Genomic DNA, 54,872 nt, shown 5'->3' on the forward strand with positions numbered 1-54,872 from the left:
CCCATGATGGCGGTGAACTCGCCCTGGGGGAAGGTCACGGTGACGTTGTCGAGGGCGACGACGCGGGTCTCCCCGTCCCCGTAGACCTTGTTCAGTCCGGTGGCGCGGGCGGCCGCCAGGCCGGTACGGACGGCGGTTGCGGGGATCGTCACGGAGGTGCTCCTGAGGGCGGGAACGGACATTCGGGTTCCGTTCCATCCTCCCAATCCATCCGAACGCGATGCGTATGTCCCGAGGAGGGTCGACCCCCGCCGTCCCGGCGGTACGGCGAGGGCCCTCTCCTTCTCAGGTATGACACCGATCCCTGAGGGCCATGGTCCCCGCGCTACTCCACCGCGACGCCGAACGCGCCCGCCAGCCCGAGCAGACCGTTCGTCACCGCCCGGCCCGACGGGCTGAACTGCCAGCCCCCGCCGGTGCGTTGGAACGAGCCGACGAGCATCGCACTGTCCGGCACACCGCCGGTGCCGGCCGCCCACTGCGCCGGCCCGGCCGCGCCCGGACCGTAGGTCGCCGCCAGGGCGACGCCGTGCACGTAGCCGAGCGGCAGGGCCGGCGGCTCCTCCTCCTCGGTGGAGACGGCGACCACTACCTCGTCGACCTTCGGGGCCAACCGCTCCAGGTCCAGGGTCAGCCGGACCGCCCGGGAGGGCTCGCCCGGCACCGAGTGGGTGGGGTGCAGCCGTACGGCGCCGTCCGGGTCCTGTGGGTTGTTGAAGAACACGAAGTGCTCGTCGCTCAGCACCCGCCCGGCGGCGCAGAGGAACGCGGTGACGTCCAGCTCCACCGCGTCCCCGCCGGCCGTCCGGCTCTGCCAGCTGACCGTCAGGCTGCTGTGACGGTCCGTCGGCGCGGCGGCCGCCGCGGGCTTGCCGTCGTTCGCGGCGCCCCCGCCGAGCCGCCCGCGCAGCCCCTGTTCGGCCAGCAGCTCGACCAGCTCCGGCCCGCTGACCAGCGTCAGCGGCTTGCCCTCGATGTAGCTGTACGAGCCCCGGCCGAAGCCGGCGGTGGTCACCAGGATGCCCTTGTTCGCCCCGTGGTGGCGGACCGTCGACTCCAGGTCGCGCACCGCCGTCGGGGGGACCGTCTTCCGGTAGCGCTTGGCCTGGATCACGATCTTGCCGCCGGTCACCGGGTCCAGGTCCTCGGCCACCACGTCCACCCCGACGTCGCCGCTGCGGGCGGTGGTCATCACCCGGAAGCCGCGCAGCCGGAACAGCTCGGCGATCAGCTCCTCGAACTCGATCGGGTCCATCTCGAACAGGTCCGGGTCGTCCTCGCCGCCGTGCCCGGCCAGGCTTCCGCCGACCGCCTCCGGCAGCCGGTCCGGCCGCACCTCGTCCAGCCGCTCCGGGCGCGCGGACAGCTTGCCGCCCAGGCCCTGGAAGCACTCCACCGGCACCACCCGGTCCAGCGCCAGCCCGGCGAACTCGGCCCGGGAGGCGGTCAGGGTGGACAGGAAGCGCTCCGCCTCCCGGCCGGTCGCCGGGTCGATGCCGAGGACGAAGCCGTTCAGCACCACCGAGTCCAGCATCCCGTCCCGGTCCGCCCGGAACAGCTCCGCCGCCAGGCGCAGCGCGGACTGCGCCAGCACCTCCCGGTACAGCGCCTTGCGCTCCGTCGCCGGGCGGGCCACCTCGGCCTCGCGGTCGTCCGTCTTCACGTACCGCACCCGGGACGCGGCCGGCACCACGTCCGGGCCGGGCAGCTCCCAGTTCACCACCAGCTGCCGGGTCGACGCCTCCCAGGCCGCCACCAGCCGGTGCGGGAAGCCCTCCGGCCAGGCCGCCGAGGCGTACAGGCCGGCGGTGAAGTACTCCTGCACCGCCGCCGACTCGCCCGCGCGCAGCCGGCGCAGCAACTCCTCGGTCCGGGCGGCGCGTTCCTCGTCCTGGCGGCGGAACTGCGCCGCCCAGGCCAGGTACTCCTGGTGGTAGGCGGCCAGCCGGCGCTGCCGGTCCGCCTCCTGCGCCTGGGCGGCGTACCAGTCCTGCTCGAACCGGGCCCGGGCCTGCGTCAGATAGTGCTCGTACTGCCGCCGCACCCCCGGATTGCGCGCCTGCACCTGGTCCGGCGGCGGCACGTGGTACTTCGGGCCGCCCTGATCGGGCATCGCCACCGCCTGGCCCAGCGGGCCCGGGTCGAACGGCGGCACCGGGCGCGGTGCCAGCAGCGTCTGCGGGTCGAACGCCGGCGCCCGCAGCCCGGCGGCCAGCAGCCCGCGCAACTCCTCGACCCGGGAGTCCAGTTCGGCCGTCAGTCGGGCCGCCTCCGCCTCCCGGGACTGCTGGTACGCCCGCTGCGCCTCCCGCTCGTTGCGGGCCGCCGCCCGCTGCGCCTCGCGCTGTTCGCGCTCCCGCTGGCGCTCCTGCGCCGCCTCGGCCCGCCAGCGGGCCTCCTCCCGGCGCTGCTGCTGCCGCTGCGCCTCCGCCCAGATCGCCAGCACTCCGTCGTTCCGCCGCCCCGCCACCGTCCACCCCTTCATTGCACGCCGGACCGGTCGCGCCGCCCGCCTCCCGGCCGCGGCGCCCACCGCGCCCGCAACAATAGAACGTGAACACCCCACCGGGCCAAGCCCCGGCGACCTGCACCGCTGCCGGATTTCGGCCGGATCGGCCGGGGGCGGTCCTGGGGCCCTCCCTCAAACCCCCGTCTGCATGGTGATGCTCCCCCAGCCTTCGGCCGGGAGGTACCCCCATCCCGCGCACCCCAACGCCGCGAGGCCCGCCCGCCGGGCGGACGGCGGGGGTTCGAGGACAGGCCCTCGGGGCTCCCGCGGCGCCCGCCCCCGGGGCCCGGCGGGAGTGCGGTGAGGCGGCCGGGCGGGCGTTGTCGGTGGGGGCGGGTACCCTCGCTGGTTCGAGAGGGAGGGTTTGCCCGTGACGATCGCACCGCAGCACCCGGACCGGCCCGGCGGCTGGGTCTCCACCGGGCTGAGCTGGCACGAGGGCCGCGCCCTGCTCGGCGCCGTACGCGGCGGCCGGGCGCACGAGCGGGCCGTCACGCCCGGCGCGGAGGTCGGCTGGCTGCTGGGCGGGCCGCGCCGCTGCACCGGCGCCTGGCTCGCCGGGGCGACGGAGCGCACCCCGTGTCCGCACCACGCGGAGATCGCCCCGGACGGCGGCGCGGTGCAGTGCCCGGCCTGCCAGAGCGTCGACCGGGGCCTGGCCCTCGCCCGGGACCGGATCCTCGACGACGGCCGGACGTACCTGCTCTACCTCGCCTGGTTCGGCGACGGCCTGCTGAAGGTCGGCCTGACCGCCGAGCAGCGCGGCGACAGCCGGCTGCTCGAACAGGGGGCGCTGGCCTATGCGTTCACCGCCCGGGGTGGTCTCCCGGCGATCCGGCGCGCCGAACTCACCGTCGCCGCCTCGGGGCTGGCCCGCGAGCGGTTCAAGGTCCGGCTCAAGACCGAGCACTGGTGGGCGCACGGCGATGAGCCGTACCGCCGGGCCGTGCTCGCCGAGGCCCTGGCCCGGGCACACCGCCTGCTGGACGGCCACGCCGTGGAGCTGCTCGCCGACCGTCCGGTGGTCGACCACGTGGTGCGGTTCGGGCTGTCCGGCGGAGCCCCGGAGGCGTACCGGCAGATCGGCGGCCTGGCCGCCGGGGCGGTGATCGCGGGCACCCTGCGGGCGCCGGTCGGCCGTCACCTCTTCCTGGACCAGGCCGACGGCTCCGGCCCGCTGCTGCTGGACACCCGCCTGCTCACCGGCTGGACGCTCACCGCGGTCACGGGGCGCGCCACGGCGGGCGTCGCCCTGGAGGAGCGGGTCCGCCCGCCGGAGCCGGACACCCAGGAGGCGCTGTTCTGACCTCGACCGGTTGCTTGTTGAAACCAGAGGGTTTAGCCTCACCCGTGCCGGTTTCAATCTGCTACCAGCATGGAGCGAGCCCGACCATGATCGCCGCCCACGAGAGCTTCGACGGCACCTTCCCGTACGCGCCGCACTTCAGCACCGCCCCCGGCTTCCCGATGCACTACGTCGACGAGGGCGACGGCCCCGTGCTGCTCTGCCTGCACGGCGAACTCACCTGGGGCTACCTCTTCCGCGACCTGGTCCGCCGCCTGGCCCCGACCCACCGGGTGGTGGTCCCGGACCACATGGGCTTCGGCAAGAGCGCGACGCCGGCCGACCGCACCTACCGGCTGCAGGACCACGTCGACAACCTGGAGGCGCTGGTCCTCGACCTCGGCCTGCGCGACGTCACCCTCGTCCTGCACGACTTCGGCGGCCCGGTCGGCATGGGGCTGGCCGCCCGCCACCCCGAGCTGATCGCCCGGGTGGCCAGCCTCAACGGGCCGACGCCGTTCGGCCAGCCCGGCCTCGGCGACGCGCTGGCGGCCAACGCCGCCGAGTCCCCGTGGTTCCGCTGGATCGCCCGGGCGCACGCCGACGGCACCCTCGACGCCGTCCTCGGCGAGCTCGGCTACACGATCCTGAGCATCCTGAAGCTCAACGGCTTCCAGAACAACGCCCTGATCACCGACACCTGGCTGACCGCCTACGGCTCGGCCTTCCCCACCCGGGCGGAGGCGGCCGGGGCGCTCGGCTGGGCGAAGGGCTTCGCGGTCGGGGCGCACGCGTTCGAGACCCCGACCGTCGAGGCCCGGACCGCCCTGGCGGCGCTGCCCGCCCTCGCGCTCTGGGGTGCGGCCGACCGGACGCTGGGCGCCCGGCACTTCCTGCCGCTGTTCACCGAGGCGTTCCCGCGCGGCCGGGCCGTCGAGCTGCCGGGCGTCGGGCACTACAGCCCCGAGGACGCCCCGGACACCGTCGCGGCCGTGCTGGAGCAGTTCCTCGCGACCACGCCCACCCGGGGCTGAGGCCTGCTCGGAGTCGACGCCGGCTCGGCGTCGACGTTCAGCCCAGCCTGCTGCGGACCCCGCCCGGGCCGGACCGGGCCCGGCGGGACAGCGGCGGCCGGGACGGACGGACGTCGCCGCGCGCGGTCGGCTCGCCGTCCGTCACCCGGCGGGCCAGCGCGGCCCGGGCGGCGGCCAGGGCGACACGGGCGAGCAGCGGGTCCTCCTGGACGTCGGCGGCGTGCTTGGCCGACTGGCAGCGCGAGCACCAGACCGGCGAGGCCGGTCCGTCCGGGTAGGCCATGCTCTCGGGCGGCAGGTAGTGCCCGCCGCACTCGACGCACTCGAAGACCAACCTCATCCGACGATCACCGTCCCGGATCCGTGGCACCGACCGCAGGGCGACCAGAAGGTGTGGATCCTCGGCACCGTGTTTCCTTCCTCGTCCCGCTCGACCGTGGCTTCGGTCTTCTCGGTCCCCCCGGACCCTCCGCACCCGGAACAGGACTGAACCTCGGGCATATGCCGTCCTTCCGTGGTGGAGAACCACCGTAGCGCGATTTTCCGGACGGGAGCGCCGGTCCTGAGGATCCGCCACTCCGATGGGGAGCGCGCGAACGTCCCGCGCGCCCCGTCGCACGCCGTCGGCCCCGCGCCTGAGGACGTGGGGCCGGGGACGTGGGGCCGGGGTCGGGGGGGCCGGGGACGTGGGGCCGGGCGGGCAGGCCGGTCAGCCGCGTGCGGCCCGCAGGAACTCCCGGTTCATCGCGGCGATGCTGGGGAGTGGGATGCCCTTGGGGCAGGCGGTGGCGCACTCACCGGTGTTGGTGCAGCCGCCGAAGCCCTCGGCGTCCATCGCCGTGACCATGTTCCGCACCCGGGACGCGCGCTCCGGCGCGCCCTGGGGGAGCACGTTGAGGTGGACCACCTTGGCGGAGGTGAACAGCATCGCCGAGCCGTTCGGGCAGGCCGCCACGCAGGCGCCGCAGCCGATGCACTCGGCGTGCTCGAAGGCGGTGTCGGCGGCCTCCTTGGGGACGGGCGTGGCGTGCGCGTCGGGGGCGCTGCCGGTGGGGGCGGAGATGTAGCCGCCGGAGCCGATGATCCGGTCGAAGGCGGAGCGGTCCACCACCAGGTCCTTGACCACCGGGAAGGCCGCCGCCCGCCACGGCTCGACGTCGATGGTGTCGCCGTCCTGGAAGTGCCGCATGTGCAGCTGGCAGGTGGTGGTCCGCTCGGGGCCGTGGGCCTGGCCGTTGATGACCATGCCGCAGGCGCCGCAGATGCCCTCACGGCAGTCGTGGTCGAAGGCGACGGGCTGGTCCCCGAGGGTGATCAGCTCCTCGTTGAGGGTGTCGAGCATCTCCAGGAAGGACATGTCGGGGCTGATGCCGCCGACCTGGTAGGTGGTCATCGACCCGGGTGCGTCCGGGCCCGCCTGGCGCCAGATGCGCAGGGTGAGGTTCATGCGTAGCTCCGCTGGGTGGGGTGGACGTGCTCGAAGTCGAGGGCCTCGCGGTGGAGGACGGGGGCGGCGCCGGTGCCGGTGAACTCCCAGGCGGCGGCGTAGCCGTACTCCTCGTCGCGCCGGGCGGCCTCGCCGTCGGGGGTCTGGCTCTCGGTGCGGAAGTGGCCGCCGCAGGACTCGGCGCGGTGCAGGGCGTCCAGGCACATGAGTTCGGCGAGCTCGAAGTAGTCGACGAGCCGGTTGGCCTTCTCCAGCGCCTGGTTGAGCTCCTGCCCGGTGCCGGGCACCTTGATCCGGCGCCAGAACTCCTCGCGCAGCTGCGGGATGCGCGCCAGCGCGCGGCGCAGCCCCGCCTCGTCGCGGGCCATGCCGCACTCGTCCCAGAGGAGTTCGCCCAGCTCGCGGTGGAAGGAGTCGGGAGTGCGGTCGCCGTCCACCGAGAGGATGAGGTTGAGGCGGTCCTCGACCTCGGCCTCGGCCTCGACGACCGACGGGTGGTCGGTGGGCACGGCGGGCAGCGGGTTGCGGGCCAGGTAGTCGTTGAGGGTGGGCGGCAGCACGAAGTAGCCGTCGGCGAGGCCCTGCATGAGCGCGCTGGCGCCGAGTCGGTTGGCGCCGTGGTCGGAGAAGTTGGCCTCCCCGACGGCGAACAGGCCGGGGACGGTGGTCTGCAGGTCGTAGTCGACCCAGAGCCCGCCCATCGTGTAGTGGATCGCGGGATAGATCCGCATCGGCACCTGGTACGGGTCCTCGGCGGTGATCCGCTCGTACATGTCGAACAGGTTGCCGTACTTGGCGGCGACGGCGTCCCGGCCCAGCCGGCGGATGGCGTCGGCGAAATCGAGGTAGACGCCCTGCCCGCCGGGGCCGACGCCGCGGCCCTCGTCGCAGACGTTCTTGGCGGCGCGGGAGGCGATGTCGCGCGGCACCAGGTTGCCGAAGGCGGGGTAGATCCGCTCCAGGTAGTAGTCCCGCTCGTCCTCGGGGATCTCGGCCGGCGGCCGGGTGTCGCCCTGGGCCTTGGGCACCCAGATCCGGCCGTCGTTGCGCAGCGACTCGCTCATCAGGGTGAGCTTGGACTGGTGGTCGCCGGAGCGCGGGATGCAGGTGGGGTGGATCTGGGTGAAGCACGGGTTGGCGAAGTGGGCGCCGCGCCGGTGGGCCCGCCAGATCGCGGTGGCGTTGGAGTTCTTGGCGTTGGTGGAGAGGTAGAAGACGTTGCCGTAGCCGCCGGTGGCGAGCACCACGGCGTCCGCGGTGTAGGTGCTGATCGCGCCGGTGACCAGGTCGCGGGCGACGATGCCCCGGGCCCGGCCGTCGACGACGAGCAGGTCGAGCATCTCGGTGCGCGGGTGGATCTCCACGTTCCCGGCGGCGATCTGCCGGGACAGCGCCTGGTAGGCGCCGAGCAGCAGCTGCTGGCCGGTCTGGCCCCGGGCGTAGAAGGTGCGGGAGACCTGCACGCCGCCGAAGGAGCGGGTGTCCAGCAGGCCGCCGTACTCGCGGGCGAACGGGACGCCCTGGGCCACGCACTGGTCGATGATCTCCACCGACACCTGGGCGAGCCGGTGCACGTTGGACTCGCGGGCGCGGAAGTCGCCGCCCTTGACGGTGTCGTAGAACAGCCGGCGGATCGAGTCGCCGTCGTTGCGGTAGTTCTTGGCCGCGTTGATGCCGCCCTGGGCGGCGATCGAGTGGGCGCGCCGGGGGGAGTCCTGGAAGCAGAACTGGACGACGTGGTAGCCCTGTTCGGCCAGCGTGGCGCCGGCCGCGCCGCCGGCCAGGCCGGTGCCGACCACGATCACGGTGTGCTTGCGCCGGTTGGCCGGGTTGACCAGTTTGGCGTCGAACCGCCGCTGGTCCCAGCGCTGTTCGATCGGCCCGGTGGGGGCCTTGGTGTCGGCGATGGGCTCGCCGACCCGGTAGTCGCTGTAGTCGCTCAACTCACCACTCCGGTCATCACGGCCACGGGGACGGACAGGAAGCCTGCGGTCAGCACGAGCGCCAGGCCGTTGGCGGTCAGCTTCAGCGCCCGGTCGCGGCGGGCGTTGTTGGCGCCGAGGGTCTGCGCGGCGCTCCAGAAGCCGTGCCGGATGTGGAAGCCGAGGGCCAGCATCGCGACGATGTAGAACACGTCGACGTACCAGCGGCCGAAGGAGGCCACGACGTTCTGGTACGGGTGGCCCTCCTCGGCGACCGGGTTCACGGTCAGCGTGGTGAGGTCGAGGATGTGCCAGACGATGAACAGCGCCAGGATCACCCCGCCCCAGCGCATGGTCCGGGTCGCGTAGCTCGCCCGGCGGCGCTTGTGGACGTACTTGCTCGGCCGGGCGGCGAGGTCGCGCCGGCTGAGCTGGTAGGCGGACACGCCGTGCAGCAGGACGGCGGCGAGCAGGCCGAACCGGGCGATCCAGAGGAACCACTCGTGGCCGAGGAACGGCTGGCCGATGGTGCGCAGCCAGGCCGCGTAGCCGTTGATGTCGTCGGGGCCGGCGAAGACCTTGAGGTTGCCCAGCATGTGCGCGACCAGGTACAGCAGCATGACCAGCCCGCTGACGGCCATCACCGCCTTCTTGCCGACGGTCGACCGCCACAGGGTCGCCAGGGTGGACGGGCGCCGGGCCGTCCGAGTCGCGGTTGTCATGGCAGCAACGGTAGGGACGGGCGCCAGGGTGCGTCCAAGACATGCTGCGGCTCACGACGATAGGCACCGGCTATCGACGCGGCCTATCCTGGCCGTGTGCAGCTCCAGCAACTCCGCTACTTCCTCGCCGTCGCCGAGACCCGCCACTTCACCCGCGCGGCCGAGGCGGCGCACGTGGCACAGCCGTCCCTCTCGCAACAGATCCGGTCACTGGAGCGGGAGTTGGGCGCCGAGCTGTTCCACCGCACCCGCGGCAACATCGCCCTGACCGACGCCGGGGACGCCCTGCTGCCGCTGGCCCGGCGCATCCTCGCCGACACCGAGAGCGCCCGCCTGGCCGTCCAGGAGACGGTGCAGCTGCGCCGCGGCCGGGTCCGGCTGGGCGCGCCGCCGAGCCTGTGCACCAGCCTGGTGCCGGACGTGCTGCGGCTGTTCCGGGACCGCTACCCGGGGGTGGCGCTGGGGGTGCGCGAGGGCGGCTCGCGCGACCTGGTGCGCTGGCTGGCGGCGGGGGAGCTGGACCTCGCGCTGATCATCACCCCGCCGAGCGGCGAGGCGGCGCCCGCCCTCGCGGTCACCGAGCTGCTGCACGAGGAGCTGGTGCTGGTCTCCGCCGAGCGGCGGGCCCGGCGCAAGGTCCGGGTGGCAGAGCTCAGGGGGTGCCCGCTGGTGATGTTCCGCGAGGGCTACGACGTCCGCGAAGCGACGCTCGCGGCCTGCCGGGCGGCGGGCTTCGAGCCGGAGTTCGCGGTGGAGGGCGGCGAGATGGACGCGGTGCTGGGCTTCGTCCGGGCCGGGATCGGGCCCGCCGTGGTGCCCGGCATGGTGGCGGCCCGCTCGGGCCTGTCCGTCACCCCGTTCGCCAAACCGGGCCTGGGCCGCACCATCGCCGTCGCCCACGGCCACGAGGTGCCGCTCACCCGTGCCGCGGAGGCGCTGCACACCACCCTGCTGGCCCACCTGCGCGACGCCGCCGAGGACGGCGAACTCCCGCCGGGGACGCGGCTGTTGCTGCCGTGAGGTCCGCTCCTCACGGCGCGACCCGGAAGGTGGCTGGCATGTGCACTGGAGCCACAACACTCTGAACCGTCTTCGTGACCGCCGACTACGCCGCGCTCGGGCAGAGCGCGGCCGGGGTCGTCCGTGGCACCACCGGCGTCTGGCTGGCCTGTCTCTCCGCCCGCGCCCACTCCCTCCTCGGCGACGGCGAGGCCACCCGCACCGCCATCCAGCAGGCCGAGGACGCCCGCGCGGCCACCGAATCCGACGACCTCGACGCCTTCGGCGGCATCATGACCTTTCCGCTGCCCCGCCAGCTCTACTACGTCGCCGAGGCCACCGTGCAGCTCGGCGAGGACGCCGCACTCGGCGAGAGCCAGTCCGAGGCCGCCGTCGCCGCCTATCGCGACGCCTCCGAGGACGACTGGGCCTTCGGCGACGAAGCCGGCGCCCAGACCGACCTCGCCCTCGCCCGCATCGCCCGGGGAGAGATCGAAGGCGCTGTCGAGGCCGTCCGCCCGGTGCTCGACCTTCCTGTCGAGCGGCGGAACTTCGGCATCGTCAGCAGTGCCCAGCGGGTCCACGCCGCACTGCACCGCGACGGCCGCCGCGGCGCCGGTGCGGCGGCCGACCTGCGCGAGGAGATCGAGGCCTTCACCGCCACCCCGACCTCGGTCCTCGTCCGGTGACCCCACGGATAGGCTCCGCAGCCATGACCCCAGTTCACCTGACCGGCCCCAACCTGGCACTGCGCGAGGTCGAACCCGAGGACGCCGACGCCCTCCTGGCCATCTACGGCGACCCCGAAGCCACCCGGCACCTCAGCTTCGAACCCCGCACCCGCGAACAGGTCCAGGCGATCACCGCCCGCTCCATCGACTCCGCGAACGCTACCCCGCGAACCGAGTACTGCCTCGCCATCACCCGGCTCGACGAGCACCAACTGATCGGCTACGCACGCCTGGCCACCGAGCCTCAGCAGGCCGCCACCATCGGCTTCGCCCTCCACCCGGCCGAGTGGGGCAAGGGCTTCGGCACGGAGACCGTTCACCTGCTGTGCTCCCTCGGCTTCAACGTCCTCGGCCTGCACCGCATCTGGGCCGCCCGCTCCCCGCTCAACGAGGCCTCCGAGCGCACCCTGCTGCGAGCCGGGATGACCGAGGACGGGCGGATCCGCGACCACGTCTTCGTTCACGGCGCCTGGCGTGACTCGATCACCTACTCGATCCTGGAGCACGAGTGGACACCGATCGACGGCTGGGATCAGCAGCGCCGTCCAGCCTGATGGTGGAAGCAGCGCGAGTTGGTGATGTCGGCCGGGCTGGGCCGGGCGCGGTCGGTGGGCGGCCAGGTCTGTGAAGCCGCTGCTGCCGCACCGGCACCAGCGGCTCGGGCTTCTCGACGGTCCTTTCGACGAACCCCCCATGCGAACGGACATGAGTGGTGCGCAGGTCTGTCGGCTCCGTTCAGTCGAAGACCGACTCGGCAATCGAGAGGGGCTGCTCGACGGACCCTGGGAATGACGGACCGGCCCCAGGGCGGGTGCCCGGGGCCGGTCCGTCGGCGGTCGGGTCAGGCCGGCAGCACGGCCTCGATCGCGGCGGTCAGCTCGTCCGCCTCCGGGTCGACCCGCGGCCGGATCCGGGCCGCCACGGTGCCGTCCGGGGAGACCAGGAACTTCTCGAAGTTCCAGGCGACGTCGCCGGCCTCGCCCTCGGCGTCGGCGACCTGCGTCAGCTGCCGGTACAGCGGGTGCCGGTCCTCGCCGTTGACGTCGATCTTCTCGAACAGCGGGAAGGTCACGCCGTACGTGGTCGAGCAGAAGGTCTGGATCTCCTCGGCGCTGCCCGGCTCCTGCCCGGCGAACTGGTTGCACGGGAAGCCCAGCACGGTGAAGCCGCGCCCGGCGTAGCGCTCCTGGAGCCGCTCCAGCCCGGCGTACTGCGGGGTCAGGCCGCACTTGGACGCGACGTTGACGATCAGCAGCGCCTTGCCCTTGTGGTCGGCCAGCGAGGTGGGCTCGCCGGAGAGCGTGCGCAGGGGGATGTCGTACAGGCTCACGGTGGTGGTCCTTTCGGCAGGTTGGCAGCGGGTTCTCGCCCGGGCACACGGTAGCGGTCCCGGACGGCTCAACCGTGCCGGCGCCGCTGGTGTTCCGGGCGCGAGGGGCGTACGGAGCGGCTCGTCCGCCCCCGCGCAACCAGTCAGAGCGCGAGCGGCCTGATCGCGGTCGGCGCGTGCTCGGGGAGGGTGGCGACCTCCTCCCACTCGTTGACCTTGTCGATGTCGGCCGCGGCCATCGAGATGTTGGTGACCCGCTCCAGGATCGCCTCGACGACGACCGGGACGCGGAACTCGGCGGCCAGCTTCTTGGCCTCCTCGAAGGCCGGCAGCAGGCCCTCGGGTTCGGTGACCCGGATCGCCTTGCAGCCCAGGCCCTCGGCGACCTTGACGTGGTCCACGCCGTAGACGCCCAGCTCCGGCGCGTTGATGTTCTCGAACTCCAGCTTGACCTGGAAGTCGATGTCGAAGTTGCGCTGCGCCTGGCGGATCAGGCCCAGGTACGAGTTGTTCACCAGCACGTGGACGTACGGGATCCGGTGCTGGGCGCCGACCGCCAGCTCCTCGACCATGAACTGGAAGTCGTAGTCGCCGGAGAGCGCGACGATCTGGCCCTCGGGGTCGGCGGTGGCGACTCCCAGCGCGGCCGGGATGGTCCAGCCGAGCGGGCCGGCCTGGCCGCAGTTGATCCAGTGCCGCGGCTGGTAGACGTGCAGCATCTGCGCGCCGGCGATCTGGGAGAGGCCGATCGTGGTGACGTAGCGGGTCTCCGGGCCGAAGGCCCTGTTCATCTCCTCGTAGACGCGCTGCGGCTTGATCGGCACGTTGTCGAAGTGGGTGCGGCGCTGCAGCTGCGCCTTGCGGGCCTGGGCGGAGGCGGCCCACTCGCTGCGGTCCTTGAGCCGGCCGGCGGCCTTGAGTTCCCCGGCCACCTGGACGAAGAGCTCCAGCGCGGCCTTGGCGTCGGAGGCGATGCCGAGGTCGGGCGCGAAGATCTTGCCGATCTGGGTGGGCTCGACGTCGACGTGGACGAACTTGCGGCCCGCGGTGTAGACGTCCAGGCCGCCGGTGTGGCGGTTGGCCCAGCGGTTGCCGATGCCCAGGACGAAGTCCGAGGCGAGGAAGTTCTCGTTCCCGTAGCGGTGCGAGGTCTGCAGGCCGACCATGCCGGCGTTCAGCTCGTGGTCGTCGGGGACGATGCCCCAGCCCATCAGGGTCGGGACGACCGGGACGCCGGTCAGCTCGGCGAACTCCCGCAGCAGGTCGGCGGCGTCGGCGTTGATGACGCCGCCGCCGGCGACGATCAGCGGGCGCTCGGACTCCTGGAGCAGCGCGATGGCCTTCTCGATCTGGATCCGGTTGGCGGCCGGCTTGTAGACCGGGAGCGGCTGGTAGGCCTCGGGGTCGAAGTCGATCTCGGTCAGCTGGACGTCGATCGGCAGGTCGATCAGGACCGGGCCCGGACGGCCGGAGCGCATCAGGTGGAAGGCCTGCTGGAACACGCCGGGGACCTGCGCGGCCTCCAGCACGGTGGTGGCGGCCTTGGTGACGGGCTTGGCGATCGAGGCGATGTCGACGGCCTGGAAGTCCTCCTTGTGCAGGCGGGCGACCGGGGCCTGGCCGGTGATGCACAGGATCGGGATGGAGTCGGCGATCGCCGAGTACAGGCCGGTGATCATGTCGGTGCCGGCCGGGCCCGAGGTGCCGATGCAGACGCCGATGTTGCCGGCCTCGGCGCGGGTGTAGCCCTCGGCCATGTGGGAGGCGCCCTCGACGTGCCGGGCCAGCGTGTGCCGGATCCCGCCGGAGGCCTTGAGCGCGGCGTAGAACGGGTTGATGGCCGCGCCCGGCACGCCGAACGCGACGTCAACGCCTTCGAGCTTGAGGATCTCCACTGCCGCGCGGGCGGCTGTCATACGAGGCATCGGGTTTCTCCTGCGTCGGCCCGCAGTGGGTCGGAGGGCTCATCTCCAGAATTCCACCATACGGAAGAATGGTTTCTTTATGCGGAAACACGGTACGGCGGGGCCCGTCGGGGCGTCAAGGGGGGCTTCAACAGAATGTGGAAGTCGGCTCCGGGGTGTGAAACCGCAGGTCGCCGCGGGCGCGGGGGTGTGGCGTCCGGGTATCGGGCCAGGCTGTCACGGTGGCTTCGGTTGGGCCATGACCGCTTCCTCCAGCGCCGGGTGCCTTCCGGGCCGGCCGGCTCGTTGCTTGCTGCAAACGGTGCTGCACGGGCCTGGTTCGTACACCTGGTCGCCGATCGTGCTGGTGTGCCCGGGGAAGCGGCCGTTCCGGGCCGGAAAGCGCGGCCGGTGTGCAGCGCGGGTGAAGGGACGGTGTCCGAGGTGGGCCCGCCCCGCGCCGCTGGGTACTGTCGGTGCCACGCCGGGCCTGTGACGTCCAACTGAGGCCGCGGCAGGGGGAGTTGGGATCGTCCGGGAGCGGGGGAGCTCCAGCGGCCGGTCCCGTCCAGGACCAGCGCGCCCGGTCCGCCGCACCCGAGCGAGGGACGCACCCCCTGACCGCACCGACCCGACACCCGCCGCCGTCGTCCGGTCCGCCCGGACCCGCGGCCGTACCGCTGTCGCCTGCACCTGCGGTCCACCGCCCGCTCCGCCGCGCCCGCCCTGCCACGCCCCGCTACCTCCGCCTGACCGCCGCCGATCCGGTGGCCCGCGCCACCGGCGACCTCCCGCTGCCGGTGCCCCCTGCCGTCGGCGACCCTTTGCCGCCGGAGACACCCCCTGTCCAGTGCCCCCCTGCCCAGCGACGGCGCGCCCGCAGCGGCGGCCGTGCGAAAGGAACGTGTCCCCATGTGCTGTCTCCCTGCCCGCTCCCCGGTGGTGACCGGGTGAGCCGACTGCCCCGCCGCCGCAAGGACCCGCCGGGCCGCCCCCGCGAGGCCGCCCCGCCGGGCCGCCGCCGGCTCCCGCTCGCCGCGCTGCGCGCCGTCCCCTGGCGCTACGACCTGCCCGCCTCGGTGGTGGTGTTCCTGGTCGCCCTGCCGCTCTGCGTCGGGGTGGCGGTCGCCTCCGGCGTCCCGGCCGAGCTGGGGCTGGTCACCGGCATCGTCGGAGGCCTGGCGGTCGGCCTCCTGCCCGGCAGCAGCCTGCAGGTCAGCGGTCCGGCCGCCGGCCTGACCGTCCTGGTCTACGACGCCGTCCAGCGCTTCGGTGTCGGTTCGCTCGGCCTGCTCGTCCTCGGCACCGGGCTGCTCCAGATCGCGATGGGGGCCTTACGGCTCGGCCGCTGGTTCCGGGCGATGTCCGCCTCGGTGGTGCACGGCATGCTGGCCGGCATCGGACTGACGCTGCTGTTCGGCCAGTTGTACGCACTCGCCGACCGCCGCGCCCCGGCCACCGGGCCGGAGAAGATCGCCGGACTGCCCGCCCTGCTGGCGGACGCGGTCACCGGCGCGGCCGCCCCGAGCGCGGTCGCCCTGGGGCTGGCCACCCTGCTGGTGCTGGTCGCCTGGAAGTACCTGCCCGGGCGCGTCGCCCGCAGCGTCCCCGCACCGCTGGCCGCGGTCGGGCTGGCCGCCGCCGTCACGGCCCTCGCCGACCTGCCGGTGGCGAGGGTCCGGGTGGCCGGCCTGCTCGACGTCGTCCACCTGCCCGACCGCGCCGCACTGGGGGCGCTGGTCGGCACCGCCGGCCTCGGCACGGTCGTCGCCTTCACCCTGATCGCCTCCGCCGAGACGCTGTTCAGCGCCGCCGCCGTCGACCGGATGCACCACGGCCGGCGCACCGACTACGACCGCGAGCTGACCGCCCAGGGCGTCGGCAACACCGTCTGCGGGCTGCTGGGTGCCCTGCCGATGACCGCGGTGATCGTTCGCAGCGCGGCCAACGTCCAGGCGGGGGCGCGGACCAAGGCCTCGCGCACCCTGCACGGGGTCTGGCTGCTGCTGTTCACCGCGCTGCTGCCCGGCGTGCTCGGGCTCGTCCCGCTCACCGCGCTGGCGGCCGTCCTGGTCCACGCCGGCGCGAAGCTCGTCCCGCTGCGGCGGATCACCGCGCTCTGCCGCGGCCACCGGGGCGAGGCGCTGGTGCTCGGGGTGACGGCGACCGCCATCATCGCCACCGACCTGTTCGAGGGGGTGCTGATCGGCATCGGCCTGGCCGTGGTCAAGTCCGCCTGGCAGACCTCGCACCTGCAGATCGGCGTGGAGGAGCTGGTCCTGCCGTCCGGCGAGCAACTGCTGCGCGTCCGGCTGAGCGGGAACGCGACCTTCCTGCGGCTGCCCCGCCTGCTGGACACCCTGGAGCGGCTGCCGGCCGACCGGCCGGTGGAGCTCGACTGGTCCGGGCTGCGCCACCTGGACCACGCCTGCACGCTGGCCCTCACCTCGTGGGCCGCCCAGCACCGGGCCCGCTCCACCGCCCCGCTCGCGGTCGAGCCGCCGCTGCCGACCGTCGTGTGAACGGCCGCCGCGCTCAGGGCCGGTCCGGCCGCGTGTGGTTAGCCTGGTCGCGGTCCGGATCGGTCCGGACCGCGACCGGTGCCGCCGGCGAGGGCCGTCGGCGGAAGGAGCGCAGAGTCGTGATCGCAGCCTTTTCGGTGACCCCGCTGGGGATCGGCGAGGACGTGGGGGAGGCGGTGGCCGCCGCCGTCCGGGTGGTCCGGGCGAGCGGGCTGCCCAACCGGACCGACGCGATGTTCACCAGCATCGAGGGGGAGTGGGACGAGGTGATGCCGGTGATTCGGGAGGCGATCGAGGCGGTGAAGGCCTACAGCGGCCGGGTGAGCACGGTCATCAAGATCGACGACCGGGCCGGGGTCACCGACGGGCTCACCGCCAAGGTCGCCTCGGTGGAGCGGCACCTGTCCGAGCACTGACCCCGCACAGCCGGTCGCTCGGCCAGGGGCCGCCCAGCGGGCCGCTCAGCCGGTCGGGCGGGGCTGCACGCCGGCCGGTGCGGGTTCCGTCGCGGGCTCGGTCACCGGCTCGGCCGCGGCGCGCCGCACCAGCAGCCGGTCCAGGGCGTACGGGCCGGAGCCGAGCACCGCGATGGCGAGGAAGGCCCAGCAGAACATGACGGAGGGCTCGCCGCCGTTCTGCAGCGGCAGCGGCGAGTGCTCCTGGTGGACGGTGAAGTAGGCGTACGCCATCGAGCCGGAGCAGAGCAGGGCGGCCGTCCGGGTGCCGATGCCGAGCAGCACCAGGGCGCCGCCGAGCAGCTGGATCAGCGCGGCCCACCAGCCGGGCCACTGGCCGAGCGGGACGGTGCCGCCGCCCTTGGCCCCGCCGAGGACGCCGAAGAGCGAGGCGGCGCCGTGGCAGGCGAAGAGCAGGCCGACGACGACCCGGAAGGCCGTCAGGACGAGGGGGCGCGCGGCGTCGGCCACCTGCTGGGGGGAGGTGGGAAGGTTCGCGGGCATGGGGAAACGCCTCCTGTGGGGGGAGGAGGAGGTACGGGGCGGTAAGGGTAGCCTTGGTCTAGTCCAGTTGGCAATGCTCCGTCAGATCTCACGTGTGCGACCTTCGGGGCCTATATTGACCGACCGTTCTGGAAAGGGTTAGCGTTCACCCATGGCGCGAACGAAGGAATTCGACCCGGACACCGTGCTCCAGGCGGCCCTTGAGCTGTTCTGGCGGCGCGGCTACGAGGCCACCTCGATGGCCGACCTGGTTGAGGAGCTCGGGATCGCCCGGGCGAGCATCTACGCCACCTTCGGCAGCAAGCATGAACTGTTCCTGCGGGCGTTGGAGCGGTACGGCGAGCAGGCTGACCCGGTGCTGCTGGTCGAGCTGTCCCAGCCCGGCCCGGTGCTGCCGGCCGTCCGCGCGCTGGTCCGCCGGTTCGCGGCGGAGTCCGCCGAGGACGGGATGAAGCGCGGCTGCTTCGTCACCAACACCGCGGTCGAACTCGCCCCGCACGACCCCGCGGCGGCTCGTCGGGTGGAGGCCAGTCTCGGTCACGTGGAGACGGCGCTGACCGCGGCCCTGGTGCGCGCCGACGCCCAGGGTGAACTGCCCGCCGGGCGGGACCCGAGGGCGCTGGCCCGGATGCTGCTGGTGCTGATGCAGGGCATGCGGGTGCTGGGCAGGACCGCCGACGGCGCGGCCCGGGTGCGGGACGCCGCCGAGCAGGCGCTGGTGCTGCTCGACTGACGGATCGTGGGGCGATGGTGAGGGGTCGTCTTTGCTGTCTCGATACTGGACCGAACGGTCATTATAGGGAGGGGGGTTTCCATGAGCGCCGCCACGGCGGACCGGCCAGGCTTCGCCCTGCTCGGTGGCGTGCAGGCCACGCTGATCTTCACGATCATGATCCTGTCCGTGCCGCTGCCCCTGGTGGCCCGGGAGTTCGGGCTCGGCCCGTCCGGTGTCCTGCTGCTGAGCGCCGCGTACGGGCTCTCCTTCAGCGCCCTGTTGCTCCTCGGCGGCCGGCTCACCGACCGCCACGGCGGCCGGCGAATGCTGCGGGTCGGGCTGGTCCTGCTCGCCGCCGCCTCGATCGCCTGCGCTCTCGCGCCCGGCTACCCCGTCCTGCTGGCGAGCCGCTTCGCCCAGGGCGTCGGCGCGGCCCTGGCCGCCCCGGCGGCGGTCGCCGTCGTCCGGGCGCTGTATCCCGAACCCGCGCGCTACCGGCGGGCGATGGCCACCTGGGGAGGCCTCTCGGTGCTCGGTGCCACCGCCGGGAACCTGCTCTCCGGGGCGGTCGCCGCCTGGGTCTCCTGGCGCTGGCTGTTCGCCGTCCCCGTCCTGGTCGCCCTCATCGGCCTCGCCCGCTCCGGCTCGCTGCCGACCGCCGAACCGGCGGGCCACCGCCGCCCGGGCCTGGACCTGCCCGGCGCCGCCCTGGCCACCGCCGGTGTCTGCGCGGCCAGTTACGGCCTGGTGGCATCCACCGAGCACGGCTGGCGGGGCCCCGAGGTGGTCGCGCCGCTGGCCGCCGGGCTGTTCCTGCTGCTCGCCTTCGCCGCCGCCGAGCGGCGCACCGCAGACCCGCTGCTGCCACCCGGCTTCCTCGCCGACCGGCACCGGGCCACCGCGCTCGCCGCCGTCATGGCGACCGCCGCCGGCACCGCGCTGACCTCCCTGCTGCTCGCGCTCTACCTCCAACAGGTCCGTGGCTGGGGCGTGTTGGCCACCTCCGCAGCCTTCCTGCCGTACGCGGGGGCGCTGCTGGCGGCCGGTCGCCTGGCCGGGCCGTTGGCCGCCCGGTACGGCCCCGTCGCGGTCACCGCCGGCGGGCTCGCCGTGGCGGGTGCCGGGCTCGGCCTGCTGGCCCGGCTCGCACCCGGGAGCGGGTACGTCGGCGGGCTGCTGCCCGGGCTGCTCCTGCTGCCCGCCGGGGCCGCGGCGGCCTTCGCCGGCGCGGCCGTGCTCGCCACCGGCGGCGTGCCGCCCGAGCGGACCGGCCTCGCCGCAGGCGTGCTCAACACCGCCATGGAGCTCGGCCCCACCGCCGGCGTCGCCGCCCTGATGGCGCTCGCCGCCACCCGTCCGACCGTGGTCGGCGGCTATGCCGCGGCCTTCGCGGCGGCCGCCGTCGGGCTGGCGCTCACCGCCCTCGCGGTCGCCACCCTCGCCCGCCGATCGAACGGGCCCGTCGAGGCCGGGAGCACCGAGGGCGCCGACCCCACCAAGACCACCTCCGCACCAGAACGCACCAACCGAACCAAGGAGTACTCATCATGACCACGCGTTTCGCCGACAAGTCCGTCCTGGTCACCGGCGGCGGCAGCGGCATCGGCCGGGCCATCGCCCTCGCCTTCGCCGGGGAGGGCGCGCGGGTCGCGGTGGCCGGCCGCAGCGCCGGCCCGCTCGCCGAGACGGTCGAGCTGATCGAGCGGGCCGGCGGCAAGGCCGTCGCGCTGACCGGGGACGTGGCGGACGGTCAGGACGCCGCCCGGCTGGTCCGGGAGACCGTCGAGCTGTTCGGCGGGCTGGACGTCGCCGTCAACAACGCGGGCGTGTTCGGCGCTGTCGGCCCGGTCGCCGACATCGACGAGGACGAGTGGCACCGGGTGTTCGGCGTCAACCTGACCGGCACCTGGCTCGCCATGAAGCACCAGATCGGCCACATGCGGGCCCACGGCGGCGGCGCGATCGTCAACGTCTCGTCCAACCTCGGCGTCCACATGCGCCTGCCCGGCCTCGGCGCCTACGCCGCCAGCAAGGCCGCCGTCACCGCGCTGACCCGCAGCGCCGCGCTCGACCACATCGCGGACGGTATCCGGATCACCATGGTGAGCCCCGGCCCGGTGGACACCAGCATGTCCACCCGGCCCGGTGAGAACGAGGCCGACAAGGCCGCACGGATGAAGGAGAGCCTCCCGGTCGGCCGGGCGGGTGCGGTCGAGGAGGTCGCCGCCGCGGTGCTGTACCTCGCCTCGCCCGAGGCGGCCTTCATCGTCGGCGCCGACCTGGTCCTGGACGGCGGCGCCACCGCCTGACCCGCCCCGGCTCAACGACCGGGCGGCAGAGCGGCCCAACGGCCGGACGGCAACCGGTCGTTGAGCCGTTCGCGGCTACAGCTCCGCGAACGCGTCCCGCGCCTGCTCGGTCCGGGCCCGGGCCACCACGAAGTCCTCGTCGATCGCGATGACCAGTACGTCCGGCCAGGCGAACCAGCGGCAGCCACGGCCGAGCCGGGGCAGCTCCGTAAGCCCCTCCGGAACCTCCGCATCTGACTCGGCGAAAACGCTCAGCTCGTCGTCCTGCAGCAGCTTCTCCATCATCGCCATCACCACGGCGGCCGTCGAGAAGCGCTCCTCCCAGGGCTCCCAGCGTTCCTCCGACTTGTCCGCGAGGTCCGGCCGGCCCACCGTCGGCGGATCGTCCTGGTCGAGGTCGGCCAGCAGGACGCCCCAGTGCGCGCACGCCTGGTTCTCCTCCTGGTACACCAAAGCGCCGTCCAGGACGAACAGTTCCTCCGGCGGCAGCAGCCGGTTGTGGTTGCCGGTGAGGTCCGCCCGGCGGCCGAACAGCCGGTACGCCTCGCGCAGCGCGACGGGCAGCCGCAGGCCCAGGCGCCGCTCGGCGGCGTCGAGTTCGGCGTCCTCGAAGCCGTCGCCGGGTCGCAGCGGCTCGCCCCAGTAGGCTGCGAAGCCCTCGACGAGCGCCCGGGCGCCCGCGCGGCCCCGCAGGGATTCGGCCATCGCGGCCGGTAGGTCGAATTTGGTGTCGTTCATCCGGGAACCGTACGACGCCCCACCGACAGGCCACTGGAGGGCGTACTGGAGGGCGTACTTGAGGGGATGCCGCGACGGGTGAGGACGCGCCCCAACGCCCGTCCGCGCACGACCGGCCGAATTCTGACGCGAACGCGTAAGCCCACCGACACTCATTGCTCACCGTGGGGTTTCCAGCCCGTCGTGTGGGCAGGACACGGTTTCGGCCGGAACCGACGCAACGAAAGGCGGACGCGCACCCCATGCCGACCGCACCGCACACCGCGCCCCCACCGGGTCGCCGAAACCGCTGGGGCGAGCACGGGCTCGCCTGGGCCTTCCTGCTGCCCTCCCTGGTGGTGTTCGTCCTCTTCATCGGCTACCCGCTGGGACGGACGATCTACCTGAGCGGGCACGCGAACGACCTGTTCGGCGCGCCCTCCCGCTACGTCGGGATGAAGCACTACACCGACCTGCTGACCTCGGCGGACTTCCGGCGCACCCTCGTCACCACCGCCCTGTTCACGGTGCTGACGGTGGTGCCCGGCGTCCTCGGCGCGCTGGCGCTGGTGCTGCTCCTGGAGAACCGGATCCGGGGCGTGCGGTTGCTGCGCTCCGCCTTCGCGCTGCCCTTCGCCTTCTCGGTGGCCAGCGCGTCCGTGGTCTTCGCGGTGTTCTTCAACCCCGCCAGCGGGGTGCTCAACGGCCTGCTCTCGCACCTCGGGCTCGGCCCGATCGGCTGGCTGACCGACTCCCGCTACGCGCTGCTCTCGGTCGCCGTCACCACGATCTGGATGAGCCTCGGCTACAACGTCCTGGTGCTCTCCGCCGGCATCGGCTCGATCCCCGCCGAGATCCTGGAGGCGGCCAGGATCGACGGCGCCTCAGGCCTGCGGCTGGCCCGCTCGATCACCGTGCCGATGCTCGGCCCGAACCTGTTCTTCCTGACCGTGGTCTCCACCGTCCACGCGCTGCAGAGTTTCGGCCAGATCCACATCCTCACCAAGGGCGGCCCGGACGGTGCCACCCGGACCCTCGTCTACTCCGTCTACGAGAAGGCCTTCGCCTACGGCTCCAGCGACTTCGGCACCGCGAGTGCCCAGGCCGTGGTGCTGCTCGTGGTCGTCCTCGCCTGCACGGCCGTCCAGTTCGGCGTCCTGGAGCGGAAGGTGCACTACGCATGACCGTGACCGCCACCGAGGCCGGAGCCGGGCCCCAGGGCGGGGCCGAGGCACCACGCCGCCCGCGCACCCGCATCCTGGCCGGCCGCTCGCCGCGCGACCTGCTCGGCCGCGCCACCGTCTACCTGCTGCTCGCCGTCGCCGTCGTCACCGTGGCCTTCCCGGTGTACTACGCGATCGCCGGCGCCTTCATGGGTCCGTCCGAACTCTCCTCCTACCCGCCGGCGTTGGTGCCCCACTCGGTCACCGGGCGGAACTTCGCCGGCGCCGTCGACACCATCCCGCTGGCCCGGCAGTACGCCAACTCGGCGATCGTGGCGACCGTCATCACGCTCGCCCAGCTGTTCACCTCGATCCTGGCCGCGTACGCCTTCGTCTTCCTGCCGCTCAAGGCGCGGGCCGTGGTGTTCGGGGTGTTCCTGGCGACGTTGATGGTCCCGTGGGAGGCCATCATCATCCCCAACTACCTGACGCTGTCGGGCTGGGGGCTCGGAAACACCTACTTCGGCCTGGTGCTGCCCTTCCTCGCCTCCGGCTTCGGCACCTTCATGCTGCGGCAGTCCTTCCGGCAACTTCCCGGCGAACTGCGCGACGCCGCGCGGATCGACGGCGCGGGCCACTGGCGGTTCCTGTGGCGGATCGTCGTCCCGCTCAACAAACCCGCCCTGGCGGCACTGTCGATCTACGTCTTCCTGTCCGCCTGGAACCAGTACTTCTGGCCGCTCATCATCACCCGCACGGCGAACATGCAGACCCTGCAGATCGGTCTGACCTCGCTGCGCGACTCCGAGATGGCCGACCCGGGCCTGATCCTGGCCGGTGTCGTGCTCTCGCTGCTGCCCACCCTCGCCCTGGTGGTCTTCGGCCAGCGCTTCATCGTCCGCGGCCTCACTGCGGGCGCCGTCCGCTGACCGGCTCCGCTGACCGGCTCCGCGCCCTCCGCTCCGCTCCTCCCGCTCTCCCGAGCACGTCCCTCCCGACAGAGAGAGAACCTCCCGTGAAGAAGAGTGCCCGCGCGCTCGCGGCCCTGCTGGTGGCCGGCCTGTCCCTGACCGCCTGTAGCTCCGGCGGTTCCAGCTCCGGCTCCGGCGGCTCCTCCGACGCCGCCGCCCCCGGCGCCCAGGCGCTCGACCAGGCCTCCGGCGTCACCGGCGTCGAGTTCTGGCACTCGATGACCGGCAAGAACGCCGAGGTCCTGACCGGGCTGGTCAACCAGTTCAACGCCGCCCACCAGGGCAAGATCGAGGTCAAGCCGCAGTTCCAGGGCAAGTACGACGACCTGGTCGCCAAGTACAAGGCCGCGGTGCAGCAGAAGGGCACCCCCGCCCTGGTGCAGGTCTACGACATCGGCACCCGGTTCATGATCGACTCCAAGCAGACCGTCCCGGCCCAGGCCTTCGCCGACAAGGACGGCTACGCGCTCGACGACCTCGACCCGAACATCCGCAACTACTACTCCGTCGGCGGCAAGCTCGCCTCGATGCCGTTCAACTCCTCGATGCCGCTGCTCTACCTCAACACCGACGCCTTCAAGGAGGCCGGTGTCGACCCGGCCCAGCCGCCCAAGGACCTCGCCGAACTCGGCGAACTGGCGAAGAAGCTGACCAAGAAGGACGCCGACGGCAAGACCGTCCGCTACGGCTTCGGCGCCGCCATCTACGGCTGGTTCGTCGAGCAGCTGCTCGCCGAGTCCGGCACCATGTACTGCGACCAGGACAACGGCCGCAGCAACAAGGCCGGCAAGGCCGTCTTCGACTCCGCCCAGGGCGCGCAGATCGTCCAGTGGTGGGCCGACCTGGTCAAGGGCGGCTACGCGGCCAACACCGGCCGCAACACCGACGACGCCCAGGCCGCGTTCAAGGCCGGCACCGTCGCCATGCACCTGGAGTCCACCGGCGTGCTGCGCGGCTACACCGAGGCCGCCAAGTTCACCGTCGCCACCGCGGCCTTCCCCAAGGTCGCCGCCGCGGACCAGGGCGGCCCCGTCATCGGCGGCGCCTCGCTGTGGATCAGCGGCCCGGGCCACTCCGACGCCGAGAAGCGCGCGGCCTGGGAGTTCGAGAAGTTCGTCACCGCCCCCGAGCAGCAGGCCGTCTGGCACACCGGCACCGGCTACTTCCCGGTCAACCGCAAGTCCCTGGACGACCCCAAGGACAAGGAGTGGGTGGCCAAGTACCCGCAGTTCCAGACCGCCATCGACCAGCTCAAGGCCACCAAGCCGTCCCCGGCCACCGCGGGCTGCCTGCTCGGCGTGATGCCGCAGGCCCGCAAGGGTGTGGAGACCGCCATCGAGCAGACCATCGCGGGCTCCAAGACCGCCCAGCAGGCCCTCGCCGACGCGGCCAAGGAACTCCAGCCCGCGATCGAGAGCTACAACAGCTCCGTGAGCTGACCCGCCCGCTCCACGACGGCCCGCCCGGCGCAGCACCGCCCGGGCGGGCCGTCGCGCGTCGTGCGGAGCGTCACGCCGAGAGCGCTTCGCCGTCCTCGGGAAGCACGCAGGCGGCCGCCAGCTCGTCCAGCGACAGATCCAGCGCGAACGCCAGCGCCGCGATGGTGAAGAACGACGGCGTCGGCGCCCGACCCGTCTCGATCTTGCGCAACGTCTCCGCCGAGACACCGGCCACCGCCGCCACCTCGACCATGCTGCGCTCACCACGCGCCTCGCGCAGCAGCGCCCCGAAGCGCTCCCCACGCTCGCGCTCCCACGGGGTCAGCGGAGTCCTCACCATGAGGTCGATACTACGGCCTGCCCCGTACGGTCCGGGCGCCATCGCCCTCCCCGGCCGACCGGCCCCCCGGGGCCCATCTCCGAGGCCGCGCCACGCGCCCCCGCCCTCCCCGTCGTCCGGCCGGCGCGGGGGCCGCGCTCTTCCGCTCAGCCCGGCGGCCTTCCCACTCCGCAGACCGTGATACAAATACCGGTATAAGAATTGGATCGAGGGGAGACGAGTCACCATGGTCGAGATCAAGTCGGACGCCGCCCTGGACGCGATGCGCGAGGCCGGGCGGGTGGTGGCGGACGCGCTGGCCGCCGTGCGCGACGCGGCGGCGGTGGGTGTGAGCCTGCTGGAACTGGACGAGGTGGCGCGCGGCGTGCTGCGGGCGGCCGGGGCCACCTCGCCGTTCCTGGGCTACCGCCCGTCCTTCGCCCCCGTGCCGTTCCCGGCCGTCATCTGCGCCTCCGTGAACGACGCCGTCGTGCACGGCATCCCGGACGGCTACCGGCTGTGCGACGGCGATCTGGTGAGCATCGACTGCGGCGCCGTCCTGAACGGCTGGGCCGGCGACTCCGCCGTGAGCTTCATCGTCGGCACCGCCCGGCCCGAGGACACGGCCCTGATCGACGCCACCCGGCGCGCCCTGGAGGCCGGCATCGCCGCCGCGGTGGTCGGCAACCGGATCGGCGACATCGCCCACGCCGTCGGCAGCGTCGCCCGCGCCGGGCGCTACGGCCTGCCCGAGGGCTTCGGCGGACACGGCATCGGGCGCCACATGCACGAGGACCCGCACCTGCCCAACGAGGGCCGGCCGGGCCGGGGTTACCGGCTGCGGCCGGGCCTGGTGCTGGCGATCGAGCCGATGCTCACGGCCGGCGGCCGGGACGACTACGACACCGATCCGGACGGCTGGACGCTGCGCACCACCGACGGCAGCCGCGCCGCGCACATCGAGCACACCGTCGCGATCACCGAGGACGGCCCGCGCATCCTGACCCTGCGGTAGGGCCCGTCCGACCGGTGGCCCGTCCGGCCGGCGGCGTGCGGGCCCCCACCCTGGCGTTCACCTCGGCCCGGTACGCTCGGCGGTGTGACCAAAGGCGTGATGTTCGACTTCTCCGGCACCCTCTTCCGGGTCGCCTCGACCGCCCAGTGGCTGGACGCCTTCGCGGCGTCCACCGGCCTCGGCCTGCCCGCTTCCGAGCAGGCCGAACTGGTCCGGAGGCTGGAGGAGTTCGGCGCCCTGCCGGGCGGCGTACCGCCCCGCCGCATCCCGGTGGACGTACAGGAGGCCTGGCAGGAGCGGGACTTGACCCCGCAGCTGCACCGGGCGGCGTACACCGCGCTGGCACGCGCGGCCGAGCCGCCCGCCGCCCTCGATGTGGACGCCCTCTACGACACGCACATGGCACCCGCGAGCTGGCGGCCGTACCCGGACGCCGGGCCGGTGCTGCGGGAGCTGCGCCGCCGGGGCGTGCCCGTGGCGGTGGTGAGCAACATCGGCTGGGACCTGCGGCCGATCTTCCGGGAGCACGGGCTCGACGAGCTCGTCGACGCCTACGTGCTGTCCTTCGAGCTCGGCGCGCAGAAGCCCGACCCGGTGATCTTCGAGGCGGCCTGCGAGCGGCTGGGCCTGCCCCCGGCCGACGTGCTGATGGTCGGCGACGACCGGACCTGCGACGGCGGGGCGACGGCCCTGGGCTGCGCCTTCCACCCGGTGGACCACCTGCCGGTCGAGCAGCGCCCCGCCGCCCTGACGCCCCTGCTCGACCTGCTGTCCTGACCGCCCGGAGCTCGCCACCTGCTCTGAACCAGCCGGAGCTGCCAAGGTGTTGACCTCCCCTCAGCAATGGCCGGGAGAGGGGGGTTTACCCCACCCCCGGTCGACCCGCTGCCCGGATGGGTCCAAGTCCCCGGCGCCAGCAGACTTCTGGGCATGCCGAACCCCAACCGCACCCTCGCCGCCGTGACCGCGGCCGCCGCGCTCGTCGTCACCGTCTTCGCCGCCCAGCCCGCCGCAGCGGCGGGCCCGGGCGCGGACGCCGCCGGGGCGAGCCGCCTCGCCTGGTCGGCCTGCCCGGGCCAGGCCTACGCCCGCCAGCAGTGCACCACCCTCGCCATCCCGCTCGACTACGCGGACCCGGACGGCCCGCAGATCACCCTCGCCGTCTCCCGGATCGCGGCCGCCAAACCGGGCCTGCGCCACGGTGTCCTGCTGATCATCCCCGGCGGGCCCGGCGACAACGGCCTCGACCGTCCCGCCGGCGCGGCCAAACGGCTTCCGCAGTCCGTCCTGGACCGCTACGACCTGGTCGGCTTCGACCCGCGCGGTGTCGGCCGTTCGACGCCGGTCAGCTGTGGTCTGGAGACGTCGGACCTGGCGATGGTCAAGCTCCGGCCCTGGCCCGCCGCCGACGGCTCGATCGACGAGAACCTCGCCACCGCCCGCCGGGTCGCCGAGACCTGCGCCCGCAACGGTGGCCCGGTGCTGCGCAGCCTCAGTACCCGCAACGAGGCCCGTGACATCGACCGGATCCGCCAGGCCCTCGGCGAGCGCCGCCTCTCGGCCTGGGGCACCTCGTACGGCACGTACGCGGGCGCCGTCTACGCCACGATGTTCCCCCGGCAGACCGACCGGATCGTGCTCGACAGCAACGACGATCCGGACCCGTCGCGGGTGGGGCGCGGCTGGCTCGCCGCCTTCGGCCAGGGCGCCGAGGACCGCTTCCCGGACTTCGCCGAGTGGGCCTCGGCACCCGGCAATCCGGACCGGGTCGCGGACACCCCGGCGGATGTCCGCCCGCTCTTCCTGGACCTCGCCGCCCGTCTGGACGCCGCGCCGCTGCCCTGGCCGGGCGCCAACCCGGCGGAGCTGAGCGGCAACGTGCTGCGCGAGGCCATGCTGCAGAGCCTGTACGCGGATGGCGCGTTCCCCGATCTCGCCCGGTTGATGCTGGCCGGCCTCGGCCGCCGCCCGCTGCCCGCGCCGGTGGTGCCGCCGGAGGAGGTGCTGCAGAACCACATCGCGGCCTCCGCCGGCACCCTCTGCAACGACGTCGCCTGGCCCGCCGATCCGGCCGCCTACCGGAAGGACGTCGCCGCCGAGCGCGCCGCCCGTCCGCTCACCGCGGGCATGCCGGTGAACGTGATGCCGTGCGCCTTCTGGCCGTTCGCGCCGGCCGAGTCGCCGGTCCGGGTTACCGGCCGAGGCCCGGCGAACATCCTGCTGGCGCAGAACCTGCGCGACCCCGCCACCCCGTACCGGGGCGCGCTCAAGCTGCGCGCGGCGCTGGGGGATCGGGCCCGGATGGTCACGGTGGACTCCGGCGGGCACGACGTCTACCTGGCCAACGGGAACGCCTGCGGCGACGCGGTGGTGACGGACTTCCTGGTCACCGGCCGCCGACCGGCCGAGGACGTCCGCTGCCCGGCCGGCTGAGCCGGGTCGAACGAGCCCGACCGGCGAAGGGGGCAACGGGCCGTGGACGAACGGTCCTTGCCCTCGACCGGGCACCCGTCCGACCAGCCGGAACGAGCCGAATCTGTGGCGGATTTGTGACAAAGCTTCGCCAACACCCTGCCCTGGCAGGGTATTCGCGGCCTTAGTGTTCCAGCTATGTCACCGAAGAGCCGCATACCTGCCCCGGACGCGGGCGACACCTGGGTGCCGCGCCCGCGGCGCCGTGAGACCCCGCTCGGATTCCTGGGTCACACGGTCACGTTCCTCGGCTGCTGCACGCTCGGCGGTGTCCTGCTGGCCGGCCTCGTCCTTCCCGCGGCGGGCGCCGTCGGGCTCGGGGCGAAGAGCGGCGTCGAGGGCTTCGAGAGCATCCCCGACGACTTCAAGACCCCGCCGCTGACGCAGGCGACGCAGATCTTCGACGCCGGCGGCGGCCTGATCGCCAAGGTCTACGAGCGGGACCGCACGGTGATACCCGCCGAGCAGATGTCGCCCCTGATGCGCCAGGCGCAGGTGGACATCGAGGACGCGCGGTTCTACGAGCACGGCGCCGTCGACCTCAAGGGCGTCCTGCGGGCGATCACCAAGAACGCGGAGAGCGGCGCCACCGTCCAGGGCGCGTCCACCCTGACCCAGCAGTACGTGAAGAACGTCAACGTCGAGAAGGCCGGCGACGACCCGGCGGCCGTCCTGGAGGCGCAGCGCAAGACCCTCGGCCGCAAGATCCAGGAACTCCGGTACGCCATCAAGCTGGAGGAGGACCTGACGAAGGATCAGATCCTCACCAACTACCTGAACATCACCTTCTACGGCCACCAGGCGTACGGCATACAGGCGGCCGCGCAGCGGTACTTCAGCAAGGACGCCAAGGACCTCGCCCTCCCCGAGGCGGCCATGCTCGCCGGGCTGGTGCAGAACCCCTCCCAGTACGACCCGAAGCTGCACCCGGTGGCCGCGCAGAAGCGCCGGGACACCGTCATCGACAAGATGGTCGAGAACAAGCACATCACCGCCGACCAGGCCAAGGAGGCCAAGGCCGCCCCGCTGGGCCTGACGTACAAGGACCCGCAGAACGGCTGCATCACCGCCCAGGCCGGCATGGGCTTCTTCTGCGACTACGTGCGCCACGTGGTCAAGCAGGACCCGGTGTTCGGCAAGAACGCCGCCGACCGCAAGAAGCTGTGGGACACCGGCGGCCTCAACATCTACACCACGCTGGATCCGGAGAAGCAGGCCGCCGCCCAGAACGCCGTCTCCCGGCAGGTGTACGTCACCGACCCGGTCTCGGCGGCGATGACGATGGTCGAGCCCGGCACCGGCAAGATCCTGGCGATGGCGCAGACCCGCCCCTACGGTCTGGCGAAGGAGAAGAACGAGACCGTCGTCAACTACAACGTGGACGCGGCGATGGGCGGCGGCATCGGCTTCCAGCCCGGCTCCAACTTCAAGCCGATCGTGGCCGCCGCGGGCCTGGAGGCCGGTCTGTCGCCCACCCAGCGGTACGACTCGCCCAACCGCATGGACTGGCCGACGATGAAGACCTGCGACGGCACCTGGAAGAACCTGAGCAAGGGCAAGAAGGAGGGCAGCATCCCCAACGAGAGCGCGTCCGAGGTCGGCCCGTACGAGCTCAAGGAGGCGATGGCCCGCTCGGTCAACACCTACTTCGTGCAGATGGAGCAGGAGATCGGCCTCTGCGCCGTCAAGCAGATGGCCAACAAGCTGGGCGTGACCGGCAAGGCGAGCGGCGACCCGCTCCAGGAGCTGCCCGCCCTCGGCCTCGGTACCCAGGAGGTGAGCCCGCTGACCATGGCCAACGTGTACGCGAGCTTCGCCGCCCGGGGCACCTACTGCGCGCCGCTGGCGATCAACAGGATCTCCACGGTGGACGGCAAGGACGTCCCGGTGAGCCCGGCCAAGTGCGGCGAGGTGATGTCCGAGAACACCGCGGACGTGATCAACAGCGTGCTGCTGGGGGTGACCGAGAAGGGCACCGCGAAGGAACTCGGCCTGGACGACGGCCGCCAGATCGCCGGAAAGACCGGGACCACGGACGAGAAGAAGTCGGCCTGGTTCACCGGTTACACGGGCAACCTGGCCGCCTCGGTCTGGCTGGGCAGCCCGGGCACCAAGGTGCCGATGAAGAACATCCGGATCGGCGGCCACTACCAGAAGGAGGTGTTCGGGGCGACCGGCCCCGGGCCGATCTGGCAGGAGGCGATGAACGACGCGGTCCGGAACCTGCCCGAGCAGGACTTCCGGACCGTCTACATCCCGGACCCGCCCAAGCGCGACCCGGGCTGCGCCACCCCCAGCGGCTCGCCGAGCGCCTCCTGCACCGGCGGCACCGGTCCGGGCAAGCAGCGGCCGAGCAGCCCGGGCAGCCCGAGCAGCCCGGGCAGCCCGAGCAGCCCGGTCGGCCGCTCCGCGCCCTCCGCCCCGTCCGCGCCCTCCGCCCCGGCCGACAACCAGGACCAGTGAGCCGCCCGGCCCCGCCTGAGTACCCGTACTCCTGCGGGGCCCCGGCCCGGCGGCGGACGATGACGCCGTGTCACCCAGCATCCTCGGCGTCCCCGCCGTGGTCAGGCCCTAGCGCGCCTCGACCGGCTCGCCGCTGTCCTGGTCGAGGTTGAAGACGCGCCGATAGGAGTCGGTGACCACGGTGATCTGGTCCCGGCCCGTCCAACTCGCCTCCACCAGCCGGGCGTCGTCCGGAGCCCGGCCGATCTGGGCCAGTGACCAGCGCCGCGCGGTCCAGCCCGCACCGGCCTCCAGCAGCACCTGCCAGTCGTCGCCGCTCTTCGGTCCGACGCCGTACGAGCGGTGCACCACGACCAGGGCCCGCTCGGGCTGAGCCGGGGCGGTCTCCCGGCGGCGGGTCTCGGCCGCCGCGACCTTGTGCGCGGCCAGCACGCCGAGCAGGAACACCACGCCGGCGGTCACCGTGACCGCGCGGGTGGCCGTCCGTACGGCGGTGCGCCGGTCGCCCAGCCAGGCGGCGGCGATCAGCGCGGCCAGCGCCGCCCCGAGCAGCAGCTCGGGCTGGTTCAGCAGGTCGGCGACCAGCATCAGCCCGCCCGAACGGCTCTCCCACTGCCCCTCGGTGTAGAGCAGCACGGCGGTCACCCCGGCCGCCAGCAGCAGCCGGACCAGGACGCGCCTGGCCTTCGGCATCCGGTTCCTCATCGTCCCCCCGTCCGATGTGTCACAGCTCAGCGAGCAGCTTGCGGCCCTCCGGCCAGTCGCCCAGCCCGGAGTCCGAGTTGAGGTGTCCGTGCGCGCCCGGTTCGACGTACCGGGCGCCCCAGGCCCCGGCGAACAGCCGGGACCGCTCGGGGGCGGCCCACGGGTCGTCGGTGCTGGCGACGACCACGGTCGGGAACGGGAAGGGAGCCAGGGCCACCGGGCGGAAGCCGGCCAGCTCCGGGACCTCGGCGGTGTCGATGTCGGCGGGGGCGACCAGCAACGCGCCGCGCACCGCGGCGGTCCGCTCGGCGGGCGCGGTGGCCACCCAGTGGGCCACCGTGATGCAGCCGAGGCTGTGGGCGACCAGCACCACCGACCCGTCGGCGGCGGCCTCGGCCACCGCCGCGTCCACCCGGGCCACCCAGTCCGGCTGGTCGGGGTGGTCCCAGTCGGCCTGCTGCACCCGGCGGAACGCGTCCGGTTCGGCGCTCTCCCAGCGGGTCTGCCAGTGCTCGGGGCCCGAGTTCTGGTAGCCGGGCAGGACGAGGTAGGTGGTGCGGTCCGGCATGGGCTCCTCCGGGAGTGCGGTCGTGGCGGCAGCAGGAGTCTAGGACGCGCGCCGCCGCCGCCCGCAGCCGGGCGGTGACCCGGCGCACACGGACGGCGGCGGGCGCGCAGCGAGGGTCACACGTCGCAGCCCGGCCGGTGCGCCCTGTTGCCAACGGCCCGGCCGGTGCGGGAGGTTGGACCGGACCCGCGCCGCCGGTGGCCACCGGACCGGGCCCGCGCCATGTCGGACGCTCGACCATGTGGAGGGATGTCGGCGATGACATCGAAGATCCTGCTCGTCACCGGGGACGCCGCCGAGTCGCTGGAGGTGTTCTACCCCTACCAACGCCTGCGCGAGGAGGGCTACCAGGTCGACATCGCCGCCCCGACCAAGAAGCGCCTCCAGTTCGTCGTCCACGACTTCGTCGACGGCTACGACACCTACACCGAGAAGCCCGGTTACACCTGGCCCGCCGACCTCGCCTTCGCCGACGTCGACCCGGCCGACTACGTCGCGCTGGTCATCCCCGGCGGTCGCGCCCCCGAGTACCTGCGCAACAACGCCGACGTGCAGCGGATCGTCCAGCACTTCTTCGCCGGTGACAAGCCGGTCGCGCAGATCTGCCATGGCCCGCTGATCACCGCCGCGGCCGGGGTGCTGTCCGGCCGCCGCAGCTCCGCCTACCCGGCGCTGGAGCCGGACGTGAAGGCGGCGGGGGCCGAGTTCGTCGACGGCGAGGCGGTGGTGGACGGCGTCGTCGTCTCGGCCCGCGCCTGGCCCGACCACCCGGCCTGGCTGCGCGCGTTCATCGAGATCCTGCGCACCAAGGCCCCGGCCTCCTGACCCTCCCCGGCCCGCCGCGCCCCCGCCCCGGACCTTCGGGGCCACCGTGCTGCCCCATGGCCGGCCCCTCCGGTGCGGGCATCTCCACCACGGCGGACCTGGGGACGTTCATCCGCGCCCCGCTCGGCGGCCGACTGCTGCGCCCCGCAGGGCCAGGGTCCGGCTGCGGACGGCCACCCCCTACGCTGACCGGCGACCCGTAACGGCCCACCGTCACGGGGAACCGTCACCAGGAGGACGAGACATGGCAGAGCCGCTGATCGCCGCAGTCGGGGGCAGGGTGCCCGCCGTCGACCCGAGCGCCTTCCTCGCACCGAACGCCGTCGTGGTCGGGGACGTGACGATCGGCCGGGGCGCGGGCGTCTGGTACGGGGCGGTGCTGCGCGGCGACGCCGAGTCCATCACCGTCGGCCCGGACAGCAACATCCAGGACAACTGCACCCTGCACGCCGACCCGGGCTTCCCGCTGGTGGTCGGCCGGCGGATCTCGGTCGGGCACAATGCGGTGCTGCACGGCTGCGTGGTCGAGGACGACGCCCTGGTCGGGATGAACGCCACCGTGCTGAACGGCGCCCGGATCGGCGCCGGGTCGCTGGTCGCGGCCGGCGCGGTGGTGCCGCAGGGGATGCGGGTGCCGCCCGGCTCGCTGGTCGCGGGCGTCCCGGCCAAGGTCCGCCGCGAGCTGACCGAGGACGAGAAGGCCGGCATCAAGGCCAACGGCGAGGGCTACCTGCTGCTGGCCGCCGCCCACCGCGAGATCGAGCCCCTCGACAGGCCTTAGACGTACTGACCCCCGACGCCGAGAGGCGTCACGGCCGCGGCCGGCTCCGGTGCGACGGGGGCCGGCCGGTGCCGGTCGGCGGCCCAGGCGAGCACCGCGATCAGCGCGCCCGAGCCGGCCAGGCCGGCGCCCACCAGGGTCGGTGCGGTCCAGCCGAGCCGGGCGTCCAGCGCCAGCCCGCCGAAGTAGGCCCCCTGCGCGTTGGCCAGGTTGAACGCGCCCTGCACTGTCGCCGAGGCCAGCGTCGGCGCGCTGCGCGCCTTCTGCAGGACCAGCGTCTGCACCGCCGGCACGATCGCGAAGCCGAACAGCCCGATCAGCACCACCGTGACGGCGGCCGACCAGCGGGCGTGCGCGGTCACGGCGAACAGCGCCAGGGTGGCGGCCAGCAGCACGAAGGCCGCGCAGACCGTCGGGCGCAGCGCCCGGTCGGCCGCGAACCCGCCGAGCACGTTGCCGATCGTCATCCCGACCCCGAACAGCGCCAGCACCAGCGTCACCGAGCCGGTCGCGTACCCGGAGACCTCGGTGAGCAGCGGCGCGATGTAGCTGTAGCAGGCGAAGAAGCCGCCGCAGCCGAACACCACGGTGGCCAGGGCCAGCCACAGCTGCCCGTTGCGGAAGGCCCGCAGCTCGTGCCGGAGCCCGGACTGCCCGGGGGAGGGCAGCGGCGGCACCAGCCGCGCGATGGCGAGCGTCCCGGCGGCGGCGATCAGGACGACCACCAGCATGGTCGCCCGCCAGCCCAGGTGTTGGCCGAGCAGGGTGGCGGCCGGTACGCCGACGATGTTGGCGACGGTCAGGCCGGAGAACATCACGGCCACCGCCCGGGCCCGCCGGTTCGGGGCGACGAGCTCGGCCGCGGCCACCGCACCGGCCCCGAAGAACGCGCCGTGCGGAAGCCCGGTGACCAGCCGGGCGGCGGCCAGCGTCCAGAAGTCCGGCGCGAGCGCGCACAGCAGGTTTCCGGTGGCGAACAGCCCGGCGAGCGCCACCAGCACCGTCTTGCGCGGACGCCGGGCGGCCAGCGCGGTCAGCAGTGGGGCGCCGACGACCACGCCCAGCGCGTACGCCGAGATCAGCCAGCCCGCCTGCGGGATGGAGACCCGCAGGTCGTCGGCGACCTGGGGGAGCAGCCCCATGGCGGCGAATTCGGTGGTGCCGATGGCGAACGCGGTGACGGCCAGCGCGAGCAGCGCGAGAGGCAAGGGGGTGACTCCGGGGTGACGCCCGCGCACGGGGAGGCGGCGGCGGGACGGGGGATTCGTTCGTCCGGCATCCTAATCCGGCCGGATGACGCCGCCGTGAGGTCCGTGTGACGGGTGGGGGTCGCCAGCGCGGCGTCCACGCGCGAGACTGGGTGCATGTGCCGCAACATCAAGACGCTGCGACCGCCGGTGACGCCCGACGCCGACGACGACGACTTCCGCGCCGCCGCGCTGCAGTACGTCCGGAAGGTGTCCGGCTTCCGTGCCCCGGCGGCGCACAACCGGGAGGCCTTCGAGCGGGCCGTGGACGTGGTCGCCGAGGCGACCGCCCGGCTGCTCGCCGAACTCGAGGTCCGCGGCGCGCCCGCCCGGGCCGCCGAGGCCACCGTGTAGGCACTCCCGCCGCAGGACGGGCCCGTCGGTCGGGCCGGCGCCGGGCCACGAGACCGGGATCAGGAGACGGAGATGAACCCAGCCAACCGTTACATGCTCACCTTCCCCGGCACACCCGGCACCCAGGCCCCGCAGGACGTGGTCGTGGTCACCCGCACCAGCGCGACCGGCCCCGGTGGACACCCCGTGTACGAGGACGCCAGCGGCATCGTCCGGGCCGAGATCAGCGACGCCGGCGAGGTCCGGATGCTCGCCAGCGGCGGCCACCAGTCCCCGCACCTGCCCGTCCACGCCGAGCCGCTGCCCTGACCGCCCGGCTGCCGCCCGGCCCGATCGCCCGCTCCGGCCGCCGGATCGCCGCTCCGCCCGGCCCGATCTCCGCTCCGCCCGCCCGATTTCCGGGAACCGCCCGGCCACCGCCCGTCCCTGGGGCAGAATCGCGGGCATGACCACAGCACGCTGGCAGGGCACCGTCATCGCCGAGAGCGACGAGACCGTCGTCGTCGAGGGCAACCACTACTTTCCGGCCGATTCGGTCCGGACCGAGTTCCTGCGCCCGTCCGGGACCACCACCGTGTGCAGCTGGAAGGGCACCGCCGGCTACTACACGCTGGACGTGGACGGGCAGACCAACCCCGACGCGGCCTGGTTCTACGCCGACCCGAAGCCGGAGGCCGAGGAGATCCGCGACCGGGTGGCGTTCTGGCGCGGGGTGGAGATCACCGACTAGCGCGTACCGCCGGGGCCGAGGGGGTACCGGATATCCATGGCAGTCTTCCGTAAACCCGGACATTCCAGACGCGCCCCCGATCCCACCCCGGCCCCCGCCCCCGACGTCGGCCTGGCCGGCGAGCTCGCCGAACTGGTCGAGGAGGCCGAGCAGCCCGTCGGGGACTGGCAGGTCGCCGAGTACCGCGCCGAGCGCGGCCGGGGCCGGGCCCTGGTGGGGAACGTGGCCCGCCTGCTCGGCACCGGCGGCCGGGCCGCCGCCCGGGGCGCCGCGTTCGGCGGCCGGGCCCTGACCGAGCAGCTGGTGCAGACCGCGCCCCGGATCCCGGTGCGCGACCTCGCCACGCTGCGCGCCCAGCACCCCGGCGCGACCGACCCCGAGGCGCTGGCCGACCTGCTGGTCACCGGCGCGGTCCGGGCCTCCGGCGCGCTGGGCGCGGGCGTGGGGGCGGCGGCGATGATGCCGGTGCCACCCGCGATGCCGGTGGAGATCGCGGCCGAGACGCTCGCCGTGGCGGCCGTGGAGATCAAGCTGATCGCCGAGCTGCACGAGGTCTACGGCGCCCGGGCCCCGGGCAGCGTCACCCAGCGTGCCGGGGCCTACCTGGGAGCTTGGGCCAACCACCGGGGGATCGACGCGGGACTGCTGACCCGGCCGGCCGGGTTCGCCGCGCTGGCGCTCGGTGCGGAGGTGCGCCAGCAGGTCCGCCGCCGGCTCACCCGCAGTTCGCTGCGCCGGCTGCCGTCGCTGACCCCGCTCCTGGTCGGCGCCGGCATCGGGGCCACCGTCAACCGGCGCGACACCCGCCGGCTGGCCGGCGAGGTCCGGACGGACCTGCGCTCGCGTCCCCCGGCCGACCGCGCCTACTGGGCCGCCGCGGCGCCGGTGGTGAAGGGCGAGGTCGTCCCGGGGGAGTGAACAGGACGTGCCGGGGGTCCTGCCGGGCTCGGCAGGCCCCCCGGACAAGCCTTAGGGCCCCGGTGGCGCCGGGGCGGCCGCGCCGCGGCCGGCCTTGACGCCGTTCACCATCGCCTGGTGGATCGCTCGCGCGGTGGTCTCGTCGGCCGCCGGCACGGGGCTGCCGGCCACCGTGTACCAGTCCAGCGCGCCGGTGTACTGGACCGTCAGCCGGGTCTCGCCGTCGACCCAGGTGGTGTGCACGGTGAGGTCGCCGGAGATGGGGCCGACCTCGGTGGTGGTCACCCCGCCGGGTCCGCTGATGATCGACTGCGTGGTCCAGGTCGCCCACGACGTGCGCGGGTCGACGGGCGGTCGGGCCTGCCTGCCGTTGTGATCGTGTTCGGTCATGCGCCTATCCTCCCCCGCCGGTGAGCCGCCACCCGGGCGACGACACCTGCGGTCGCGAAGGCCGCCCGGTGCCACCGGGCGGCCGGCTGCTCACAGATGCTCAGCGATCCGGACCGGACTCCTCCAGGGTGGGCGCACCCTCTGCCTGGGAGGTGTCCTGCGCGTGCAGGTTCTGCATCGAGGTGATGCCTTCTTCGGGATCCGCGGCGCGGACGTCCTCGTCGCGGTCGGCGCTCACCTCGGACCGTTCGCTCATGTCGGTCATCGCGGACTCCGTCTCCTCGGCCGGTCCGAGCGCGCCCGGGCCAGGGGCGCGGCAGGGCCGGGTCTGTCCCTCGCCCTTCCAGCCTGCCCCCGCCCCGGCGTCAGGGCCAGCCGGACCACCGGTCCGCCGGCCGGCCCCGCCCGTTCGTCGACCGGGCGCCGTCACCAGGTGACGGGCAGTGACCGCATTCCGTAGATGAGCGTCTCCGAGCGGAACTCCAGCTTGTCCGGTGTGGCCGCCAGCCGCAGGCCGGGCAGCCGCCGGAACAGCGTGGCCAGGGCGATCTGGAGCTCGGCCCGGGCCAGCGGCTGACCGAGGCACTGGTGCACGCCGAAGCCGAAGGCCATGTGCCGCCGGGCGTCCCGGCCGAGGTCGAGTTCGTCGGCCGGCCGCCGGTCGGCACCGCCGAACAGGTTCTCGTCCTGGTTGGCGGTGGAGAGCAGCGCGATCACGCCCTCCCCGGCCTTGATCACGGTGCCGCCCAGCTCGACGTCCTCCAGCGCCACCCGCGGCAGCCCGGTGTCCACGATGGTCAGGTGGCGCAGCAGCTCCTCGACGGCGCCGGGCAGGGTCGCCGGGTCGGCCAGCAGGGCGATCTGCTCGGGCTGTTCGAGCAGCAGGGCGGTGGAGAGCGAGATCATGTTCGCGGTCGTCTCGTGCCCGGCGACCAGCAGCAGGACGCCGGTCGAGGCGATGTCGTCGGGCGTGAGGTCGTCCCGGACGGCGAGGCGGCTGAGTATGTCGTCGCCCGGCTGCTCCCGCTTGTCGGCCACGAGGCCACCGAGGTACTCGCTCAGCTCGTCGAAGGCGGCCCGGACCTCCTCGGCCGAGCCGTGCTTGCTGAGCAGGGTCCGGCTCAGCCCCTGGAAGCGGTCCCGGTCCTCGTACGGGACGCCGAGCAGCAGGCAGATCACCAGCGAGGGGACCGGCAGCGCGAACTCGGCGACCAGGTCGGCCTCGGTCCTGCCGTCGGTCATCCGGTCGAGTGCCTCGTCGACGATCTGCTGGATGTCGGGGCGCATCGCCTCGACCCGCTTGACCAGGAAATCGCCGGTGACCATCCGGCGCTGCCGGGCGTGCTCGGGGTCGTCGAGCCGGATGAAGCTCGGGTTCTCGATGATGAGCTCCCGGCGGTTGGCCACCAGCATCGGGAAGGCTGGGTGGCGGGCGTCGGCGCTGAACCGGCGGTCGGACAGGATGGCGCGGACCTCGGCGTAGCCGGTGGCCAGCCAGCAGGACTCGCCGTCGGGCAGGCTGGCGCGGGTGAGCGCCGCCGTCGCGGCGGCCTCGGTGTAGGCGGGCGGCGGGCTGAACGGGCAGCCGACGGCGCGTGGGGCCGGCATCGGCACGGCCTGGGTGGTGGGTGTGCTCGTCAAGGTGGGGTCTCCTTGCGTCGCGATGTCCTCGGTTGGGTGGGTTGGTGGTGCCGGGGCTGACGGTCCGCGCGGCGGCGGTCGGGAACGGTCAGTAGTCGTCGGGAGCCGGTCGGGCGTCTCAGCCGGCGTCCTTGGCGGGCGCCGCCTCGACGGCGTCCTCCTCGGTGACGCTGATCGCGCCGCCCGGGCAGAGATCGGCGGCGAGTCTCAGCACGGCGAACTGCGCGGGCTCGAATTCGGTCTGACGGAGCCTCACCAGGCTGTCCTGGTCGTCCTGTTCAAAGATGTCCGGGGCGTTCATGACGCACATGCCGGAGCTGCAGCAGCGGTCCCGGTCGACGCTCACCTGCATGGTCGAGCACCTCTCGCCAGTGCGGCGCCGGGCGTCCGGCGGCCGCCTCTCGTTGTCATTGCCAACCTAACCGTCACCTCTGTGTCCACGGAGGGTGCGATGCCGGGATCGCCCAGAATGGCCGATTCGGTTGGGGTCCGGAGCAGCCCCGCCGCGCGGGAGGTTTGAAATTGACGTTACTCCGCCAACCCGCGACTCACAGCCCCTCGGTGGCGGCGATCTCCCGTACGGCGGCGCCGGTGCCGGCCTCCGCCACCCGGCCGGGCGAGCGGCAGGACCGGCCCGGCCGGGTGGCGGAGGCCGAGCTGGAGCCGTCGGAGGCGATCTCGACGACCAGTTCCGGCCGGACCCGTGCCGTCCGGGAGTCCGGCCCGATCCCGCGGGTGGCCCGGCGCGCGCAGGCCGGTCCGCGAGCGGCCCGCACCGCGCCGGAGTGGAGTGCGTGGACGGCCGGTCTTGGCCGTGGTGGAGATCGGCGCGGGGCCGACGGCCCGTCATGCTGGCGCCACACCGCGGCCCGGCGACCCCGGGACCCGCCCGACCGAGGGAGACCGAGTTGACCACCACGACCCGCTGGAGCGTCGGCGCACCGGAGCGCACCGACTACCCCGCCTGGCGCGAACTCTTCCGCGGCTACTGCGAGTTCTACCGGGTGCCGATGCCGGCGGAGAAGGCCGAACTGGTCTGGTCCTGGCTCACCGACCCGGACCACGAACTGGAGGGCCTGCTGGTCCGTGACGGCGACGGGACGCCGGTCGGCCTCGCCCATTACCGCCCCTTCGCCCGCCCGCTGCACGGCGCCGTCGGCGGCTTCCTCGACGACCTGTTCGTCGCGCCCGAGGTGCGTGGCGGCGGCGCGGTGGACCTGCTGCTGGCCAGGCTGCGGACGATCGCCGCCGAACGCGGCTGGAACACCGTCCGCTGGATCACGTCCGACGACAACCACCGTGCCCGAAGCAAGTACGACCAGGTCGCCACCCGGACCATGTTCGTCACGTACGACATGGCCCCCGACGCCCCCTGAGCCGGATCCGGGAGGCCCCTGAGCCGGGCCTGTGACCACGCCTCCGGACATTCGTTCGGACTTTCTGTTATCGGCGCGCCGCCGGGAGGTCTCCCAGGTGTCGGCACCCGACCCGCCGACCCGGACAGAAAGCGTGGCCACGTGAACAGCGACGACAGGACGACCATCCTCCCGGCGAGCGGTGCCGAGAGCGGCGCACGGAGCGGAGCCCCCGGCCGGACGGGCGGCCGCGCCGCGCGCCGGGCCGCCCAGCGGCACGCGGAACGCCACGGAGGCCGGGGCCGACGGGCCCGAAGGCGCGGCCCGCTCGGCCCGGTCTCCGCCGTCGTCGCCGCGGTGGCCGGCACCGGCCTGCTCGCCGCCCTGGCCGGGGCCGGCTACGCGGCCTACGCCGGCAAGCCGACCGACCGGGACGCCGCCGGCCAGGCGCTGGCCGCGGACACCCTGATAGCCGCCGAGGCCGGCACCCACGACGGCATCCAGGTCCCCGGAGCCGGGGCAGCGGCCCCCACCGTCGCCCTGCCGCCGGTCGACCTGGCCGCCACCGACCCGGCGGCGGCCCCGACCAGTGCCGCCCCGACCACCGCCTCGGCCTCGCCGACCACCTCGCCGACCGCCAGCGCGACCCCGACGGCCACCGCGAAGCCGAGCCCGACCGCGACGGCCACCACGTCCGCCCCCGCCAAGTCCGCCGGCACCCCCTCCACCGCGCAGCGCACCGCCGCCCCCGCCCCCGCGAGCACCTCGGCGCCCGCCCCGGCCGGCGGCGGCGCGGCTTCCGGTTACGCCCAGCAGGTCGTCGACCTGGTCAACGTCGAACGCGCCAAGGCCGGCTGCGGCCCGGTCACCGCCGAACCCCGGCTGGCGAGCGCGGCCCAGTCGCACAGCGACGACATGGCGGACCGCAACTACTTCGACCACGCCAGCCCCGACGGCTACCACGCCGACCACCGCATCGAGGCGGCCGGCTACCGCTGGAGCACCTGGGGCGAGAACATCGCCCGCGGCCAGAAGGACCCGGCCGCCGTGATGGACTCCTGGATGAACAGCCCCGGTCACCGCGCGAACATCCTGAACTGCGCGTTCAAGCAGCTCGGGGTGGGCGTGCGGAGCGGCTCCGGCGGCCCCTGGTGGACCCAGGTCTTCGCCGCTCCGGCCTGACCGGCCCCTCGGCAGGGCCCGTTTTCCGATTCCGCGCAAATTGTTGTTATCTGATCACTCCCTGCAGGTCTCCGAGGAGGCAGCGGAGGACGGAACACGGCAAGACGGAGTGCGGACCATGAACGCTGACGTGCAGAACGGGACCGGGACCACCCTGGTACGCGCGGCCCAGGCGGGCGACCGGCAGGCCCAGGAGGCGCTGGTCGCCGCCTGGCTGCCGCTCGTCTACAACGTCGCCGGACGCGCCCTGGACGGCCACGCCGACGTCGACGACGTCGCCCAGGAGACCATGATCCGCGCCTTGGACGGCCTCGACGGGCTCCGCGAACCGGAGTCCTTCCGCTCCTGGCTGGTGGCCATCACCATGAACCAGGTCCGCCGCCGCCACACCGTCGGCCTGCAGCAGCCGACCGTCGGCGGCCTCGACGAGACCTGGGAACTCGCCGACCCCAGGGCCGACTTCACCGACCTCACCATCCTGCGCCTCGGCCTCTCCGGCCAGCGCCGGGAAGTCGCCGAGGCCACCCGCTGGCTCGACCCCGACGACCGCGAACTCCTCGCCCTCTGGTGGCTGGAGGCCGGCGGCGAACTCACCCGCGCCGAACTCGCCGAAGCACTCGACCTGACCCCACAGCACGCCGCCGTCCGCGTCCAGCGGATGAAGAAGCAACTCGAAGCCGGCCGGGTCGTCGTCCGCGCCCTCGGCGCCTACCCCCGCTGCCCCGAACTCGCCGACGCCACGGCCGGCTTCGACGGCACCCCCAACTCGGTGTGGCGCAAGCGCATCGCCCGCCACATCCGCGGCTGCGCCACCTGCGACCGCCTCGGCCGCGACCTCTTCCCCGCCGAAGGGCTGCTGGCCGGCCTCGCCCTGGTGCCGATCCCACTCGGCTCGCCCGCGCTGCTGCACTTCCAGCACACCGCGGCCACCGTCGCCACCGCCACCCCGACCGCCGCCGGCACCCACGGCGGCTGGGCCGGGACGGCGGCGCGCAAGGCCGTCCTGGCGAGCGGCACGGCGGCGGTGGTGGCCGTCACCGCCCTCGCCCTGGTCTGGTCGCACCCCGCCGAATCCCCGCGGGAGGCGGCCCCCGAACCCACCACCCCGTCCGCCGCGCCCGACACCCCGACGGCCGTCGCGACCCCGGCCGCCCCGGTCACCCTCGCGGCCACGCCCACCGAGACCCCCACCGGGACGCCGACGCCGACCCCGTCACCCACCGCGACCCGGCCCAGCGCCCCGCCACCGCCCAGCCCCGAACGCCAGCTCGTGGACCTCGTCAACGCCGAACGCGCCAAGGCGGGCTGCGCCCCCCTGCGGATCGACCCCCGGCTGCACGCCGCCGCCCAGAAGCACGCCGACGACATGGTCGCCCGCGGCTTCTTCGACCACGTCAACCCCGACGGCGTCCGCACCGACGCCCGGTTCACCGCCGCCGGCTACCGCTGGTCCCAGTGGGGCGAGAACCTCGACCGGGGCCCGACCGCCCCCGCCGCGGTGTTCACCCGCTGGATGGACGGCGGCATCCACCAGTCCAACATGCTGGACTGCGGCTTCAAGGACGTCGGCATCGGCCTGGCCACCGGCCCCGGCGGCGCCTACTGGACCCAGGACCTCGGCGCCTCGCTGTCCTGACGCCTCGCTGTCCCGAAGCCGCCCCGACCTACGCCGGGGTGATCCCGACCAGCCCGTCCGCCGCCCCCGTCGTGAAACCCGTTGCCTCGCCGACCACGCCGCCCGCGTCCCCGACCTGCCCCGGCAACGCGTCCGGCGCACTCGTCACCGCCCCGGACGCCCCGTCCTGGCCCCCGACGGCACTGGCGTGCGCACTCGGCGCGGTGAGCGAGGCCACGACACCCACGGCGAGCGAGGCGACGGCGAGCATGCTGCGCTTCTTCATGGCGGGTCCAACGACGATGCGCCGGGCGGGTTACGGCGGCGCCGGCCGATTCCCTCTCCCGTGGCGGGAGGCGTAGGAGGGCGGTGGGATGGGGAGGGGACGGGAATGAGTCCGGCAAATCGGTCGAATCGCCGCGCAGTCGGACTCATCGCCCCCCGACCCACCCACCGCGACACGAAGGGCACCCGATGTACGCAGCCGAGCTCACGCCAGCCGTCCTCGCCGAGCTGCGCCGCCCCCGGCGCTACCCGGCCGTCTCCGTTCTGCTGCCCACCCACCGCAGCGAGCCCGACAACACCCAGGACCCGGTCCGCCTGCGCAACCTCGTCGCCGAGGCGAAGAGCCGGCTGCACGCCGACGAGGCGGTCAGCCGGGCCGACCGGCTGGACGTCGTCGAGCAGCTGGACCGCGCGCTCACCGAGGTCGACCTCGTGCACGCCGAGGACGGCCTGGTGATCTACGCGGCCCCCGGCGAGCACCAGGTGTGGTACCTGCCGCGCCCGGTGCCCGCCCGGGTCGTGCTGTCCGAGACCTTCCTGACCCGCAACCTGGTCTCCGCCTACACCGCCGGTGCGCCCTACTGGGTGCTGACCGTCGCCGCCGACCGGGTCGCCCTGTTCAGCGGCAGCGGGCCGCGCCTGGTCGAGCACACGGCCGCCGGCTTCCCGCTCGACCAGGTCCCGCCGGACTGGGACGTCGAGCGCAAGGAGCGGATCGGGGACGTGCCGAGCACGTTCCGCGACGAGGAGACCCGCCGCTTCCTGCGCTCGGCCGACACCGCGCTGGCCGCCGTGCTGGAGGCCGACGGCCGCCCGCTCTACGTGCTCGGCGAGGCCGCCGCGATCTCCCTGCTCGACGAGGTCGGCACCGTGGCCAAGCGGGCCGCCGCCCAGGTCTCGCGGGGCGGCCTCGGCCACGCGTCGGCCGCCGCGGTGGCCGAGGCCGTCCGGGCCACCGTCGCCGAGCAGGGCAGCAAGGCCGTCACCGAGCTGCACGAGCGCCTCGACCAGGCCCAGGGCGTCAAGGGCCTGGCCGCCGGCATCGACGAGGTCTGGCAGTCCGTCGCCGAGGGCCGTGCCGCGCTGGTCGCGGTGGAGGAGGACTACTGGCAGCCCGTCCGGGTGACCGACAACCACCTCGTCCCGGCGGCGGCCGGTGAGCCGGACGTCCGCGAGGACATGGTCGACGAGATCGTCGAGCGCGCCCTCGACACCGGTGCCAAGGTGCAGTTCGTCCCCACCGGCGAACTCACCGCCCGCGGTCACATCGCGGCCGTCCTGCGGTACTGACCCGCCCGCTGCGGGCCCGGGCACGGCCCACCGCCGAGGCCCGCAGCGCGGTCGCCGCCCGGCCGGACGGGCGGATCAGCCTCGGCCGGGACTCGGCGAGCTGGTGCCCCCGGGGTTGCTCCGGATCGAGTCGAGCACGCCCTGCACCTGCTGGAGCGTCCGGCCGGAGGGACCCCTCAGGCAGGCCGTCAGCTGGATCATCAGCGGTGCGCCGGACTGGATGACGATCCGGTGGCCCACGAGTTCGCTGTTGCCGCCGCGCAGGGAGCAGTCCTTGTCGAGTGGCGTGTTGGCGAGGCCGGCCTGCGTGTTGGTGAGCTTCTGGATGATGCCCGGGTCGTCGCCCACCCGGAGGGTGAGAACTGCTCCGTCGACGGGCAGCCGGTCGGCGGGCGGGCAGGAGCCGGCCGTCGGCGGGCAGGAGGGCGTCGGCTCGATCGGCCCGGTGGCCAGGTAGCCGAAGGCCACCCGGGAGTCGGAAGAGACGGCACTCTGGCTGTACCAGCCGTTCGGCACCTCGACCATCACGATCGGGAACCTCGAGAAGCGGATCGGTGTGCTGTGCGTCTCGGCTTCGGCGGACGGTCCACCGGCGGCCGTCGGCTCGGGCGCCGTCGCGGCCGGCGCCGTGCCCCCCGCCGCCGCCCGCTCCGGCCCGGGGGCGATCGCGGGCGCGGCGGCCAGCGCCGCGGCGACCAGCCCGGCGGTCAGGCCGGCCCCGAGCCCGCCCGCCCGCCGCCGTCGCCGGGTGCGGGCGGCGCGGGCGCGGATCTGGGCCATCCGGTCCTCGGGCTCGGCCAGCACCGGTACGGCCTCGTGGAGCAGGATCCGCAACTCCTCCTCGCCCTCGACGCCGTCCGGCCCCGGGTCGTCGGGGTCCAGCAGGTCAGTACCGATCACGGTGTCCCCCGTCCAGCATCAGTTCCCGGGCCGGCAAGTGGCCGCGCAGCGCGGCGATCGCGCGGTGCGTCTGGCTCTTGACCGTGCCGGTGCTGCAGCGCAGTACCTCGGCGGTCTCCTCGACGCTGAGGTCCTCGAAGAAGCGCAACACCACGACGGCCCGTTGGCGCGGTGGCAGCGCACGGACGGCCTGGGCGACCACCTGCCCGAGCACCACCCCCTCGTACGGGTCCGCGTTCGCCGCCGGCGGCTCCGGCAGCTCGCCGTGCGGCACTTCCCCGGTCCAGCGGCGACGCCACCAGGAGACGTGGCAGTTCACCAGCGTCTTGCGCAGGTAGGCCTCGGGCCGGTCGATGGAGATCCGCTCCCATTTGGGCCAGACCTTGGCGAGCGCGGTCTGCAGCAGGTCCTCGGCCTGGTGCGGGTCGCCGGTCAGCAGCCAGGCCACGCGCAGCATCTTCGGGCCGCAGGCGGAGACGAACTCCTCGAAGTCCGGTGTACCGTCGTTCATCCCGCCGTCCCCGCCATGGTGTCCGCGCCGTTCTCGTCAGCCGTGTCGGCCTGGTCGGCCGCGGTCGTGGTGTCCTTCTCACGGCAGCTGAACGCGTTGGACGGTGCTCCGGGTTGCGTGCCGGACGCGGGAATTCCGACGGACCGGCACGGAGACGTTGGACGGCCCGCGAGCCGGCCGGGACTCGGCCGGGCGGCGGGCGGGCCGTGCGCACCACGATGGCGCCCTCGGGCCCGCCCGGCCAGAGGCGCTCATGGGGCGTCCGGGCGCACGGTGCGGCGCGCCCGGGGCGTACGAGGAAGGCCCGGAAGGGCGGTGCGCCGGGGACCGGCCCGGACCGGCGAGCGGGTCAGAGCGTCCCGGAGCCGTGCGGCGGCTCGGCGGGGACGCCGCGCGCGGCCGCCGCCGGGGTGGAGCCCACCGGGGTGACCGTCCAGTCCGGGTGACCCGGCATCGGCGGGGTGCGCAGCCCGTACAGCCAGTCAGTGAGGAAGCCGCTGAGGTCCTGGCCGGAGACCTCGGAGGCGGTGCGCAGGTAGTCCTGGGTGCTGGCGGTGCCGTGGCGGTGTTCGCGCAGGAAGGTCCGCTCGATCCGGTCGAAGGTGTCGGCGCCGACCCGCTCGCGCAGTGCGAACAGCACCAGCGCGCCACCGGTGTAGCGCTGGCCGTCGAAGAGCGTGGCCGCGGTGGGGGCGGCGACCGGCCCGGCGTCGTGCCGCCACTGGTCGCCGAGGCCGTAGACGGAGCGCATCCGGTCGACCAGGGTGGTGGAGCCCTGGGCGTCCGGCCAGCCGCGCTCGTAGCGGTACGTCAGGGCGTAGAAGTCGGCGTGTCCCTCGTTGAGCCACAGGTCCGCCCAGGTTGCGGGGGAGACGCTGTCGCCGAACCAGGAGTGCACCAGCTCGTGCATCATGTGCGAGCCGATCGCGGGCTCGGGTTGGCGGAGGAAGTTCGGCTTGTAGAGGGTGAGGGTCTGGGTCTCCAGGCCGGTGAAGGCGAAGGCGTCCGGGTCGTCGGTGTCGGCGGGCAGGAGGCCGTAGGTCTCGAAGGGGAACGGCCCGAGGTGCTGTTCGGCCCAGGTCAGCTGGTCGGCGGTGAGTGCCAGGGCGGGTTCGAGCTCGGCGGCCCGGGCGGTCGGGACGACGTCGCGCAGCGGCAGGCCGTGCGGGCCGGTGCGCTCGCGCACGATGTAGTCGCCGACCGAGACCTGCACGAGTTCGGTGGCCATCGGCTCGCGGGAGACGTAGCGCCGGGTGGTCCGGCCGTCGTCGAGCCGCTCGGTCTGCGCCAACTCCCCGTTGGCGACGCCCTGGAGAGCATCGGGCGCGGTGACGGCGATGGTGAAGCGGGCCTTGTCGCTCGGGTGGTCGTTGCACGGGAAGACGGTGTGCGCGGCGTCCGGCTGGCCGGCCACCGCGAAGCCGTTCGGGGTCGGCACCCAGCCGGTGTGCGGGAGCCTGGCGCGCGGGTCGGCGGTGTACTCGACCGTCAGTCGTGTGGTGGTGCCGCGGTGCAGCGGCCGGGTCGGGGTGATGCTCAGTTTCTCGTCGTGGGCGGCGAACTCCGCCGGGCGCCCGTCGACCCGGACGGCGCGCACGGTCAGGCCGAGCGCGTCCAGCTCCAGGCGCGCCAGCGTGCGGGACAGCCGGGCGGTGATCACCGCGGTCGCGTCGACCGTGCGGGTGTCGGGCCGGTAGTCGAAGGACAGGTCGTAGGCGAGCGCGTCGTACCCGGTGTTGCCGAGCGAGGGGAAGACCGGATCGCCGAGGCCTGCCGCGGCGGTCGCGACCGGGGCGCTGGCGGACAGCAGCGCCGTGCTGAGCGCGAGCGGGAGGGCGAGTCGGGCACGGGGCCTGAGCAGGGTGATCACCGCACTTCGGGAGTCGGGCTTGGGGTGTCGGGCTTGGGACGTCGTGCGTCGGGCGTCGTGCTTGGGGCGTCGTGCTTCGGGAGCCGGGCCGAGGAGCGGGGCCCGGCGGCGGCACGTGCGTGACGCACCGGGCAGGGATGCTAGTGGACCGGGGGCGGCGGCCGGGCGGCGTCTCCGGCAACGGCGCCGACACCCGGCCATCCCCCGGACGGACCACACTGCTGGCGGGGCCGACGGGCGCTGACTAACGTTCGAAGTGCTTCGCCCCCTGACGGACGAGGCCACGGCCGTCGGAGAACCTGGCCAGGTCCGGCGGCCGTCCCTCATGCCCGCGTGCACCCCGTAGGCTGGCGGCCGAGACGACGCCCGCGTACCGGATGCCAGGAGCCGCCGTGACCAGCCCCGATTCGCACGTTCTGGTGATCGGCGAGTGCGTCGCCGACATCGTCCGCACGGATGGCGCCCCGGACACGGTCCACCCCGGTGGCAGCCCCGCGAACGTCGCGTACGGCCTGGCCCGGCTGGGTCGGCCGGCCACCCTGCTCACCCAGCTCGGGGACGACGCCAACGGCCGACTGATCCGGGCGCACCTGGAGTCGGCGGGGGTGGTGGTCCGGGCCGCCGAGGTCGAGCGGACGCCCTCGGCCGTGGTGCGACTCGACGGGCAGGGTCGGGCGCGGTACACCTTCGACATCGGCTGGACACTGCCGCCGACCGAGCTGCGCGCGGCGCCGGCCGCGATCCACCTCGGCTCGATCGCGGCCGTCACCGACCCGGGCGCGGCGGCGGTGCTCGACCTGGTCGAGCGCTGGCGCGGCCGGGCGCCGGTCAGCTACGACCCGAACGTGCGCCCCGCGCTGATGGGCGAGCGGGCGCAGGCCGTGCGGCGCGTCGAGCGCTGCGTGGCGCTGAGCGACGTGGTCAAGGCCAGCGACGAGGACCTGGCCTGGCTCTACCCCGGCGAGAGTGCGGAGGCGGTCGCGCACCGCTGGCTCGCCCTCGGGCCGGCCGTGGTCGCGGTCACCCTGGGCGCCGACGGCGCGTTCGCGCTCACCGCCGAGGGCGTACGGGCGCGGGCCGAGGCGGTCCGGGTGCCGGTGGCCGACACCGTCGGTGCCGGGGACTCCTTCACGGCTGCCTTCCTGTCCGCCCGCGCGGCCGGCGCCGGCCTCCCCGACTGCCTGACCCAGGCCGTGACGGCCGCCGCGCTGACCGTCTCCCGCCCCGGCTCCAACCCACCCTCGGCCGCGGAACTCACCGCCGCGCTGGCACAGGCGGGTTAGCGCGCCGACAGGCCCGAGGGCCGGTCTTCGAACCCCCGCCTGCGCGGCGACGTCGACAGGCCCTAGCGGCCGAGCTCCTTGCCGTACCAGATCTGGGCGTACGGGCCGCTGCTGTAGGCCGGGATCTCGCGGTAGCCGTGGCGGGTGTAGAGCGCGCGGGCCTCGACCAGGTCGAGGCGGGTGTCGAGGACGATCCGGTGGGCGCCGAGCGAGCGGGCGGCCTCGTCGACGGCGGCGAGCAGCCGGGAGCCGCCGCCGGTGCCGCGCAGACCGGGGCGGACGAAGACCCGGGTCAGCTCGACGGTGTCGGCGTCGTGCCGCCGCAGGCCGGCGCAGGACTGGGCCGCGCCGTCGTAGCAGCCGATCAGGAACAGGCCGTCCGGCTCGGCGAGGTCGTCGCTGGGGGTGTCGGCCAGGCCCGACTCCAGTTCCTCGGGGGTGCCCTCGCGGCCGAGGTACAGGCGGCAGTAGCGGTTGGCCACGTCGTAGTAGTAGTCGCGCAGCAGCGCCAGGGCCTCGGGTGTGGTCACGTCGGCCGTGGTGACGGACCAGTGATCGGAGGTGCGGGGCGCGGTGATGGTCATGCGCGCATGATCGGTGGTCGTGCGCTCCGGCCGCAATCGGGTTTTCGTGGCCGTGCCCGGTCAGCCGTCGGTTCGGGCGTCGGCTCGGCAAAGGACGGGCAAGGCACCCGGCGCGTCGTTGCACCGCGCGGGTGATGAGGGGATTGGCGGAGGTGCGCTGCAGGGGAGCAGTGCGGGTATGAACAGATCATCAAATCGTCGCATTAATGGTGGTTTGAGGGGGCGTCAGCAGACCGGGGCCGGCCTGGGAGCGGGTGTGCGGACCGGCCTGCTGACCACCGTCTGCCTCTCCGCCGTCGCCGCCGGCTGCGCCGGGCCGGCCGGCTCCGCCCGGCCGGATGCCGTCCCCAACAAGGTGAACGCCGCGCCCGCCGTGGCCCAGGCGCTGCCGGGCCTGGCCCGCACCGAGGAGGAGGGCCGCACCGAGGCGGTGGCCCGCCAGGAGGCGGCCGCCCTGGCGTCGGCGGAGACCGCGCGCCGTTGGGGGTTGGAGCGCCCGCCGCTGAAGACCCCGCCGCGCCCGGCGACCAGGTCGGTGCTGACCCAGTCCCAGGGCGTGAAGCTCAAGGACGGGAGGCCGCCGGTGGTGTACCGGGTGCCGACCGACGCGAAGGTGGTCTTCCTGACCGTCGACGACGGCGACGAGAAGGACCCCGAGTTCTCCCGGATGGCCGCCGAACTCGGCATCCCGCTCAGCACCTACGTCTCCGACTACCTGGCCCGCTCGAACTACGGCTACTTCCGCGACCTGCACGACCAGGGCGTCGAGATCAACAACCACACCATCAACCACCGCAACCTGAAGGTCCTCGACTACGACACCCAGCACGACGAGATCTGCCGCCAGCAGGACCAGTTGGAGAAGGAGATCGGCGTCCGCCCCCGGCTCTTCCGGCCCCCGTACGGCGAGTACAACGACGACACGCTGCGCGCGGCGGCGTCCTGCGGCGTCGAGGCGGTGCCGTTGTGGAACGAGGAGGCCTTCCCGGACCACATGGAGTGGCGCTACGGGGACCAGAAGCTCCACCCGGGCGACATCATCCTGACCCACTTCCGGGGCACCGGCATCTGGAAGGCCTCGATGCCGGAGCTGCTCCGCAAGGTGGTCAACGACGTCACGGCGCAGGGCTTCTCCTTCGGTCGCCTGGACGACTACCTGTAGGAGACCCTCGGGGTCTCCCGAGGGTCAGCCGAGCGAGAGGGCGTCGAGGTACACCCAAGCGCCCTCGTACCGGACGAACCGGCTGTGCTCGGTGAGCACGCCCTCCTCGCGGCCCTCGGTCCAGTGCGCCCGGAAGGCGACCGTGCCCTCCGCGTGGAAGGCGCCGCCCTCGGTGGTGGCGACCACCTCCAGGCCGGTCCAGCGCAGCGCCGGGTCGAAGTCCACCTCGGCGGGCCGGGTGTCCGGGTGCCAGGTGCGCAGCAGGTACGCCTCGTCCTGGGCGACGAAGGCGCTGAACCGCGAGCGCATCAGGGCCTCCGCGGTGCCGGCTGCCCCCTGGCCGCGGTGCAGCCGCCCGCAGCAGTCGCCGTAGGCGGTGGGCAGGCCGCACGGGCAGGGGGAGGAGGGCAGCAGCCGGGGCGCGGCGGTGGGGCGGGGCGTGGGGCGACGTCGGGACATGCCGTCCATTCTCCCTCCTCCACGCCTGCCGCCCCGACCGGGGCCGCCGGCTCGGCCCGGGCGAGCGCCGTCCGGCCGTCCTTCGGACGCCTCCGGAGCGCGCTCCTCGCCGAGCCGGCGGGCCCCGACCGATGGTGATCCGACGTCAGTTGGCGGACGCCGTCCGGGGGCAGGTGTTCAGAGGCGGGCGGATGCGGGTTCGCCGAACCAGGTGCGCAGCGCGCGCAGCAGGCCGTCCGGATCCGCCTCGCCGGGTGAGGCGGCCCAGACGACGTAGCCGTCCGGGCGCAGCAGCAGCGCGCCGGCAGGCGGCTGCGGGCAGCCGGCCGCGAGGACGTCGACCCGGTCCTTCCAGCCGGCCGCGAGCTCGGCGAGCTGCGTCGGGCCCTCCGAGAGGTCGAGCAGCAGGGCGCGGCCGCTGCGGGCGGCTTCGGCGAGCCGGGTGGGCCCGGCGGCGGTGGTGAGCGGGAGGTCCGGCACGAAGCCGCCGGCGAGCGGGTGCGGGCAGTCGGTGTCGTACCGGACGTCGCTGCCCGCCATGAGGGCGGCGATCCGGCCGAGGTTGTCCTGGTGGGACAGCAGCTCGCCGAACAGGGCGCGCAGGGCGGTGACGGCCGGGCCCGGGGACATCAGGGCCATCTGGGCCTGCGAGTGCATGAAGACCCGTTCGCCGATCGGGTACCGCTCGCGGTGGTAGCTGTCCAGCAGGCCGGGCGGCGCCCAGCCCTGGAGTTCGGCGGCCAGCTTCCAGCCGAGGTTGGCGGCGTCCTGCAGGCCCAGGTTGAGGCCCGGGCCGCCGGTGGCGGCGTGCACGTGCGCGGCGTCGCCGACCAGCAGGACCCGGCCCTCGCGGTAACGCTCGGCGAGCCGGGTGTTGTGGCCGACCTGGCGGCGCGGGGTGTGCGCACCGGGCGTGCTCGCCGGGGCGAGCGCCAGGTCGGCGCCGGTCACCCGCCGGACGCTGGCGCGCAGTTCGTCCACGGTGGGCGGCACGGACTCGTCGACGGGCGGTCCGCTCCACTCCAGCGTGGCCATCATGACGAGCTCCGGGCCCATCGGGGCGAGAAGGAAGACGCCGTGGTCGGTGCGGGTGTGGGTGTACGGGAGGAAGGGCGTGGGACAGCCGGGCAGCAGCACCTCGCCGGTGTCGAGGACGCGCAGCTCAGCGGGCGGGAGCACGTGGGCGATCCGCGCGACCGGGTCGGGCGAGGTGACCCCGGGGAAGCCGATCCCGGCCAGCTTGCGGACGGTGCTGCGGCCGCCGTCGGCGCCGACCAGGTAGCGGGCGCGCAACTGCTCCGCCCCGCTCGGGCCGTCGACGTCGACGGTCACCCCGGTGTCGTCCTGGGTCAGGCCGGTGACCTCGAAGCCGCGGCGTACGGTGACGCCGAGTTCGCGGGCCCGCTCCTCCAGCGCCGCCTCGATCCGGTGCTGCGGAACGGGCAGGGCGTGCAGCGGGTTGCCGTCGAGCTGCCGGAGGTCGAGCGGGAAGGCGCCGAACACGAAGCGGGGTACCGGATCCGGCGCGCCCGGGGCGCCACTGAGCCGCTGGTACAGGCCGCGGTGGTCCAGCAGCCGGATCACCTGGCCGACCAGCCCGTTGGCCTTCTGCTCCGCGGAGCGTTCGGCCAGCCGGTCCAGCACCACCGGCCGGACTCCGGCCAGCGCGAGTTCGCAGGCCAGCATCAGCCCGTTCGGGCCGGCGCCGGTGATGATGACATCGTTGGTCATGGCAAATCCCCCTGTGCGATGGTGAGTTCACGAAGACGACGGGTCGGGCAGCCCGGCCGCCAGCTGCCGCAGCGCCTCCGCCAGGAGCGGTCGCAGCGGTACCGGCGGGTCGGCGCGCAGCCACTGGTCGCCGGCCGCCTTGAGCGCGGCCAGGACGGCGGTGGCGACCAGCCCCGGGTAGAGCCCGTCCGGGTCGGTCCCGGTCCGGGCGGCCACCGCCGCCGCGAGGGCGGCCTCGGCGGCCGCGCCGGCGCGGGCCGTCTCGGCCTGGAGCGCCGGTTCGCGCAGCAGCAGCTGCACCGCGGTGGTCCACTGCGGGTCCGGCTGCTCCGCCGCACCCTCGAAGGGCGTGAGGGTGGCGAGGGTGAGCGCTTCCCAGAGCGGTTCGGCCGCCGGCCGGTCGCGCAGCGCCTCGCTGACGAGGCGGATGCGGTCGCAGTGCCGGGAGACGATGGCCTCGGCCTTGCTGGAGAAGTAGTTGTTGTACGTGCGCGGCGACACCCCGGCCGCGGCCGCGATGTCCTCCACCCGGACGTTCTCCAGTCCCCGTTCCACCGCCAGGCGCAACGCGGCCCAGCTCAGTGCCGCTCGCGTCGCGGCCTTCTTCCGTTCCCGCAGCCCGGTCTGACTCGTCGTCACGGCCACCACTCTTCCCGGAAACCTGCGTGCCGCGCAAGAGTGCGTGGCGCGCAGTATTCTTCGGGCATGCCCGCCGGGCGTCAGCGCCCCCGCTCGACCACGAAGCCGGGCAGCGCGAACAGGAACTCCCGTGCCTCGTCGGCCTCCTGGCCCCGGCCTTCGCCCCCGACCGGCTCCGCCCCGAGTACCTGGTCGATCTCCCGCTCGGCGGCCGCCACCAGCCCGGCCGCCGCCTGTCGTGCGCTCTCCACGCAGTCGTACGCCGCCATCCGGTCGAGCAGCCAGCGCACCTCCTCGGCGCCGCCGGGGCCTCGCTGCGCCCGGGTCGCGCTCAAGTATCGGAGCACGCGGGCGCGTTCGGCGGGCGTGCAGCGCTCGATCAGGTGGATCAGGAGCAGCGTGCGCTTGCCCTCCCAGAGGTCCCCGGTGATCTCCTTGCCGTACTCCTCCTCGGTGCCGACCAGGTTGAGCACGTCGTCCTGGATCTGGAACGCCGCGCCCAGGTACCAGCCGAACCGGTCCAGCCGGGTGACCTCGGCGTCGGCGCCCTCGGCGACCAGCAGCCCGGTGCGGCACGGGTAGAGGAAGGTGTACCAGGACGTCTTCTTGAGGCACATCCGGTAGTAGTCGCCGGGGGTCAGGCCGCAGGCGTTGTCGCGGATCCAGGCGATCTCCAGCGCCTGCCCCTCCAGCGACTGGCGGCACATCAGCTCGGTCTCCTCGAACAGCCGCCAGGCCAGTTCGCCGCCCAGCTCCCGGCGGTTGGCCATCAGCCGCTGGAGGGCGAGCAGGTTGGTGGCGTTGCCGACGTTCAGTGCCACCTCGGCGCCGTAGCGGGCCGGCAGGGTCGGCTCGCCCCGGCGCAGTTCGCTGCCGTCCTGGATGTCGTCGTGGATCAGG

Annotated in this window: 56 protein-coding genes (1 of these 56 running past the window's edge); 29 read left to right on the forward strand and 27 right to left on the reverse strand. The window is 73.9% G+C overall.

Translation table 11 applies throughout. The annotated features are described in order from the left end of the window. Positions 1-325: 325 nt before the first annotated feature. The gene (locus tag ACIOJE_RS33310) at positions 326-2,470 is read right to left on the reverse strand and encodes a restriction endonuclease (RefSeq protein WP_400781372.1); all 2,145 of its coding nucleotides are present in this window, start codon (positions 2,468-2,470) and stop codon (positions 326-328) included. Between the two features lie 409 nt (positions 2,471-2,879). Here ACIOJE_RS33310 and ACIOJE_RS33315 point away from each other — a divergent pair, with 409 nt between their 5' ends. Both ACIOJE_RS33315 and ACIOJE_RS33320 read left to right on the forward strand, forming a co-directional pair. Beyond that, positions 2,880-3,815 carry a DUF2797 domain-containing protein gene (locus tag ACIOJE_RS33315; RefSeq protein ID WP_400781374.1) on the forward strand — a complete coding sequence of 312 codons (936 nt, stop codon included), beginning with the start codon at positions 2,880-2,882 and terminating at the stop codon, positions 3,813-3,815. An 86-nt stretch (positions 3,816-3,901) separates the two neighbouring features. Next, positions 3,902-4,828 carry an alpha/beta fold hydrolase gene (locus tag ACIOJE_RS33320; RefSeq protein ID WP_400781378.1) on the forward strand — a complete coding sequence of 309 codons (927 nt, stop codon included), beginning with the start codon at positions 3,902-3,904 and terminating at the stop codon, positions 4,826-4,828. A 37-nt stretch (positions 4,829-4,865) separates the two neighbouring features. On the opposite strand, the gene ACIOJE_RS33325 is transcribed toward ACIOJE_RS33320, so the two are convergent. From ACIOJE_RS33325 to ACIOJE_RS33340, 4 genes are all read right to left on the reverse strand, one after another. Beyond that, the gene (locus tag ACIOJE_RS33325) at positions 4,866-5,168 is read right to left on the reverse strand and encodes a hypothetical protein (protein ID WP_400781380.1); all 303 of its coding nucleotides are present in this window, start codon (positions 5,166-5,168) and stop codon (positions 4,866-4,868) included. A 369-nt stretch (positions 5,169-5,537) separates the two neighbouring features. Next, entirely contained in the window at positions 5,538-6,275 is a 738-nt protein-coding gene (locus ACIOJE_RS33330; protein WP_280686227.1) for a succinate dehydrogenase/fumarate reductase iron-sulfur subunit, read from the reverse strand. Next, positions 6,272-8,218, reverse strand: coding sequence for a fumarate reductase/succinate dehydrogenase flavoprotein subunit (locus ACIOJE_RS33335; RefSeq protein ID WP_280686228.1), 1,947 nt, complete (start codon positions 8,216-8,218; stop codon positions 6,272-6,274). The genes ACIOJE_RS33330 and ACIOJE_RS33335 overlap by 4 nt, the downstream gene beginning before the upstream one ends. Continuing rightward, positions 8,215-8,919 (reverse strand): succinate dehydrogenase cytochrome b subunit, encoded by a 705-nt coding sequence (locus tag ACIOJE_RS33340; RefSeq protein ID WP_280686229.1) that lies wholly within the window; start codon positions 8,917-8,919, stop codon positions 8,215-8,217. Before ACIOJE_RS33340 ends, ACIOJE_RS33335 begins: the two co-directional genes overlap by 4 nt. A 96-nt stretch (positions 8,920-9,015) precedes the next feature. On the opposite strand from ACIOJE_RS33340, the gene ACIOJE_RS33345 reads away from it, so the two are divergent. The 3 genes from ACIOJE_RS33345 to ACIOJE_RS33355 all read left to right on the forward strand — a co-directional run bounded on the left by ACIOJE_RS33345 (position 9,016) and on the right by ACIOJE_RS33355 (position 11,203). Next, entirely contained in the window at positions 9,016-9,939 is a 924-nt protein-coding gene (locus ACIOJE_RS33345) for a LysR family transcriptional regulator (RefSeq protein ID WP_280686230.1), read from the forward strand. A 74-nt stretch (positions 9,940-10,013) separates the two neighbouring features. Further along, positions 10,014-10,607, forward strand: coding sequence for a hypothetical protein (locus tag ACIOJE_RS33350; protein ID WP_280686231.1), 594 nt, complete (start codon positions 10,014-10,016; stop codon positions 10,605-10,607). A gap of 23 nt (positions 10,608-10,630) precedes the next feature. After that, positions 10,631-11,203 carry a GNAT family N-acetyltransferase gene (locus tag ACIOJE_RS33355; RefSeq protein ID WP_400781385.1) on the forward strand — a complete coding sequence of 191 codons (573 nt, stop codon included), beginning with the start codon at positions 10,631-10,633 and terminating at the stop codon, positions 11,201-11,203. A 287-nt stretch (positions 11,204-11,490) separates the two neighbouring features. Here ACIOJE_RS33355 and ACIOJE_RS33360 read toward each other — a convergent pair whose 3' ends face one another. Beyond that, positions 11,491-11,979 carry a glutathione peroxidase gene (locus tag ACIOJE_RS33360; RefSeq protein ID WP_280686233.1) on the reverse strand — a complete coding sequence of 163 codons (489 nt, stop codon included), beginning with the start codon at positions 11,977-11,979 and terminating at the stop codon, positions 11,491-11,493. Positions 11,980-12,122: 143 nt separating this feature from the next. Further along, entirely contained in the window at positions 12,123-13,904 is a 1,782-nt protein-coding gene (gene gcl / locus ACIOJE_RS33365) for a glyoxylate carboligase (RefSeq protein WP_280686234.1), read from the reverse strand. Positions 13,905-14,923: 1,019 nt separating this feature from the next. Here gcl and ACIOJE_RS33370 point away from each other — a divergent pair. Continuing rightward, positions 14,924-16,405 carry a SulP family inorganic anion transporter gene (locus tag ACIOJE_RS33370; protein WP_400781472.1) on the forward strand — a complete coding sequence of 494 codons (1,482 nt, stop codon included), beginning with the start codon at positions 14,924-14,926 and terminating at the stop codon, positions 16,403-16,405. A gap of 119 nt (positions 16,406-16,524) precedes the next feature. Further along, positions 16,525-16,821: an MTH1187 family thiamine-binding protein gene (locus ACIOJE_RS33375; RefSeq protein WP_280686235.1), complete on the forward strand. Its 297-nt coding sequence runs from the start codon at positions 16,525-16,527 to the stop codon at positions 16,819-16,821. A 45-nt stretch (positions 16,822-16,866) separates the two neighbouring features. Here the strand turns inward: ACIOJE_RS33375 and ACIOJE_RS33380 are convergent, their stop codons facing one another. Further along, the gene (locus ACIOJE_RS33380) at positions 16,867-17,364 is read right to left on the reverse strand and encodes a DoxX family protein (protein WP_400781389.1); all 498 of its coding nucleotides are present in this window, start codon (positions 17,362-17,364) and stop codon (positions 16,867-16,869) included. A 151-nt stretch (positions 17,365-17,515) separates the two neighbouring features. On the opposite strand from ACIOJE_RS33380, the gene ACIOJE_RS33385 reads away from it, so the two are divergent. From ACIOJE_RS33385 to ACIOJE_RS33395, 3 genes are all read left to right on the forward strand, one after another. Further along, positions 17,516-18,097: a TetR/AcrR family transcriptional regulator gene (locus ACIOJE_RS33385; protein ID WP_400781392.1), complete on the forward strand. Its 582-nt coding sequence runs from the start codon at positions 17,516-17,518 to the stop codon at positions 18,095-18,097. Between the two features lie 81 nt (positions 18,098-18,178). Continuing rightward, entirely contained in the window at positions 18,179-19,630 is a 1,452-nt protein-coding gene (locus ACIOJE_RS33390; RefSeq protein WP_400781394.1) for an MFS transporter, read from the forward strand. After that, a complete protein-coding gene (locus ACIOJE_RS33395) occupies positions 19,627-20,388 on the forward strand; it encodes an SDR family NAD(P)-dependent oxidoreductase (RefSeq protein WP_400781397.1) in 762 nt (253 codons plus the stop codon). The genes ACIOJE_RS33390 and ACIOJE_RS33395 overlap by 4 nt, the downstream gene beginning before the upstream one ends. A 75-nt stretch (positions 20,389-20,463) precedes the next feature. On the opposite strand, the gene ACIOJE_RS33400 is transcribed toward ACIOJE_RS33395, so the two are convergent. Then, on the reverse strand, positions 20,464-21,126 hold the full coding sequence (locus ACIOJE_RS33400; RefSeq protein WP_400781400.1) for an SMI1/KNR4 family protein: 663 nt from the start codon (positions 21,124-21,126) through the stop codon (positions 20,464-20,466). Between the two features lie 242 nt (positions 21,127-21,368). On the opposite strand from ACIOJE_RS33400, the gene ACIOJE_RS33405 reads away from it, so the two are divergent. The 3 genes from ACIOJE_RS33405 (at position 21,369) to ACIOJE_RS33415 (ending at position 24,678) form a co-directional block, all read left to right on the forward strand. Beyond that, on the forward strand, positions 21,369-22,289 hold the full coding sequence (locus ACIOJE_RS33405; protein ID WP_280686241.1) for a sugar ABC transporter permease: 921 nt from the start codon (positions 21,369-21,371) through the stop codon (positions 22,287-22,289). Further along, on the forward strand, positions 22,286-23,197 hold the full coding sequence (locus tag ACIOJE_RS33410) for a carbohydrate ABC transporter permease (RefSeq protein WP_400781404.1): 912 nt from the start codon (positions 22,286-22,288) through the stop codon (positions 23,195-23,197). Before ACIOJE_RS33405 ends, ACIOJE_RS33410 begins: the two co-directional genes overlap by 4 nt. 86 nt (positions 23,198-23,283) lie before the next feature. Continuing rightward, a complete protein-coding gene (locus tag ACIOJE_RS33415; RefSeq protein WP_400781406.1) occupies positions 23,284-24,678 on the forward strand; it encodes an ABC transporter substrate-binding protein in 1,395 nt (464 codons plus the stop codon). Between the two features lie 70 nt (positions 24,679-24,748). Here the strand turns inward: ACIOJE_RS33415 and ACIOJE_RS33420 are convergent, their stop codons facing one another. Beyond that, positions 24,749-25,018 carry a helix-turn-helix domain-containing protein gene (locus tag ACIOJE_RS33420; protein ID WP_400674900.1) on the reverse strand — a complete coding sequence of 90 codons (270 nt, stop codon included), beginning with the start codon at positions 25,016-25,018 and terminating at the stop codon, positions 24,749-24,751. Positions 25,019-25,244: 226 nt separating this feature from the next. Between ACIOJE_RS33420 and map the strand changes: the two genes are divergently transcribed. The 4 genes from map to ACIOJE_RS33440 all read left to right on the forward strand — a co-directional run bounded on the left by map (position 25,245) and on the right by ACIOJE_RS33440 (position 30,947). After that, positions 25,245-26,012, forward strand: a complete 768-nt coding sequence (gene map / locus ACIOJE_RS33425; protein ID WP_280686245.1) for a type I methionyl aminopeptidase — start codon at positions 25,245-25,247, stop codon at positions 26,010-26,012. An 84-nt stretch (positions 26,013-26,096) separates the two neighbouring features. After that, a complete protein-coding gene (locus ACIOJE_RS33430; protein ID WP_280686246.1) occupies positions 26,097-26,789 on the forward strand; it encodes an HAD-IA family hydrolase in 693 nt (230 codons plus the stop codon). Between the two features lie 153 nt (positions 26,790-26,942). Beyond that, a complete protein-coding gene (locus ACIOJE_RS33435) occupies positions 26,943-28,445 on the forward strand; it encodes an alpha/beta hydrolase (RefSeq protein ID WP_400781409.1) in 1,503 nt (500 codons plus the stop codon). A 177-nt stretch (positions 28,446-28,622) separates the two neighbouring features. Further along, positions 28,623-30,947 carry a transglycosylase domain-containing protein gene (locus ACIOJE_RS33440; protein ID WP_400781411.1) on the forward strand — a complete coding sequence of 775 codons (2,325 nt, stop codon included), beginning with the start codon at positions 28,623-28,625 and terminating at the stop codon, positions 30,945-30,947. A 108-nt stretch (positions 30,948-31,055) separates the two neighbouring features. Here ACIOJE_RS33440 and ACIOJE_RS33445 read toward each other — a convergent pair whose 3' ends face one another. Next, entirely contained in the window at positions 31,056-31,640 is a 585-nt protein-coding gene (locus ACIOJE_RS33445; RefSeq protein WP_280683452.1) for a hypothetical protein, read from the reverse strand. A 31-nt stretch (positions 31,641-31,671) separates the two neighbouring features. Next, the gene (locus ACIOJE_RS33450; protein WP_280683453.1) at positions 31,672-32,220 is read right to left on the reverse strand and encodes an alpha/beta hydrolase; all 549 of its coding nucleotides are present in this window, start codon (positions 32,218-32,220) and stop codon (positions 31,672-31,674) included. 258 nt (positions 32,221-32,478) lie between these two features. Here ACIOJE_RS33450 and ACIOJE_RS33455 point away from each other — a divergent pair, with 258 nt between their 5' ends. Together ACIOJE_RS33455 and ACIOJE_RS33460 are read left to right on the forward strand one after the other, a co-directional pair. Next, positions 32,479-33,045 carry a DJ-1/PfpI family protein gene (locus tag ACIOJE_RS33455; protein WP_280683455.1) on the forward strand — a complete coding sequence of 189 codons (567 nt, stop codon included), beginning with the start codon at positions 32,479-32,481 and terminating at the stop codon, positions 33,043-33,045. A 244-nt stretch (positions 33,046-33,289) separates the two neighbouring features. Then, on the forward strand, positions 33,290-33,826 hold the full coding sequence (locus ACIOJE_RS33460; protein WP_400781415.1) for a gamma carbonic anhydrase family protein: 537 nt from the start codon (positions 33,290-33,292) through the stop codon (positions 33,824-33,826). Here the strand turns inward: ACIOJE_RS33460 and ACIOJE_RS33465 are convergent. Further along, complete coding sequence (locus tag ACIOJE_RS33465) at positions 33,823-35,034, reverse strand: MFS transporter (protein ID WP_280683459.1); 1,212 nt, start codon at positions 35,032-35,034, stop codon at positions 33,823-33,825. The genes ACIOJE_RS33460 and ACIOJE_RS33465 overlap by 4 nt on opposite strands. A gap of 156 nt (positions 35,035-35,190) precedes the next feature. Here ACIOJE_RS33465 and ACIOJE_RS33470 point away from each other — a divergent pair, with 156 nt between their 5' ends. The 4 genes from ACIOJE_RS33470 (at position 35,191) to ACIOJE_RS33485 (ending at position 37,075) form a co-directional block, all read left to right on the forward strand. Further along, positions 35,191-35,427: a DUF2277 domain-containing protein gene (locus ACIOJE_RS33470; protein ID WP_280683461.1), complete on the forward strand. Its 237-nt coding sequence runs from the start codon at positions 35,191-35,193 to the stop codon at positions 35,425-35,427. Between the two features lie 72 nt (positions 35,428-35,499). Further along, positions 35,500-35,736 (forward strand): DUF6296 family protein, encoded by a 237-nt coding sequence (locus ACIOJE_RS33475; RefSeq protein WP_400781418.1) that lies wholly within the window; start codon positions 35,500-35,502, stop codon positions 35,734-35,736. Positions 35,737-35,872: 136 nt separating this feature from the next. Next, on the forward strand, positions 35,873-36,157 hold the full coding sequence (locus ACIOJE_RS33480; protein WP_280683463.1) for a DUF427 domain-containing protein: 285 nt from the start codon (positions 35,873-35,875) through the stop codon (positions 36,155-36,157). A 36-nt stretch (positions 36,158-36,193) separates the two neighbouring features. Next, on the forward strand, positions 36,194-37,075 hold the full coding sequence (locus ACIOJE_RS33485) for a hypothetical protein (RefSeq protein ID WP_400781420.1): 882 nt from the start codon (positions 36,194-36,196) through the stop codon (positions 37,073-37,075). Between the two features lie 51 nt (positions 37,076-37,126). Here ACIOJE_RS33485 and ACIOJE_RS33490 read toward each other — a convergent pair whose 3' ends face one another. The 5 genes from ACIOJE_RS33490 to ACIOJE_RS33510 all read right to left on the reverse strand — a co-directional run bounded on the left by ACIOJE_RS33490 (position 37,127) and on the right by ACIOJE_RS33510 (position 39,882). Next, positions 37,127-37,465, reverse strand: a complete 339-nt coding sequence (locus tag ACIOJE_RS33490) for a hypothetical protein (protein ID WP_400781423.1) — start codon at positions 37,463-37,465, stop codon at positions 37,127-37,129. A 100-nt stretch (positions 37,466-37,565) separates the two neighbouring features. Continuing rightward, the gene (locus tag ACIOJE_RS33495) at positions 37,566-37,730 is read right to left on the reverse strand and encodes a hypothetical protein (RefSeq protein WP_280683469.1); all 165 of its coding nucleotides are present in this window, start codon (positions 37,728-37,730) and stop codon (positions 37,566-37,568) included. A 161-nt stretch (positions 37,731-37,891) separates the two neighbouring features. Beyond that, a complete protein-coding gene (locus ACIOJE_RS33500; RefSeq protein ID WP_400781425.1) occupies positions 37,892-39,106 on the reverse strand; it encodes a cytochrome P450 in 1,215 nt (404 codons plus the stop codon). A gap of 118 nt (positions 39,107-39,224) precedes the next feature. Then, positions 39,225-39,458 carry a ferredoxin gene (locus tag ACIOJE_RS33505; protein ID WP_280683471.1) on the reverse strand — a complete coding sequence of 78 codons (234 nt, stop codon included), beginning with the start codon at positions 39,456-39,458 and terminating at the stop codon, positions 39,225-39,227. Positions 39,459-39,654: 196 nt separating this feature from the next. Continuing rightward, on the reverse strand, positions 39,655-39,882 hold the full coding sequence (locus tag ACIOJE_RS33510) for a hypothetical protein (protein WP_400781429.1): 228 nt from the start codon (positions 39,880-39,882) through the stop codon (positions 39,655-39,657). A gap of 132 nt (positions 39,883-40,014) precedes the next feature. Here ACIOJE_RS33510 and ACIOJE_RS33515 point away from each other — a divergent pair, with 132 nt between their 5' ends. The 3 genes from ACIOJE_RS33515 to ACIOJE_RS33525 all read left to right on the forward strand — a co-directional run bounded on the left by ACIOJE_RS33515 (position 40,015) and on the right by ACIOJE_RS33525 (position 43,279). Continuing rightward, entirely contained in the window at positions 40,015-40,482 is a 468-nt protein-coding gene (locus tag ACIOJE_RS33515; RefSeq protein ID WP_280683475.1) for a GNAT family N-acetyltransferase, read from the forward strand. A gap of 141 nt (positions 40,483-40,623) precedes the next feature. Beyond that, positions 40,624-41,643 carry a CAP domain-containing protein gene (locus tag ACIOJE_RS33520; protein WP_280683477.1) on the forward strand — a complete coding sequence of 340 codons (1,020 nt, stop codon included), beginning with the start codon at positions 40,624-40,626 and terminating at the stop codon, positions 41,641-41,643. Between the two features lie 118 nt (positions 41,644-41,761). Continuing rightward, positions 41,762-43,279 carry a sigma-70 family RNA polymerase sigma factor gene (locus ACIOJE_RS33525; protein ID WP_400781432.1) on the forward strand — a complete coding sequence of 506 codons (1,518 nt, stop codon included), beginning with the start codon at positions 41,762-41,764 and terminating at the stop codon, positions 43,277-43,279. A gap of 28 nt (positions 43,280-43,307) precedes the next feature. Here the strand turns inward: ACIOJE_RS33525 and ACIOJE_RS33530 are convergent, their stop codons facing one another. Next, complete coding sequence (locus ACIOJE_RS33530; RefSeq protein WP_280683481.1) at positions 43,308-43,544, reverse strand: hypothetical protein; 237 nt, start codon at positions 43,542-43,544, stop codon at positions 43,308-43,310. A gap of 188 nt (positions 43,545-43,732) precedes the next feature. Between ACIOJE_RS33530 and ACIOJE_RS33535 the strand changes: the two genes are divergently transcribed. Then, a complete protein-coding gene (locus ACIOJE_RS33535) occupies positions 43,733-44,833 on the forward strand; it encodes a chemotaxis protein (protein ID WP_280683483.1) in 1,101 nt (366 codons plus the stop codon). 75 nt (positions 44,834-44,908) lie between these two features. Here the strand turns inward: ACIOJE_RS33535 and ACIOJE_RS33540 are convergent, their stop codons facing one another. From ACIOJE_RS33540 to ACIOJE_RS33550, 3 genes are all read right to left on the reverse strand, one after another. Next, positions 44,909-45,733 carry a hypothetical protein gene (locus tag ACIOJE_RS33540; RefSeq protein WP_400781436.1) on the reverse strand — a complete coding sequence of 275 codons (825 nt, stop codon included), beginning with the start codon at positions 45,731-45,733 and terminating at the stop codon, positions 44,909-44,911. Beyond that, positions 45,720-46,244: a SigE family RNA polymerase sigma factor gene (locus tag ACIOJE_RS33545; protein WP_280683487.1), complete on the reverse strand. Its 525-nt coding sequence runs from the start codon at positions 46,242-46,244 to the stop codon at positions 45,720-45,722. The genes ACIOJE_RS33540 and ACIOJE_RS33545 overlap by 14 nt, the downstream gene beginning before the upstream one ends. A gap of 349 nt (positions 46,245-46,593) precedes the next feature. Then, the gene (locus ACIOJE_RS33550) at positions 46,594-48,114 is read right to left on the reverse strand and encodes a M1 family metallopeptidase (protein ID WP_400781440.1); all 1,521 of its coding nucleotides are present in this window, start codon (positions 48,112-48,114) and stop codon (positions 46,594-46,596) included. Between the two features lie 392 nt (positions 48,115-48,506). Here ACIOJE_RS33550 and ACIOJE_RS33555 point away from each other — a divergent pair, with 392 nt between their 5' ends. Further along, positions 48,507-49,397, forward strand: a complete 891-nt coding sequence (locus tag ACIOJE_RS33555; RefSeq protein ID WP_280683496.1) for a carbohydrate kinase — start codon at positions 48,507-48,509, stop codon at positions 49,395-49,397. Between the two features lie 62 nt (positions 49,398-49,459). Here the strand turns inward: ACIOJE_RS33555 and ACIOJE_RS33560 are convergent, their stop codons facing one another. Continuing rightward, on the reverse strand, positions 49,460-49,981 hold the full coding sequence (locus ACIOJE_RS33560) for a GNAT family N-acetyltransferase (RefSeq protein WP_280683498.1): 522 nt from the start codon (positions 49,979-49,981) through the stop codon (positions 49,460-49,462). Between the two features lie 256 nt (positions 49,982-50,237). On the opposite strand from ACIOJE_RS33560, the gene ACIOJE_RS33565 reads away from it, so the two are divergent. Then, positions 50,238-51,143 carry a polysaccharide deacetylase family protein gene (locus tag ACIOJE_RS33565; RefSeq protein ID WP_400781443.1) on the forward strand — a complete coding sequence of 302 codons (906 nt, stop codon included), beginning with the start codon at positions 50,238-50,240 and terminating at the stop codon, positions 51,141-51,143. Between the two features lie 24 nt (positions 51,144-51,167). On the opposite strand, the gene ACIOJE_RS33570 is transcribed toward ACIOJE_RS33565, so the two are convergent. The 4 genes from ACIOJE_RS33570 to ACIOJE_RS33585 all read right to left on the reverse strand — a co-directional run. Further along, complete coding sequence (locus tag ACIOJE_RS33570; RefSeq protein ID WP_280683502.1) at positions 51,168-51,602, reverse strand: YchJ family protein; 435 nt, start codon at positions 51,600-51,602, stop codon at positions 51,168-51,170. Positions 51,603-51,779: 177 nt separating this feature from the next. Next, positions 51,780-53,333 (reverse strand): FAD-dependent monooxygenase, encoded by a 1,554-nt coding sequence (locus ACIOJE_RS33575; RefSeq protein ID WP_400781446.1) that lies wholly within the window; start codon positions 53,331-53,333, stop codon positions 51,780-51,782. A 27-nt stretch (positions 53,334-53,360) separates the two neighbouring features. Beyond that, positions 53,361-53,972, reverse strand: coding sequence for a TetR family transcriptional regulator (locus tag ACIOJE_RS33580; protein ID WP_280683506.1), 612 nt, complete (start codon positions 53,970-53,972; stop codon positions 53,361-53,363). 80 nt (positions 53,973-54,052) lie between these two features. Then, positions 54,053-54,872 carry the 3' portion of a polyprenyl synthetase family protein gene (locus ACIOJE_RS33585; RefSeq protein ID WP_400781448.1) on the reverse strand. It continues 263 nt past the right edge of the window, so only the last 820 of its 1,083 coding nucleotides appear in the window; its start codon lies beyond the right edge, outside the window — the gene reads right to left on this strand; it ends in the stop codon at positions 54,053-54,055.

This window comes from Kitasatospora sp. NPDC087861 (assembly GCF_044742585.1).
Lineage (GTDB): Bacteria > Actinomycetota > Actinomycetes > Streptomycetales > Streptomycetaceae > Kitasatospora.

Coding starts and splice junctions, on each gene's coding strand:
- ACIOJE_RS33320 (WP_400781378.1), top strand. CDS start 3,902: ATGATCGCCGCCCACGAGAGCTTCGACGGCACCTTCCCGTACGCGCCG.
- ACIOJE_RS33325 (WP_400781380.1), bottom strand. CDS start 5,168: ATGAGGTTGGTCTTCGAGTGCGTCGAGTGCGGCGGGCACTACCTGCCG.
- ACIOJE_RS33330 (WP_280686227.1), bottom strand. CDS start 6,275: ATGAACCTCACCCTGCGCATCTGGCGCCAGGCGGGCCCGGACGCACCC.
- ACIOJE_RS33340 (WP_280686229.1), bottom strand. CDS start 8,919: ATGACAACCGCGACTCGGACGGCCCGGCGCCCGTCCACCCTGGCGACC.
- ACIOJE_RS33355 (WP_400781385.1), top strand. CDS start 10,631: ATGACCCCAGTTCACCTGACCGGCCCCAACCTGGCACTGCGCGAGGTC.
- gcl (WP_280686234.1), bottom strand. CDS start 13,904: ATGCCTCGTATGACAGCCGCCCGCGCGGCAGTGGAGATCCTCAAGCTC.
- ACIOJE_RS33380 (WP_400781389.1), bottom strand. CDS start 17,364: ATGCCCGCGAACCTTCCCACCTCCCCCCAGCAGGTGGCCGACGCCGCG.
- ACIOJE_RS33385 (WP_400781392.1), top strand. CDS start 17,516: ATGGCGCGAACGAAGGAATTCGACCCGGACACCGTGCTCCAGGCGGCC.
- ACIOJE_RS33390 (WP_400781394.1), top strand. CDS start 18,179: ATGAGCGCCGCCACGGCGGACCGGCCAGGCTTCGCCCTGCTCGGTGGC.
- ACIOJE_RS33395 (WP_400781397.1), top strand. CDS start 19,627: ATGACCACGCGTTTCGCCGACAAGTCCGTCCTGGTCACCGGCGGCGGC.
- ACIOJE_RS33400 (WP_400781400.1), bottom strand. CDS start 21,126: ATGAACGACACCAAATTCGACCTACCGGCCGCGATGGCCGAATCCCTG.
- ACIOJE_RS33405 (WP_280686241.1), top strand. CDS start 21,369: ATGCCGACCGCACCGCACACCGCGCCCCCACCGGGTCGCCGAAACCGC.
- ACIOJE_RS33410 (WP_400781404.1), top strand. CDS start 22,286: ATGACCGTGACCGCCACCGAGGCCGGAGCCGGGCCCCAGGGCGGGGCC.
- ACIOJE_RS33420 (WP_400674900.1), bottom strand. CDS start 25,018: ATGGTGAGGACTCCGCTGACCCCGTGGGAGCGCGAGCGTGGGGAGCGC.
- map (WP_280686245.1), top strand. CDS start 25,245: ATGGTCGAGATCAAGTCGGACGCCGCCCTGGACGCGATGCGCGAGGCC.
- ACIOJE_RS33435 (WP_400781409.1), top strand. CDS start 26,943: ATGCCGAACCCCAACCGCACCCTCGCCGCCGTGACCGCGGCCGCCGCG.
- ACIOJE_RS33440 (WP_400781411.1), top strand. CDS start 28,623: ATGTCACCGAAGAGCCGCATACCTGCCCCGGACGCGGGCGACACCTGG.
- ACIOJE_RS33445 (WP_280683452.1), bottom strand. CDS start 31,640: ATGCCGAAGGCCAGGCGCGTCCTGGTCCGGCTGCTGCTGGCGGCCGGG.
- ACIOJE_RS33450 (WP_280683453.1), bottom strand. CDS start 32,220: ATGCCGGACCGCACCACCTACCTCGTCCTGCCCGGCTACCAGAACTCG.
- ACIOJE_RS33455 (WP_280683455.1), top strand. CDS start 32,479: ATGACATCGAAGATCCTGCTCGTCACCGGGGACGCCGCCGAGTCGCTG.
- ACIOJE_RS33460 (WP_400781415.1), top strand. CDS start 33,290: ATGGCAGAGCCGCTGATCGCCGCAGTCGGGGGCAGGGTGCCCGCCGTC.
- ACIOJE_RS33470 (WP_280683461.1), top strand. CDS start 35,191: ATGTGCCGCAACATCAAGACGCTGCGACCGCCGGTGACGCCCGACGCC.
- ACIOJE_RS33475 (WP_400781418.1), top strand. CDS start 35,500: ATGAACCCAGCCAACCGTTACATGCTCACCTTCCCCGGCACACCCGGC.
- ACIOJE_RS33480 (WP_280683463.1), top strand. CDS start 35,873: ATGACCACAGCACGCTGGCAGGGCACCGTCATCGCCGAGAGCGACGAG.
- ACIOJE_RS33485 (WP_400781420.1), top strand. CDS start 36,194: ATGGCAGTCTTCCGTAAACCCGGACATTCCAGACGCGCCCCCGATCCC.
- ACIOJE_RS33490 (WP_400781423.1), bottom strand. CDS start 37,465: ATGACCGAACACGATCACAACGGCAGGCAGGCCCGACCGCCCGTCGAC.
- ACIOJE_RS33495 (WP_280683469.1), bottom strand. CDS start 37,730: ATGACCGACATGAGCGAACGGTCCGAGGTGAGCGCCGACCGCGACGAG.
- ACIOJE_RS33505 (WP_280683471.1), bottom strand. CDS start 39,458: ATGCAGGTGAGCGTCGACCGGGACCGCTGCTGCAGCTCCGGCATGTGC.
- ACIOJE_RS33525 (WP_400781432.1), top strand. CDS start 41,762: ATGAACGCTGACGTGCAGAACGGGACCGGGACCACCCTGGTACGCGCG.
- ACIOJE_RS33530 (WP_280683481.1), bottom strand. CDS start 43,544: ATGAAGAAGCGCAGCATGCTCGCCGTCGCCTCGCTCGCCGTGGGTGTC.
- ACIOJE_RS33535 (WP_280683483.1), top strand. CDS start 43,733: ATGTACGCAGCCGAGCTCACGCCAGCCGTCCTCGCCGAGCTGCGCCGC.
- ACIOJE_RS33545 (WP_280683487.1), bottom strand. CDS start 46,244: ATGAACGACGGTACACCGGACTTCGAGGAGTTCGTCTCCGCCTGCGGC.
- ACIOJE_RS33560 (WP_280683498.1), bottom strand. CDS start 49,981: ATGACCATCACCGCGCCCCGCACCTCCGATCACTGGTCCGTCACCACG.
- ACIOJE_RS33570 (WP_280683502.1), bottom strand. CDS start 51,602: ATGTCCCGACGTCGCCCCACGCCCCGCCCCACCGCCGCGCCCCGGCTG.
- ACIOJE_RS33575 (WP_400781446.1), bottom strand. CDS start 53,333: ATGACCAACGATGTCATCATCACCGGCGCCGGCCCGAACGGGCTGATG.